Source organism: Mumia flava (assembly GCF_002797495.1).
GTDB lineage: Bacteria > Actinomycetota > Actinomycetes > Propionibacteriales > Nocardioidaceae > Mumia > Mumia flava.
In genome coordinates, this window is record NZ_PGEZ01000002.1 from 1 (window position 1) to 56233 (window position 56233).

58 protein-coding genes, 1 tRNA gene, 1 rRNA gene and 1 riboswitch (1 of these 61 cut by a window edge) are annotated in these 56233 nt (G+C 73.0%); of the genes, 46 read left to right on the forward strand and 14 right to left on the reverse strand.

The window, feature by feature from the left end:
• A 5S ribosomal RNA gene (gene rrf, locus CLV56_RS14095) occupies positions 1–94 on the forward strand; the annotation flags it as partial.
• Positions 95–208: 114 nt separating this feature from the next.
• Here the strand turns inward: rrf and CLV56_RS14100 are convergent.
• Positions 209–1318, reverse strand: a complete 1110-nt coding sequence (locus CLV56_RS14100; RefSeq protein WP_039361738.1) for a DUF1015 family protein — start codon at positions 1316–1318, stop codon at positions 209–211.
• A gap of 44 nt (positions 1319–1362) precedes the next feature.
• On the opposite strand from CLV56_RS14100, the gene CLV56_RS14105 reads away from it, so the two are divergent.
• The 20 genes from CLV56_RS14105 to der all read left to right on the forward strand — a co-directional run bounded on the left by CLV56_RS14105 (position 1363) and on the right by der (position 20412).
• Entirely contained in the window at positions 1363–2505 is a 1143-nt protein-coding gene (locus CLV56_RS14105) for an HAD-IIA family hydrolase (RefSeq protein WP_100415173.1), read from the forward strand.
• Between the two features lie 59 nt (positions 2506–2564).
• Positions 2565–2771 carry a hypothetical protein gene (locus CLV56_RS14110; RefSeq protein ID WP_100415475.1) on the forward strand — a complete coding sequence of 69 codons (207 nt, stop codon included), beginning with the start codon at positions 2565–2567 and terminating at the stop codon, positions 2769–2771.
• Positions 2768–3592, forward strand: a complete 825-nt coding sequence (locus CLV56_RS14115; RefSeq protein WP_039361743.1) for a TlyA family RNA methyltransferase — start codon at positions 2768–2770, stop codon at positions 3590–3592. The genes CLV56_RS14110 and CLV56_RS14115 overlap by 4 nt, the downstream gene beginning before the upstream one ends.
• Positions 3589–4542, forward strand: coding sequence for an NAD kinase (locus CLV56_RS14120; RefSeq protein WP_039361745.1), 954 nt, complete (start codon positions 3589–3591; stop codon positions 4540–4542). Before CLV56_RS14115 ends, CLV56_RS14120 begins: the two co-directional genes overlap by 4 nt.
• Positions 4539–6257 (forward strand): DNA repair protein RecN, encoded by a 1719-nt coding sequence (gene recN, locus CLV56_RS14125; RefSeq protein ID WP_039361747.1) that lies wholly within the window; start codon positions 4539–4541, stop codon positions 6255–6257. The genes CLV56_RS14120 and recN overlap by 4 nt, the downstream gene beginning before the upstream one ends.
• A gap of 41 nt (positions 6258–6298) precedes the next feature.
• Positions 6299–6817, forward strand: a complete 519-nt coding sequence (locus CLV56_RS14130) for a GNAT family N-acetyltransferase (RefSeq protein WP_211288151.1) — start codon at positions 6299–6301, stop codon at positions 6815–6817.
• A 101-nt stretch (positions 6818–6918) separates the two neighbouring features.
• Positions 6919–8088 (forward strand): putative cytokinetic ring protein SteA, encoded by a 1170-nt coding sequence (gene steA, locus CLV56_RS14135; protein WP_039362121.1) that lies wholly within the window; start codon positions 6919–6921, stop codon positions 8086–8088.
• Positions 8089–8093: 5 nt separating this feature from the next.
• Positions 8094–9023, forward strand: coding sequence for a copper transporter (locus CLV56_RS14140; protein ID WP_245857998.1), 930 nt, complete (start codon positions 8094–8096; stop codon positions 9021–9023).
• 146 nt (positions 9024–9169) lie between these two features.
• Positions 9170–10864 carry a CTP synthase gene (locus tag CLV56_RS14145; protein ID WP_039361756.1) on the forward strand — a complete coding sequence of 565 codons (1695 nt, stop codon included), beginning with the start codon at positions 9170–9172 and terminating at the stop codon, positions 10862–10864.
• Positions 10861–11511, forward strand: a complete 651-nt coding sequence (locus CLV56_RS14150) for an NUDIX domain-containing protein (protein WP_100415176.1) — start codon at positions 10861–10863, stop codon at positions 11509–11511. The genes CLV56_RS14145 and CLV56_RS14150 overlap by 4 nt, the downstream gene beginning before the upstream one ends.
• Positions 11512–11559: 48 nt before the next feature.
• Positions 11560–12672 carry an alanine dehydrogenase gene (gene ald, locus CLV56_RS14155; protein ID WP_039362126.1) on the forward strand — a complete coding sequence of 371 codons (1113 nt, stop codon included), beginning with the start codon at positions 11560–11562 and terminating at the stop codon, positions 12670–12672.
• Position 12673: 1 nt separating this feature from the next.
• Positions 12674–13603 (forward strand): site-specific tyrosine recombinase XerD, encoded by a 930-nt coding sequence (xerD, locus tag CLV56_RS14160; protein WP_245857944.1) that lies wholly within the window; start codon positions 12674–12676, stop codon positions 13601–13603.
• A gap of 110 nt (positions 13604–13713) precedes the next feature.
• The gene (locus CLV56_RS14165; RefSeq protein WP_100415177.1) at positions 13714–14601 is read left to right on the forward strand and encodes a ParA family protein; all 888 of its coding nucleotides are present in this window, start codon (positions 13714–13716) and stop codon (positions 14599–14601) included.
• Positions 14586–14927, forward strand: a complete 342-nt coding sequence (locus CLV56_RS21035; protein WP_039361759.1) for a hypothetical protein — start codon at positions 14586–14588, stop codon at positions 14925–14927. Before CLV56_RS14165 ends, CLV56_RS21035 begins: the two co-directional genes overlap by 16 nt.
• The gene (locus CLV56_RS14175; protein WP_100415178.1) at positions 14924–15877 is read left to right on the forward strand and encodes a segregation and condensation protein A; all 954 of its coding nucleotides are present in this window, start codon (positions 14924–14926) and stop codon (positions 15875–15877) included. Before CLV56_RS21035 ends, CLV56_RS14175 begins: the two co-directional genes overlap by 4 nt.
• Entirely contained in the window at positions 15870–16547 is a 678-nt protein-coding gene (gene scpB, locus CLV56_RS14180) for an SMC-Scp complex subunit ScpB (RefSeq protein WP_039361762.1), read from the forward strand. Before CLV56_RS14175 ends, scpB begins: the two co-directional genes overlap by 8 nt.
• Positions 16544–17281, forward strand: coding sequence for a pseudouridine synthase (locus CLV56_RS14185; RefSeq protein ID WP_039361765.1), 738 nt, complete (start codon positions 16544–16546; stop codon positions 17279–17281). Before scpB ends, CLV56_RS14185 begins: the two co-directional genes overlap by 4 nt.
• Positions 17278–18360, forward strand: coding sequence for a prephenate dehydrogenase (locus CLV56_RS14190; RefSeq protein ID WP_039361767.1), 1083 nt, complete (start codon positions 17278–17280; stop codon positions 18358–18360). The genes CLV56_RS14185 and CLV56_RS14190 overlap by 4 nt, the downstream gene beginning before the upstream one ends.
• Before the next feature lie 13 nt (positions 18361–18373).
• Entirely contained in the window at positions 18374–19066 is a 693-nt protein-coding gene (gene cmk, locus CLV56_RS14195) for a (d)CMP kinase (RefSeq protein WP_039361769.1), read from the forward strand.
• Complete coding sequence (der, locus tag CLV56_RS14200) at positions 19063–20412, forward strand: ribosome biogenesis GTPase Der (protein WP_039361772.1); 1350 nt, start codon at positions 19063–19065, stop codon at positions 20410–20412. The genes cmk and der overlap by 4 nt, the downstream gene beginning before the upstream one ends.
• A gap of 161 nt (positions 20413–20573) precedes the next feature.
• On the opposite strand, the gene CLV56_RS14205 is transcribed toward der, so the two are convergent.
• On the reverse strand, positions 20574–21806 hold the full coding sequence (locus CLV56_RS14205; RefSeq protein ID WP_039361775.1) for an APC family permease: 1233 nt from the start codon (positions 21804–21806) through the stop codon (positions 20574–20576).
• Positions 21803–22432: an alpha/beta fold hydrolase gene (locus CLV56_RS14210; protein WP_211288152.1), complete on the reverse strand. Its 630-nt coding sequence runs from the start codon at positions 22430–22432 to the stop codon at positions 21803–21805. Before CLV56_RS14210 ends, CLV56_RS14205 begins: the two co-directional genes overlap by 4 nt.
• A gap of 150 nt (positions 22433–22582) precedes the next feature.
• Here CLV56_RS14210 and CLV56_RS14215 point away from each other — a divergent pair.
• The 3 genes from CLV56_RS14215 (at position 22583) to CLV56_RS14225 (ending at position 24183) form a co-directional block, all read left to right on the forward strand.
• Positions 22583–22656: transfer RNA gene (locus CLV56_RS14215), tRNA-Pro, on the forward strand.
• Between the two features lie 282 nt (positions 22657–22938).
• On the forward strand, positions 22939–23766 hold the full coding sequence (locus CLV56_RS14220; protein WP_039361778.1) for a class I SAM-dependent methyltransferase: 828 nt from the start codon (positions 22939–22941) through the stop codon (positions 23764–23766).
• 117 nt (positions 23767–23883) lie between these two features.
• On the forward strand, positions 23884–24183 hold the full coding sequence (locus CLV56_RS14225; protein ID WP_157805174.1) for a hypothetical protein: 300 nt from the start codon (positions 23884–23886) through the stop codon (positions 24181–24183).
• A 33-nt stretch (positions 24184–24216) separates the two neighbouring features.
• Here the strand turns inward: CLV56_RS14225 and CLV56_RS14230 are convergent, their stop codons facing one another.
• Genes CLV56_RS14230 through CLV56_RS14240 form a run of 3 tightly spaced genes read right to left on the reverse strand, consistent with a single transcriptional unit; the run spans position 24217 to position 26995 of the window.
• Positions 24217–25173 (reverse strand): NAD(P)-dependent alcohol dehydrogenase, encoded by a 957-nt coding sequence (locus tag CLV56_RS14230; RefSeq protein WP_039361781.1) that lies wholly within the window; start codon positions 25171–25173, stop codon positions 24217–24219.
• A gap of 17 nt (positions 25174–25190) precedes the next feature.
• Positions 25191–26285, reverse strand: a complete 1095-nt coding sequence (locus tag CLV56_RS14235) for a DUF2235 domain-containing protein (RefSeq protein ID WP_100415181.1) — start codon at positions 26283–26285, stop codon at positions 25191–25193.
• Complete coding sequence (locus CLV56_RS14240) at positions 26282–26995, reverse strand: DUF5995 family protein (protein WP_039361783.1); 714 nt, start codon at positions 26993–26995, stop codon at positions 26282–26284. Before CLV56_RS14240 ends, CLV56_RS14235 begins: the two co-directional genes overlap by 4 nt.
• Before the next feature lie 176 nt (positions 26996–27171).
• Between CLV56_RS14240 and CLV56_RS14245 the strand changes: the two genes are divergently transcribed.
• Genes CLV56_RS14245 through CLV56_RS14260 form a run of 4 tightly spaced genes read left to right on the forward strand, consistent with a single transcriptional unit; the run spans position 27172 to position 30917 of the window.
• Positions 27172–27903, forward strand: coding sequence for a PaaX domain-containing protein, C- domain protein (locus CLV56_RS14245; protein ID WP_100415478.1), 732 nt, complete (start codon positions 27172–27174; stop codon positions 27901–27903).
• On the forward strand, positions 27900–29528 hold the full coding sequence (locus CLV56_RS14250) for an acyl-CoA dehydrogenase family protein (RefSeq protein WP_039361785.1): 1629 nt from the start codon (positions 27900–27902) through the stop codon (positions 29526–29528). Before CLV56_RS14245 ends, CLV56_RS14250 begins: the two co-directional genes overlap by 4 nt.
• 4 nt (positions 29529–29532) lie before the next feature.
• Positions 29533–29946, forward strand: a complete 414-nt coding sequence (locus CLV56_RS14255; protein ID WP_211288153.1) for an NYN domain-containing protein — start codon at positions 29533–29535, stop codon at positions 29944–29946.
• Positions 29943–30917 carry an asparaginase domain-containing protein gene (locus tag CLV56_RS14260; protein ID WP_157805175.1) on the forward strand — a complete coding sequence of 325 codons (975 nt, stop codon included), beginning with the start codon at positions 29943–29945 and terminating at the stop codon, positions 30915–30917. Before CLV56_RS14255 ends, CLV56_RS14260 begins: the two co-directional genes overlap by 4 nt.
• Positions 30918–30949: 32 nt before the next feature.
• Here the strand turns inward: CLV56_RS14260 and CLV56_RS14265 are convergent, their stop codons facing one another.
• Entirely contained in the window at positions 30950–31993 is a 1044-nt protein-coding gene (locus CLV56_RS14265) for an NAD(P)-dependent alcohol dehydrogenase (RefSeq protein ID WP_039361788.1), read from the reverse strand.
• A 162-nt stretch (positions 31994–32155) separates the two neighbouring features.
• On the opposite strand from CLV56_RS14265, the gene CLV56_RS14270 reads away from it, so the two are divergent.
• On the forward strand, positions 32156–33745 hold the full coding sequence (locus CLV56_RS14270) for a peroxidase family protein (RefSeq protein WP_100415183.1): 1590 nt from the start codon (positions 32156–32158) through the stop codon (positions 33743–33745).
• Positions 33746–33752: 7 nt separating this feature from the next.
• On the opposite strand, the gene CLV56_RS14275 is transcribed toward CLV56_RS14270, so the two are convergent.
• A complete protein-coding gene (locus CLV56_RS14275; RefSeq protein WP_100415184.1) occupies positions 33753–34559 on the reverse strand; it encodes an amidohydrolase family protein in 807 nt (268 codons plus the stop codon).
• Entirely contained in the window at positions 34556–35449 is an 894-nt protein-coding gene (kynA, locus tag CLV56_RS14280; RefSeq protein WP_100415185.1) for a tryptophan 2,3-dioxygenase, read from the reverse strand. Before kynA ends, CLV56_RS14275 begins: the two co-directional genes overlap by 4 nt.
• A 210-nt stretch (positions 35450–35659) precedes the next feature.
• On the opposite strand from kynA, the gene CLV56_RS14285 reads away from it, so the two are divergent.
• Complete coding sequence (locus CLV56_RS14285) at positions 35660–36472, forward strand: phosphatase PAP2 family protein (protein WP_100415186.1); 813 nt, start codon at positions 35660–35662, stop codon at positions 36470–36472.
• A 9-nt stretch (positions 36473–36481) separates the two neighbouring features.
• Positions 36482–37579, forward strand: a complete 1098-nt coding sequence (locus CLV56_RS14290) for a hypothetical protein (RefSeq protein WP_039361791.1) — start codon at positions 36482–36484, stop codon at positions 37577–37579.
• On the opposite strand, the gene CLV56_RS14295 is transcribed toward CLV56_RS14290, so the two are convergent.
• Together CLV56_RS14295 and rocD are read right to left on the reverse strand one after the other, a co-directional pair.
• Positions 37576–38385, reverse strand: coding sequence for a crotonase/enoyl-CoA hydratase family protein (locus tag CLV56_RS14295; protein ID WP_039362169.1), 810 nt, complete (start codon positions 38383–38385; stop codon positions 37576–37578). The genes CLV56_RS14290 and CLV56_RS14295 overlap by 4 nt on opposite strands.
• A 38-nt stretch (positions 38386–38423) precedes the next feature.
• Positions 38424–39623 (reverse strand): ornithine--oxo-acid transaminase, encoded by a 1200-nt coding sequence (gene rocD / locus CLV56_RS14300; protein ID WP_039362172.1) that lies wholly within the window; start codon positions 39621–39623, stop codon positions 38424–38426.
• A 73-nt stretch (positions 39624–39696) separates the two neighbouring features.
• On the opposite strand from rocD, the gene CLV56_RS14305 reads away from it, so the two are divergent.
• From CLV56_RS14305 to CLV56_RS14320, 4 genes are read left to right on the forward strand one after another with little or no spacing between them, the layout of a single operon-like run.
• Complete coding sequence (locus tag CLV56_RS14305) at positions 39697–40242, forward strand: hypothetical protein (RefSeq protein WP_157805176.1); 546 nt, start codon at positions 39697–39699, stop codon at positions 40240–40242.
• 43 nt (positions 40243–40285) lie between these two features.
• On the forward strand, positions 40286–40948 hold the full coding sequence (locus tag CLV56_RS14310) for a YcnI family copper-binding membrane protein (protein WP_100415188.1): 663 nt from the start codon (positions 40286–40288) through the stop codon (positions 40946–40948).
• Positions 40945–41493: a copper resistance CopC family protein gene (locus tag CLV56_RS14315; RefSeq protein ID WP_157805177.1), complete on the forward strand. Its 549-nt coding sequence runs from the start codon at positions 40945–40947 to the stop codon at positions 41491–41493. Before CLV56_RS14310 ends, CLV56_RS14315 begins: the two co-directional genes overlap by 4 nt.
• Positions 41490–43544: a bifunctional copper resistance protein CopD/cytochrome c oxidase assembly protein gene (locus tag CLV56_RS14320; protein ID WP_039361794.1), complete on the forward strand. Its 2055-nt coding sequence runs from the start codon at positions 41490–41492 to the stop codon at positions 43542–43544. Before CLV56_RS14315 ends, CLV56_RS14320 begins: the two co-directional genes overlap by 4 nt.
• A 44-nt stretch (positions 43545–43588) precedes the next feature.
• Here CLV56_RS14320 and CLV56_RS14325 read toward each other — a convergent pair whose 3' ends face one another.
• On the reverse strand, positions 43589–44212 hold the full coding sequence (locus tag CLV56_RS14325) for a superoxide dismutase (protein WP_039361796.1): 624 nt from the start codon (positions 44210–44212) through the stop codon (positions 43589–43591).
• Positions 44213–44397: 185 nt separating this feature from the next.
• Here CLV56_RS14325 and clsA point away from each other — a divergent pair, with 185 nt between their 5' ends.
• The 11 genes from clsA (at position 44398) to CLV56_RS14380 (ending at position 54431) form a co-directional block, all read left to right on the forward strand.
• The gene (clsA, locus tag CLV56_RS14330) at positions 44398–44994 is read left to right on the forward strand and encodes a cardiolipin synthase ClsA (protein ID WP_039361798.1); all 597 of its coding nucleotides are present in this window, start codon (positions 44398–44400) and stop codon (positions 44992–44994) included.
• Positions 44995–45017: 23 nt separating this feature from the next.
• Positions 45018–45845 carry a DUF881 domain-containing protein gene (locus tag CLV56_RS14335; RefSeq protein ID WP_157805178.1) on the forward strand — a complete coding sequence of 276 codons (828 nt, stop codon included), beginning with the start codon at positions 45018–45020 and terminating at the stop codon, positions 45843–45845.
• Entirely contained in the window at positions 45842–46174 is a 333-nt protein-coding gene (locus CLV56_RS14340) for a small basic family protein (RefSeq protein ID WP_039361800.1), read from the forward strand. The genes CLV56_RS14335 and CLV56_RS14340 overlap by 4 nt, the downstream gene beginning before the upstream one ends.
• Positions 46167–46979 carry a DUF881 domain-containing protein gene (locus tag CLV56_RS14345; protein ID WP_039361803.1) on the forward strand — a complete coding sequence of 271 codons (813 nt, stop codon included), beginning with the start codon at positions 46167–46169 and terminating at the stop codon, positions 46977–46979. The genes CLV56_RS14340 and CLV56_RS14345 overlap by 8 nt, the downstream gene beginning before the upstream one ends.
• Before the next feature lie 16 nt (positions 46980–46995).
• Positions 46996–47373 carry a glycine cleavage system protein GcvH gene (gene gcvH / locus CLV56_RS14350; protein WP_039361805.1) on the forward strand — a complete coding sequence of 126 codons (378 nt, stop codon included), beginning with the start codon at positions 46996–46998 and terminating at the stop codon, positions 47371–47373.
• Positions 47374–47491: 118 nt separating this feature from the next.
• Positions 47492–47959: an FHA domain-containing protein gene (locus CLV56_RS14355; RefSeq protein WP_039361808.1), complete on the forward strand. Its 468-nt coding sequence runs from the start codon at positions 47492–47494 to the stop codon at positions 47957–47959.
• A complete protein-coding gene (ftsR, locus tag CLV56_RS14360) occupies positions 47956–48684 on the forward strand; it encodes a transcriptional regulator FtsR (protein ID WP_039361810.1) in 729 nt (242 codons plus the stop codon). The genes CLV56_RS14355 and ftsR overlap by 4 nt, the downstream gene beginning before the upstream one ends.
• Positions 48685–48721: 37 nt before the next feature.
• Positions 48722–49195 (forward strand): bifunctional nuclease family protein, encoded by a 474-nt coding sequence (locus CLV56_RS14365; RefSeq protein WP_039361813.1) that lies wholly within the window; start codon positions 48722–48724, stop codon positions 49193–49195.
• 124 nt (positions 49196–49319) lie between these two features.
• Positions 49320–49922, forward strand: coding sequence for a MerR family transcriptional regulator (locus CLV56_RS14370; protein WP_039361815.1), 603 nt, complete (start codon positions 49320–49322; stop codon positions 49920–49922).
• 83 nt (positions 49923–50005) lie between these two features.
• A riboswitch (glycine riboswitch) is annotated at positions 50006–50099 on the forward strand.
• Positions 50100–50171: 72 nt separating this feature from the next.
• Positions 50172–53048 (forward strand): aminomethyl-transferring glycine dehydrogenase, encoded by a 2877-nt coding sequence (gene gcvP, locus CLV56_RS14375; RefSeq protein WP_039361817.1) that lies wholly within the window; start codon positions 50172–50174, stop codon positions 53046–53048.
• Positions 53049–53093: 45 nt separating this feature from the next.
• Entirely contained in the window at positions 53094–54431 is a 1338-nt protein-coding gene (locus CLV56_RS14380) for a serine hydrolase domain-containing protein (RefSeq protein ID WP_039361819.1), read from the forward strand.
• Here the strand turns inward: CLV56_RS14380 and CLV56_RS14385 are convergent.
• The gene (locus tag CLV56_RS14385; RefSeq protein WP_157805179.1) at positions 54380–55204 is read right to left on the reverse strand and encodes an alpha/beta fold hydrolase; all 825 of its coding nucleotides are present in this window, start codon (positions 55202–55204) and stop codon (positions 54380–54382) included. The genes CLV56_RS14380 and CLV56_RS14385 overlap by 52 nt on opposite strands.
• Before the next feature lie 124 nt (positions 55205–55328).
• On the reverse strand, positions 55329–56233 hold the 3' portion of the coding sequence (locus CLV56_RS14390) for a TrkH family potassium uptake protein (protein WP_100415193.1). It continues 466 nt past the right edge of the window; the window shows 905 of its 1371 coding nt (coding positions 467–1371); the start codon falls outside the window, past its right edge; the stop codon is at positions 55329–55331.

The window sequence follows — 56233 nt, forward strand, 5'->3', positions numbered from 1 at the left end:
AACACCCGGTAACATTCCGAACCCGGAAGTTAAGCCCTTCAGCGCCGATGGTACTGCACGGGAGACTGTGTGGGAGAGTAGGACGCCGCCGGACAGATTCTTGTGATGGAGGGGTTGGGACAGCCACCGGCTGACCCAACCCCTCCATCCATTTGTGCCCGCCCCGTCCTGCGGCCTGTGTCGAAACGCCGCGGCAGCCGTGAGGCGGTCAGTCCCACCGGTGCATCAGGAGCCCGACCCGTGGCTTCGGCGCGAAGGACGACGACTTGTGGGCGAGAACCTCGCCCGTGCTGGCCGCGCGGTCGATCGAGTCGAGGTCCGGGCGCCCGACGAGCGCCGCGGTGGACTTCGAACCGGCCGCGGCGAGCGCGCGTGCGAGGTCGGGCTCGAAGCCGACGGGCTCGATGCTGCGAGGATCGGCAAGGGTGCGTGCGGCGGCGTCGATCCGACGGGTCGCGCACGGCGGCAGCGCCGCCCCGAGGTGCCGCCGTCCGTCGCTGAGGACCACGTGGGTGGCGCCGCTCTCGAGGAAGGCCGCGACGTCCGGCTCCGTGCCTGCGATCGGCGCGAGCTGGTCCGGTGCGAGCTCGTCGACGAGGTCGTCGAGGCCGGTCCCGTTGACGACACGATGGATCGCCCCGACCTGGATGGCGTCGGGATCGAGCACGAGGGTGAGCGCGTGGCGGGCTGCTCCGGCAGGCAGCGCACGCCACGCCGCGTACCGGTGGTGTCCGTCGGCGATCGTCAGGGGCGCACGGCCGAGGGTGGCGCAGATCGTGTCGACGACCTCCGGCTCGGTGATGGCCCACAGCCGATCGGTGCGGGTCCCGCTGCGGACCACGAGGTCCGGCTCGACCCCCGCGATGCGGGGCGCGACGAGCGTGGCGACCCGCAGGCCGGGCCGGAACGCCGTGAGCGGTTCCCAGTGGCCGTGCGTGGTGGCGGCGAGGGCTGACTGGACCTCGACGTAGCGTTCGATCACCTCCTCGTGCGGGCGCAGGAGGCCGCTGTCGAGATCGATCAGGGCGGCGAGGCCGAGGGCGGTGCGCCCGGCCTCGTCGATCTGGTACGCCCACAGCGCCGGTCCGCGCAGCGGCACGAGCCGGCCCGAGGCGGACCACGCCCGCACGACCCGGGCCGAGGTGGCCGGGTCGTCGTCACGGAAGGCGGGCTCGAGCAGACGCAGGACGTGTCCGTCGGGCACGTCGTCGGGTGCGTGCGCCCAGGGCGACGCTGCGACGTAGGTGCGACGGGCCAGCTCCTCGGCGCTCCCGGACAGGCGCCATCCCTCGAACGGCATGATCGCGGCGTTGTCCACCGGTGCATCCTAGGCGCTCGGTCGAGCCCCTAGGCTGGGCAGCGATGAGCGAGACCGCCCCTGTCGCCGCGACCCCGGTCGCCGTGCCCTCCGCTGACGGTTCCGAGCCGCCCTCGGGCCGGGCCCGGCCCGTCGAGCGGCTGCTGTCGGTCGACGCGGCGCTGACCGGGGTGTACGACGTCGCGATGCTGGATCTCGACGGGGTGGTCTACCGCGGCGACCATGCGGTGGACCACGCTGCCGCGGTGCTGCACGGGGCCAGTGGGGAGGGGATGCGGCTCGGGTACGTCACGAACAACGCGTCCCGCACGCCCGCGGACGTGGTCGCGAAGCTCCGCGGGATCGGGATGCCGGTCGATGACGACGGTGTGGTCACCTCGGCGCAGGCCGCAGGTCGACTGGTGGCCGCCGCCGTGCCGAGGGGCGCGCGCGTCCTGGTGGTCGGCGGCCGCGGGCTGGAGGCCGCACTCACCGAGCACGGGCTCGTGCCCGTCCGGTCGCTGGCCGACGACCCCGCCGCGGTGGTGCAGGGGTTCGACCCGACGCTGTCGTGGCCGGACCTGGCCGAGGGCGCGTACGCGGTGGAGCGCGGGCTGCCGTGGGTCGCGAGCAACACCGACATGTCGATCCCGACGGCTCGGGGGATCGCCCCGGGGAACGGCACGATGGTCGCGGCGGTGGCCGCCGCGACCGGGGCGACACCGCAGGTCGCCGGCAAGCCGTACCCGCCGTTGTTCGACGAGACCGTGCTGCGGATCGGCGGGGAACGACCCCTGGTCGTCGGGGACCGGCTGGACACCGACATCGAGGGCGCCGTGGCGGTCGGCGCCGACAGCCTGCTCGTGCTGACCGGCGTGTCGCGGCTCGCTGACGTGGCGGCCGCCGAGCCGCTGCGACGCCCGACCTTCATCGCCGCCGACCTCCGGGGGCTGTCGGGCACCCAGCCGCCGGTCGGGCTCGAGGAGCGCCCGTCGGGAGTGCGTGCGACCTGCGCGACCGTCACCGTCGAGGTGGTCGACGGCGAGGTCCGGCCCGCGCCGGGCACGCCCGCTGCCGATGAGTACGAGACCGTCACCGCACTGTTGCGTGCGTGCGTCGCGGCAGCCTGGGCGACGACGGCACGGGGCGGTCCGGTCCCCGACGTGGCGGCCGTGGCGGACGCGCTCGACGGGTGGTCGGTGCGATGATCGAGGCACGGGGCGCGGGCGGCGCAGCCCGCCCCGCGACGACGCGAGAGGACCGAACGATGCCCGAGGTGCGCGATCAGGACCCGTCCGGGTCGACGGCCCACGATCCTCGCGTGGCCGCGGTGCTCGCTGATCTCGACCAGCTCGCCGACCTCCCCGTCGAGGAGCATCCTGGGGTGTACGAGGCGGTGCACGCGAAGCTGCGCGCCGTCCTCGACGGCGCGGACCCGACCGCGGACCCGGCCGAGGAGCCGGGCGGGCCGTGAGCCGACGGGTACGGCTGGACGCCGAGCTCGTTCGCCGGGGGATGGCGCGTTCGCGCGACCACGCCGGCGATCTCGTCGTGCGCGGCCTCGTGACCGTGGCCGGCAGCCCGGCGACCAAGGCCGCGACCCAGGTGGGCACGGACCAGGCGATCGTCGTCCGCGACACCGACGATCCCGGCTACGCCTCACGCGGCGCGTACAAGCTGCTGGGCGCGCTCGACGCATTCGAACCCGCGGGCCTGCAGGTCCGGGGTCGGCGGTGCCTCGACGCGGGTGCGTCGACGGGCGGGTTCACCGACGTGCTGCTGCGCCGGGACGTCGCCGAGGTGGTCGCCGTGGACGTGGGCTACGGACAGCTGGTGTGGGCCCTGCGCAACGATCCGCGCGTCGTCGTGCTGGACCGGACGAACGTGCGCGACCTGGACGTCGAGGCGGTCGGCGGACCGGTCGACCTGGTCGTGTCGGACCTGTCGTTCATCTCGCTGCGGCTCGTGGTGCCGGTGCTGGCCGGCCTGTGTGCGTCCGACGGCGATCTGGTGCTGATGGTCAAGCCGCAGTTCGAGGTCGGACGGGAGCGGGTCGGCAAGAAGGGCGTCGTACGCGACCCGGCTCTGCACGTGGAGGCGGTGCTCGGCGTCTGCGAGAGCGCTGCCACCGTCGGCTGGGGGACGGCCGGCGTGGCTGCGAGCCCGCTGCCCGGTCCGAGCGGCAACGTCGAGTACTTCGTCTGGTTGCGGTCCCAGGCCGGGACCGTGGACCCCGAGGCGGTCAGGCTGGCGGTCGAGACCGGCCCGCTCGTACGAGGACGGGAGAACGCATGACCGAGGACCAGAGGCGGGTGCTGATCATCGCCCACACGGGCCGCGACGCCGCGAACAAGGTTGCGGTCGCGTTCGCCACGGCGATGGCGGCCGAGCGGATCGCGGTCCGGGTCGTCGACGAGGACGCGGACCGCCTCCGGCGGTGGGGCCTGACCGACGCCGAGGTGGTGCCGTCCGCGCCGGCTGCGGGCCAGGGCTGCGAGCTGGCGGTCGTCTTCGGTGGCGACGGGACGCTGCTGCGCGCTGCTGAGCTGGTCCGCGACTGCGGGACCCCGCTCGTGGGTGTGAACCTCGGCCACGTCGGCTTCCTCGCCGAGGCCGACGTCGACGACCTGGACTTCACGGTCCGCCGGCTGGTCGAGCGGGCGTACGTGGTCGAGGAGCGGATGACGGTCGACACGCGCGTCCTGGTCGGCGACGTCGAGGTGGCGTCCGGGTGGGCGCTGAACGAGGCGTCGGTCGAGAAGGCGGCGCGGGAGCGGATGCTCGAGCTCGTCGTGGCGGTCGACGACCGTCCGCTGTCGCGGTGGGGGTGCGACGGCGTGGTGTGCGCGACCCCGACGGGTTCGACGGCCTACAACTTCAGCGCGGGCGGTCCGGTGGTCTGGCCCGAGGTGGAGGCGCTCCTGATGGTGCCGATCAGCGCCCACGCGCTGTTCGCGCGACCGCTGGTCGTCTCGCCACGGTCGAAGCTGTCGATCCAGGTCATCCCCGACGCGTCCGCAGCAGCGGTGCTGTGGTGCGACGGTCGACGGACCTACGACCTGCCGCCGGGCGCGAAGGTCGAGATCACCCAGGGTGAGCGTCCGGTCCGTCTGGCGCGGCTCCACCGGGCGCCGTTCACCGACCGTCTGGTCGCGAAGTTCGACCTTCCGGTCAGCGGGTGGCGGGGGAGCGCTGCACGGCGGATGGCCGTCGAGGATTCCGAGACGTTCGAGGACGAGGGGTGAGGGCACGCGTGTGGCAGGAGATCCGGTTGAGCTCGCTCGGGGTGATCGCCGAGGCCGAGCTCGTGCTCGGGCCCGGGCTCACCGTGATCACCGGTGAGACCGGTGCGGGCAAGACGATGGTCGTGACGGCGCTCGGGCTGCTGCGCGGGACCCGCGCGGACGCCGGTCTGGTGCGGCACGGCGACGAGCGGGCCAGGGTGGAGGCGCGCGTCGCCGTCGACGCGCACGACGAGGTCGAGCGGATCCTGGCGGACACGCCGGCGGAGCTCGACGAGGGTGAGCTCGTGATCGCCCGGACCGTCGGCAAGGACGGTCGCTCGCGTGCGTACCTCGGCGGTGCGTCGGTCCCGGCCGGGCTGCTGGCGCGGGTCAGCGAGCACCTCGTGGCGGTGCACGGGCAGTCCGACCAGCACCGTCTGCTCCAGCTCGGGACGCAGCGGGCGGCCCTCGACCGCTTCGGGGAGCTGGACGACCTGCTCGACGCGTACCGCCCCGGCTACGCCCGGCTGCTCGAGGCACGGCGCGAGCTCGACGAGCTGACGGCGGCCGAGCAGGAGCGGGCCCGCGAGCTCGACCTGCTGCTGTTCGGCCTGGACGAGATCGCGGCCGTGGACCCGCAGCCCGGCGAGGACGACGACCTGCGGGCGGAGGAGGACCGGCTGGCCCATGCGGAGTCGCTGGTCGCGGCCGCCGTCGAGGCGCACCACCTGCTCTCGGACACCGACGACAGCCTCGACGTCATGGACCTCCTGGGCAGGACCGGCGCCCTGCTCGACCAGGTCCGGGCGTACGACCCCGACCTGGACGCGATCGCCGGCCGCCTGGAGGAGGTTCGGTTCACGATCTCCGACGTGGCCGGTGAGCTGGCGTCGTACCCGGAGCGGGTCGAGGCCGACCCGGCGCGTCTCGCGGCGGTCTCCGAGCGGCGTGCGGCGCTCGCGGGTCTGACCCGCAAGTACGGAGCCCAGGTCGCCGATGTCCTCGAGTGGGCCGAGGACGCGCAGCAGCGGGTCGAGGGACTGCGGGGTGACGACGAGCGGATCGCGGCCCTGACCGACGAGGTCACCGGCCTCGAGCAGTCGCTGACGACCCAGGCCGCCCGCATCACCGAGGCCCGCGCGGCCGCCGCCGTACGCCTGGCCGAGCAGGTGGAGCGCGAGCTGGAGGCTCTCGCGATGCCGCACGCGCGTCTGGTGGTCGACGTCCGCACCCCGGACGCGCCGACTCCGGCCGACCTCGGACCGGACGGGCTGGATGCGGTCGAGATGCTGCTCGCCGCGAACGCCGGAGCGTCGCCGCGTCCGCTCGCGAAGGGGGCGAGCGGGGGTGAGCTCTCGCGGGTGATGCTCGCGCTCGAGGTCGTGCTGGCGGAGGGGACGAGCGTGCCGACGTTCGTCTTCGACGAGGTCGACGCCGGCATCGGGGGTCGCGCCGCGATCGAGGTCGGGCGTCGGCTCGCCCGGCTGGCCACCCGTGCTCAGGTCGTGGTGGTCACGCACCTGCCGCAGGTCGCCGCGTTCGCCGACCGGCACTACCACGTGCACAAGACCGACGACGGCACCGTGACCACCAGCGACGTCGCCCATCTGGGCGACCCGGAGCGGGTCGCCGAGCTCTCGCGGATGCTGGCGGGGCTGGAGGGGTCCGCGACCGCCGAGGCGCACGCGCGCGAGCTGGTGGCGCTGGCGGCCGACGACCGGGCGGTCGGCGGCTGAGCGGCCGGGCGCGCCGGCACGGCGCGGTGGAGCCGCGAGCGGTGGTCGCGCAGCCCTTCGCGACGCATCGGCTCCGGCTGCGGCCCTTGCAGGTCGACGACGCCGCGACGATGGCCGACGTGCTGGGCGATCCCGCGCTGCACGTCTTCACCGGCGGAGCGCCGCTGTCGGCCGACGATCTCCGGGTGCGCTACGAGCGGCTCGTGGCCGGGTCGCCGGACCCGGACGTCGGCTGGCTCAACTGGGTCGTGCGGCTCGGCTCCGCCCGTGAGCCCGTCGGCACGGTGCAGGCGACGGTTGGTCGTGCGGCCGGACCGGCGGGCGGGCTGACGGCCGAGATCGCCTGGGTCGTGGGCACGCCGTGGCAGGGCCGGGGGATCGCGACCGAGGCGGCGCAGGCGCTGGTCGGGTGGCTGCGCGAGCGCGGCATCGGCCGGGTCGTCGCCCACGTGCATCCCGACCACACCGCGTCGGCGTCGGTCGCGGCGGCTGCGGGACTGGAGCGCACCGACGTGCTGAACGACGGCGAGGTGCGGTGGCAGCGCGACCTCGGGCCCTGACCGCACCACCTGCCGACCCGCGGGCAGCCCGTCCGACTTGTCCGGAAACACGCCCGGCGACGTCCCCTGAACGGGGAGGGCCGCGTGGCAGCATGACGGCGATGAGCCCCATGAGCCTGCGTCGCACCCGACGCGCCACCAGGTCCGACCTCGTGTCCGGCCCGGTCCGTACGGTCCGCGGCCCCCGCGACGTCCGCCGGCTCCGTGCCGGCGAGGTCGCGGTGGTCGAGTGGCCCGACCTCGACCGGGCGACCGGTGAGGCCTTCGCGGCGGCCGGCGTGACGGCTGTCGTCAACACCGCCGACTCCAGCTCCGGCCGCTATCCCAACCTCGGGCCCCAGGTCCTGCACGAGGCGGGGGTGCTGCTGATCGACGCCCCCGGCTCGGACCTGCTGCGGGTCGTCCGAGACGGCGACCGGCTGGCGTTCGACGGCGGGCACGTGCTGCGCGGCGAGGAGACGCTGGTCGAGGGGCGGGTCCTCGACGGCGAGGCCGTCGACGAGCTGCTGGCGCGCGCCCGCAACCAGATGGCGATCCAGCTGGAGACCCTCACCGCCACGAGCGCCGAGTACCTGCGACGCGAGCACGACCTGCTGCTCGAGGGCGTCGGGATCCCGGAGCTGGCCACCGAGATGGCCGGGCGCGAGGTCGTCGTGGTGCTGCCCGGTGCCGGCGCGGCGGCGGAGCTGAAGAAGCTGCGACGCTACCTGCGCGAGTTCAAGCCGGTGCTGATCGGCGTCAACGAAGGGGCCGACGCACTGATGCAGGCCGGCTACGAGCCGGCCGTGCTCGTCGGCGACCCCGGCAGGGTCGCCGACCGATCGGTGCGGGCGGCCACCGAGATCGTGCTCGCCGGCACCCGGAGCGGGCGCGAGACCGAGGACCGCCTCGAACGGCTCCAGCGGACGGCCTCGTCGTTCCCGGCCGCCCTGGGCAGCGAGGAGGCGGCGCTCCTGCTGGCCGACGCCGGTGGTGCACGGGTGGTGGTGACGGTGGGCGGCTTCGGATCGCTCGAGGAGTTCCTCGACTCGGCACGCTCCGGCGGCGCGACGCGCTACCTGACGCGGCTGCGCCTGGGTCCGAAGCTGGTCGACTCGCGCGCGATCGTGGGGCTCCACCGTGCGCGGATCAGCTACCCGCAGCTGATCCTGCTCATGCTGCTGGCCATGGTCCTGCTCGGGGCCGCGATCCTCACCACGCCCGTCGGGCAGGACTGGTGGGACGCCGCGAGCGGCTGGGTGTCGGGGACGTGGGAGGAGCTGCGCACGTGACCACCATGCGCTGGGTCGTGCTGACGGCGGTCGCGGCGGTGCTGGCGCTGGCCGGCGGCATCGCCCTCGGGACCGGCGTGCTCGACACCGCCGACCCCGAACCGGCCTCGGCCGCCGACGTCCCGGAACAGCCTCGGACCACCGATCTGGACGCCGCGGCCCGCAGTCTCGAGGAGGCCGCAGCCGACGGTCCGGGTGCAGCAGCGGTCACGGACCGCCTGGCGGGCCGCAACGTCCTGCTGGTGACGCTGCCGGAGGCCTCCGAGGAGACCGTGGCGGACGTCGCCGCGTCGCTCGCCGACGCCGGGGCGATCACGCTCGGTCAGGTCGCACTGACCGAGCGACTGCTGGATCCGGCGGAGCGCCAGTACACCGCCGGCGTCGCCCGCGAGGCGCTGGCCGACGTCGACGACGTCGCCACGGACGGGCTCGCCGACTACGACCTCGTCGGTGCTGCGCTGGCACGCGGACTGGTCGCTCCGGGCAGCGTAGAGGTGGATGCCCCGGCGGGCACGGTCGTGGACGCCTTCGACCGAGCCGGGCTGATCGCCGTCGAGGAGCGTCCGACCCGCCGGGCGGGTGTCCTGGTGGTGGTCACCGGCAACGGTCGCGGGTACGACTCGGGGCGCGGCGAGCTCCTGTCCACCGTGCTGGGCGGCCTCGACGCGGCCGACGTCGGCACGCTCGTCGCGGGTCCCGTGGGATCGGGTCGCGCCGAGGGCGCGGTCGGCGCCGTACGGTCCGGTCCGGCGGCCGCGGAGGTCTCCACCGTGGACGCCGCGGACCTGGCCCTGGGGCGTGTGTCGGCCATCGTCGCCCTGTCCGACGAGGTCGGCGGGACGAGCGGCCACTACGGGACCGCGCCGGGTGCCGATGCGGTTCTTCCCGCCCTCGCGGGGAGCTCCGCGGCACCGACGGCTGCGCCGAGCCCGTGACGTGTTCCTCGGCACGCCCCGCGCGCCGGGCCTGCGTCCGTGGAGTCGGTTGGTAGGATGAAATCCCGTGAACGCGCGCCGCCTCGTGCGGTCGTTCCAGCCGACGTGCCTCCACCACGGCGGACGCCACGATCACGGGAGTTCCCTTGGCAAAATCGCTGCCCACCAAGCACGTCTTCGTCACCGGCGGCGTCGCCTCCTCGCTCGGCAAGGGCCTGACCGCGTCCAGCCTCGGCCGGCTGCTGAAGTCGCGGGGCCTGCGGGTCACGATGCAGAAGCTCGACCCGTACCTCAACGTCGACCCCGGCACCATGAACCCGTTCCAGCACGGCGAGGTGTTCGTCACCGACGACGGCGCCGAGACCGATCTCGACATCGGCCACTACGAGCGGTTCCTCGACGAGGACCTCGTCGGCCGCGCGAACGTCACCACCGGGCAGGTCTACTCCGACGTGATCGCGCGGGAACGGCGCGGTGACTACCTCGGCGACACGGTCCAGGTGATCCCGCACATCACGAACGAGATCAAGGACCGGATGCTGTCGATGGGCGGCCCGGACGTCGACGTGGTGCTGCACGAGATCGGCGGCACCGTGGGTGACATCGAGTCGCAGCCGTTCCTCGAGTCGGCCCGCCAGGTCCGGCACGAGATCGGCCGGGAGAACTGCTTCTTCCTGCACGTCTCGCTCGTGCCCTACATCGGGCCCTCGGGTGAGCTCAAGACCAAGCCGACCCAGCACTCGGTCGCCGCGCTGCGCTCGATCGGCATCCAGCCGGACGCGATCGTGTGCCGCTCCGACCGGGAGATCCCGACGAGCGTGAAGCGCAAGATCTCGCTGATGTGCGACGTCGACTCCGACGCCGTGGTCACGGCGGCCGATGCTGCCTCGATCTACGACATCCCGAAGGTCCTGCACGCCGAGGGCCTCGACGCGTACGTCGTGCGCCGTCTCGACCTTCCGTTCCGTGACGTCGACTGGACCCAGTGGGACGACCTGCTGCGACGCGTCCACGATCCCGAGGAGGAGGTGACCGTCGGCCTCGTCGGCAAGTACGTCGACCTGCCCGACGCGTACCTCTCGGTCGTGGAGGCCCTGCGGGCGGGCGGTTTCGCGCACGACGCGAGGGTGCGGGTGGCCTGGGTGCCGTCGGACGAGTGCGCGACTCCCGCCGGCGCCCAGCAGTGGCTCAACGAGGTCGACGCGATCTGCGTGCCCGGTGGCTTCGGGATCCGCGGGATCGAGGGCAAGCTCGGCGCGCTGACGTGGGCGCGCCGCAACCAGGTGCCGACCCTCGGCCTGTGCCTCGGGCTCCAGTGCATGGTGATCGAGTACGCCCGGTCCGAGGCGGGGATCGCCGATGCGAGCTCGACCGAGTTCGACCCGGCGACCGAGCACGGTGTGATCGCCACGATGGCCGAGCAGGAGGCGTTCGTCGACGGGGCCGGCGACCTCGGCGGGACGATGCGGCTCGGGATGTACCCGGCGCGGCTGGCTCCGGGCTCGCTCGCGGCCGAGGCGTACGGCCAGGGCGAGGTGTCCGAGCGGCACCGGCACCGCTACGAGGTCAACAACTCCTACCGCGCGAAGCTCGAGGATGCCGGGCTGGTCTTCTCGGGGACGTCGCCGGACGGGACGCTCGTGGAGTACGTCGAGCTTCCCCGCGACGTCCACCCGTACTACGTCGGGACCCAGGCGCACCCGGAGCTGCGCTCGCGTCCGACCCGCCCGCACCCGTTGTTCGCGGGGCTGGTCGGGGCGGCGATCGCCCGCCAGCGGGAGATGCGGCTGCCGGTCGACGAGTCGGGGCTGCGCCGCCACCCGGCCGACGTGAACGCATGAGCCGCGCACCGCACCCGGCGCTGCCGGGTGAGATCGCCGATCCGACCGAGCGGCTCGCCGACCGGTCGGAGTCCTGGGAGGTGGCGTCGACCGAGCGGCCCTACCGGTCGGGGTTCGTCGACGTGGAGGTCGACCAGGTCGCGACGCCGCAGGGCGGGACCATCAGCCGGACCACGGTGCGTCACCACGGGGCCGTCGGTGTGGTCGTGCTGGACGACGAGGGTCGGGTGCTGATGCTGGAGCAGTACCGTCACCCGGTCCGAGCCCGGCTGCTGGAGCTGCCGGCCGGCCTGACCGACGTCGACGGCGAGCAGCCGGTCGAGACCGCCGCGCGCGAGCTGGCCGAGGAGGCCGACCTGGTCGCGGACTCCTGGGAGCCGCTGGTCGTGCTCCGCTCGTCGCCCGGGTTCACCGACGAGCAGGTCCAGGTCTTCCTGGCCCGCGGGCTGTCGCCCGTCCCGCCCGAGGAGCGCACGGCCCGGCACGACGAGGAGGCCGACATGTCGGCCGTCTGGGTCCCGCTGGAGGTCGCGGTCACGGCGGTCCTGGAGCGCCGCGTGACCAACTCCCTGGCCGTCGCCGGCCTGCTCGCCGCTGCCGTACGGCTCGGGAGCAACCTCCCGGCGGACGGGTCGTCTCCCGCCTAGGATCGGAGGCGTCGGCTCGCCCGCGACGCGGGAGGGGGTGCGGTGACGATGCTGATCGGGGTCCCGCGCGAGGTGAAGGTCCACGAGTACCGCGTGGCCCTGACCCCGGCGGGAGCGCGGGAGCTGGTCGACGCCGGCCACCGCGTGCTGGTCGAGGCGGGGGCCGGGGTCGGCTCGTCGATCACGGACGCGGAGTACCGCGCGGCGGGTGCGGAGGTCGTCGACGACGTCGAGACCGTCTGGGCCGACGCCGAGCTGCTGCTCAAGGTCAAGGAGCCGATCGCGGAGGAGTACCCCCGGCTGCGCGCGGGCCAGGTGCTGTTCACCTACCTCCATCTGGCCGCCTCGCGCCCGTGCACCGATGCGCTGCTGGCCTCGGGCACGACGGCGATCGCCTACGAGACCGTCCAGGACGCTGCCGGCCGGCTCCCGCTGCTCGCCCCGATGAGCGAGGTGGCCGGGAGGCTGGCCGCCCAGGCCGGCGCGTACCACCTGCTCGCGCCGGAGGGCCGCGGCGTGCTGATGGGCGGGGTGCCGGGCGTCCACGGTGCGGACGTCGTCGTGATCGGCGGCGGCGTCTCGGGCAGCAACGCGGCCCGGATCGCGCTCGGGATGGGGGCGTCGGTCACCCTCCTCGACCTGGACGTGGACCGGCTCCGTCGGGTCGACGTCGACTTCGGCGGCCGGATCCGGACCGTGGCCTCCAACCGCTACCAGATCGAGGGCGCCGTCCAGCGGGCCGACCTCGTGATCGGCGCCGTCCTCGTACCGGGCGCTCGTGCACCGCACCTGGTCACCCACGCGATGGTGGCCGGGATGCGCCCGGGCAGCGTGCTCGTCGACATCGCGATCGACCAGGGCGGGTGCTTCGAGGACTCGCGGCCGACCACGCACCTCGAGCCGACGTTCGCCGTGGAGGGATCGGTGTTCTACTGCGTGGCGAACATGCCGGGCGCGGTCCCGCACACCGCGACGTACGCCCTCACCAACGTCACCCTGCCGTACGTGATGGCGCTCGCCGACCTCGGCTGGCGCCAGGCCTTGCGCTCGGACCCGGCCTTGCGGCACGGTCTCAACGTGCACGAGGCAAGGGTGACGAGCGACGGGGTGGCGGACGCGCACGGGCTGGAGTCCGCCGACGTCGAGGAGATCGTGGGCTGACGTGGCGAACCGGCCGATCGCGGGAGCGATCGATGAGTACCTGAGTCATCTCGCGGTCGAGCGCGGTCTGGCCGCGAACACCCTGGCGTCCTACCGCCGCGACCTGCGCCGCTACTCCGCCTACCTCGAGGAGCGCAAGGTCGACGCGGTCACCGACATCACCGAGGGCGACGTCGCGGACTTCCTGGCGCACCTGCGCGAGGGCGACGAGGAGCACGTGGCGCTGTCGGCACCGAGCGCCGCCCGGACGCTCGTCGCGGCGCGCGGGTTCCACCGATTCGCCCTCCGGGAGGGGATCGTCGAGACCGACGTCGCCGCGGCGGTGCGGCCCCCGAGCCAGCCGCGTCGGCTGCCGAAGGCGCTGCCGGTCGAGAGCGTCGAGGCGCTGCTCGAGTCCGCCGGGGCGCCCGGCACGGCGCTGGCCGTTCGCGACCGTGCCCTGCTGGAGATGCTGTACGGCACCGGTGCCCGGATCTCGGAGGCCGTCGGCCTCGACATCGACGACCTCGACCTGGATGCGAGCCAGGTGCTGCTGCGCGGCAAGGGAGGTCGGGAGCGCGTGGTCCCGGTGGGCAGCTTCGCCGCCGACGCGCTGGTGCGCTACCTCACCTCCGTGCGGCCGACGCTCGTGAGCACGCGGACGGCGACCGGAGCGGTCTTCCTGAACTCGCGGGGCGGACGGCTGTCGCGGCAGAGTGCGTGGGCCGTGCTGACGAAGGCTGCCCGCGGTGCCGGGATCGACCGGGCCGTCTCGCCGCACACGCTGCGACACTCCTACGCGACCCACCTGCTCGACGGCGGGGCGGACGTCCGGGTGGTCCAGGAGCTCCTGGGCCACGCGTCGGTCACGACGACCCAGGTCTACACGCTGGTCACGATCGACCGGCTTCGTGAGGTGTACGCGACGGCGCACCCGCGTGCCCGGGCCTGACCCTCCTACGTGAGCCGGTCGAGAAGTCGACTTGTCGCGCGCGTCGCCGATCCGGTGCGCGGACCCCTTGGTAGAGTCGCAGCAGTCTTCACCGACGGGAGTCGAGGCGCATGAACGAGACGCGTGATCTGCTCGGAGAGCTCCCCACGGCACCCGGGCCGAAGGTCGGACCGACGGGCCGTCCGGTCCCGCAGTTCCCGCCGCCGGGGCCGCCGAGCCCGGGCCCGGCGTACGTGATCGCGATGTGCAACCAGAAGGGCGGGGTCGGCAAGACGACGACCACGATCAACCTCGGTGCCGCCCTGGCCGAGGCCGGTCGACGGGTTCTGCTGGTGGACTTCGACCCGCAGGCGTCGATGACGGTCGGGCTCGGGTTCCCGGCGCACGACCTCGACGCGACCGTCTACCACCTGCTGATGCACGACGACGTCGGCGTCGGCGACGTCCTGCTCAAGACCACGACCTCGGGCATGCATCTGCTGCCGTCGTCGATCGACCTGTCCGGTGCCGAGATGCACCTCGTCCACGAGGTGGGGCGTGAGCAGACGCTCGCCCGTGTGCTGCGCCCCGTCGCGAACGACTACGACGTGATCCTGATCGACTGCCAGCCGTCGCTCGGCCTGCTGGCGGTGAACGCCCTGACGGCGGCCGACGGGGTGCTGATCCCGCTCGAGTGCGAGTACTTCGCGCTGCGCGGCGTCGCGCTGCTGAAGGAGACCATCGAGAAGGTCCGGCAGCGGACCAACTTCGATCTCGAGATCATCGGGCTGCTCGGCACGATGTACGACTCGCGTACGCTCCACAGCCGTGAGGTGCTGCAGACGCTCGTGGACGGCTGGGGCGACAAGGTGTTCCACACCGTGATCCGACGGACGGTGAAGTTCTCCGACGCGACCGTCGCCGGCGAGCCGATCACCGCGTTCGCGCCCGACTCGCCCGGCGCCGAGGCCTATCGCACGCTCGCCCGGGAGGTGCTCGTCCGTTGCCCCGCCGTGTGAGGTTGCCGGGCGCCGACGAGCTGTTCCGGTCCACCTCGCAGGTCGAGGCCGACGCCGAGACCGAGGGCGACGCCGCTCCGTCCGCCGACCGGACCGAGGGCGCGCACACCAGCAGCCGGCGCGTCAAGCACGACGCGAAGGTGACCGTCTACATGACGGCCGACGAGCTGCTCGGTCTGGAGCACGCCCGGCTCTCGCTGCGCCGCGAGCTCGGGAGGTCGCTCGACCGGGGCCGGCTCGTCCGGGAGGCGATCGCGATCGTGCTCGCCGACTACGACGAGCACGGCGAGGACAGCGAGATCGTCCGACGGCTCGGAGCCTCGTGAGCGTCACGGGAGATCCGGCGCCCGACCCGACCGGTGACGTCCTCCTGGGCGGTTCGGCGACGGAGGAGTCCTCCGGGTTCGCGGTGCACCTGGATGTGTACTCGGGGCCGTTCGACCTGCTGCTCCAGCTGATCTCGAAGCACAAGCTCGACATCACCGAGGTCGCGCTGTCGAAGGTCACCAACGAGTTCATCGCGCACATCCGGGCGATGGGTCCGGACGGCGACCTGGAGCAGACGACCGAGTTCCTGCTCGTCGCCTCGACCCTGCTGGACCTCAAGGCGGCGCGGCTCCTCCCGCAGGGCGACGTCGACGACGAGGAGGACCTCGCGCTGCTCGAGGCGCGGGACCTGCTGTTCGCGCGGCTGCTCCAGTACCGCGCGTTCAAGCAGGTCGCGGAGCGGATGCGCGAGCGCCTGGCGGTCGAGGCCCGGCGCCATCCCCGCGCGGTCGCGCTGGAGCCGCGGTTCGCCACGCTGCTGCCCGAAGTGCTGATCAGCGTCGGACCCGACGAGCTGGCCGCGCTGGCGGCCCGTGCGATGCAGCCGAAGCAGGCTCCCGTGCTCTCCCTCGCGCACCTGCACGCACCCCAGGTCAGCGTGCGCGACCAGGCGGTCGTCGTGGTGGACCGGCTGCGCCGCAGCGGAGCGCTGACCTTCCGGTCGCTGGTCGCCGACGCCCCGGACACGATCACGAAGGTCGCGCGCTTCCTGTCGCTGCTCGAGCTCTTCCGCGAGGGCATGGTCGGGTTCGACCAGGTCACGCCCCTGGGAGAGCTGACCGTCCGCTGGACCGGGACCGAGTCCGGCGAGGTGGAGGTCGGGGCGGAGTTCGACGACGAGGACGGAGCGGGGACGGGCGACGCGGGCGACGGAGAAGGGGATCCGGCCGACGAGGCAGCCGGGAGGACCGGCGGCGGACCGGCCGACGAGGGGGAGCAGGATGACTGACACGCACGACGAGCCGTCGGTTCCCGACGAGCTGCCGACCGAGGAGCTGGAGCTGCGCCCGGCGCTGGAGGCCGTGCTCATGGTCGCGGACCAGCCGCTGGACCACCTGAGCCTGGCGACCGCGGTGGGCCACCCGCCGGCCGACGTCGAGGCGGAGCTGGCCGCGCTCGCGCACGCGTACGACGACGAGGGTCGTGGCTTCGAGCTGCGCCAGGTCGCGGGCGGATGGCGGTTCTACACCCGGGCCGAGTTCGCTCCGGCGGTCGAGCGGTTCGTCCTCGAGGGCCAGCAGGCCCGGCTGACCCAGGCAGCGCTGGAGACGATGGCCGTGGTCGCCTACCGACAGCCGATCTCCCGCGCCCGGGTCTCGGCGATCCGCGGGGTCAACGTCGACGGCGTGATGCGGACGCTCGTCACCCGAGGGCTGGTGGCCGAGGCGGGCACGGACGGCGAGACCGGAGCGGTGCTGTACGCGACCACGCCGTACTTCCTCGAGCGCATGGGACTGGGGAGCCTCGACGAGCTGCCGGACCTGGCGCCGTTCCTGCCGGAGATGGCCGAGGTCGCCGAGGAGGACCTCGCCGCCGCGGCCCCACCGCCGCGGGAGTCGGCCGCCTCCGACGATCGCCTTCCCGACGCCGGCGACCAGGACCCGGAGGACCCGCGGTGAGCGAGCATCCCGAAGGGATCCGCCTCCAAAAGGTCCTGGCGCAGGCGGGTCTGGGCTCGCGGCGCGCCTGCGAGGAGCTGATGGGCGCCGGGAGGGTCACCGTCAACGGCGAGGTCGTCGACCGGATGGGCGTGCGGGTCGACCCGGCGACCGACGTGATCCACGTCGACGGCCGCCGGATCCCGCCGCCGAGCGAGCACGCGTACCTCGTCCTGAACAAGCCACGCGGGGTGGTGTCGACGATGCACGACGAGCAGGGTCGGCGTGACCTGCGGGAGTACGTCGCGGACCGTCCCGAGCGGCTCTTCCACGTCGGACGGCTCGACACCGACACGAGCGGGCTCCTGCTGCTCACGAACGACGGCGACTTCGCGAACCGGATGGCCCACCCGTCGTACGAGATCACCAAGACGTACGTCGCGCAGGTCCGTGGGCGGGTCCCGCGCGGCCTCGGGCGCCGTCTCCGTGAGGGGATCGAGCTCGACGACGGCCCGGTGAGCGTGGATCGCTTCGTGGTGAAGCAGGAGGCCGAGGCGCGGTCGATCGTCGAGCTCGACCTGCACGTCGGCCGCAACCGGATCGTGCGTCGGATGCTCGAGGAGGTCGGGCACCCGGTGGAGGAGCTGACCCGGACGGCGTTCGGGGGCATCCACCTCGGTGGCCTGAGGCCGGGCGGGCTTCGCGACCTGACCGCGGACGAGCTCGGTCGGCTGTTGGATAGCGTGGGTCTGTGACCGATCCCGCACCCCCGTCCCCGCTTCCCGGCCCGGTCCTCGTGGTCGGCTGCGGTCTGATCGGCACGTCGGTCGCGCTCGCCCTGACCCGGGCCGGCGCCCAGGTGCACCTGGCCGACGCGCTGCGACAGCACGCGGAGGTCGCCGAGGGGCTGGGGGCCGGCACGACCCGCGACCCCGAGCGTGTGGGGCTGGTCGTCGTCGCGGTGCCGCCGGACCACGTCGCGGAGTCGGTGGCAGAGGCGCTGTCGGCATGGCCCGATGCGGTCGTCACCGACGTCGCGAGCGTGAAGCTGCCGCCGCTGGAGGCGTTGGTCGACGCCGACGTCGACGGTCTCGACCGGTACGTCGGGAGTCACCCGATGGCCGGCAGCGAGCGGTCGGGCCCGATGGCGGCGTCGGCGAACCTGTTCGAGGGACGCGCGTGGGCCGTGACGCCCCACCAGCGGGCGCGTACGGCCGCCGTCGAGGCCGTGCGGTCCCTGGCGGTGAGCAGCGGCGCGACGCTGGTCGAGATGCCCGCGGCCGAGCACGACGCCGCGGTCGCACGGGTCTCGCACCTGCCGCACCTGATGTCGGTGCTGGCGGCGTCCCAGCTCGACGGCAGTCCCGCCGACCACCTGGCGCTGGCGGGGCAGGGCCTGCGCGACGTCACCCGGATCGCCGGGAGCGACCCGGGGCTCTGGCGGCAGATCCTGTACGCCAACCGCGCCCCGCTGACCGACCTGCTGCGCGGCGTGCGCGACGATCTCGACCGGCTCCTGGGGGCGCTCGACTCCCGTCCGGCCCTCGAGCAGGTGCTCGACCGGGGGGTCGCGGGGACCGCCCTGATCCCCGGCAAGCACGGCGAGGAGCGCAGTGCCGCCCTCGTGCCCGTCTACGTCCAGGTCCCCGACCGACCGGGGGAGCTGGGCCGGTTGTTGCGCGATACGGGAGAATCGGACGTGAACATCGAGGACCTGCGGATCGACCACGACCTCGGGCGGCCTGTCGGGCTCGCCGAGATCAGCGTGCGGACCGAACGCGCGGACCACCTCGTCGAAGCACTGACCGAGCGCGGATGGACCGCGCACCTCTGAGGAAGGACCTCCTGTGTCCCCTGTCGTGATCGCACTGGACGGACCGTCGGGCTCGGGCAAGTCGAGCACCGCGCGTGGTGTCGCGTCGCGGCTCGGACTGGCCTACCTCGACACCGGCGCGATGTACCGCGCGACGACCTGGGCGCTGCTCCAGCACGGCGTCGACGTCGAGGACGCCGACGCCGTGGCAGCCGCCTGCGAGCGGGTGGTGATCGAGTCGGGCACGGACCCCGCAGCTCCCACGATCCACGCGGACGGGCACGACGTCTCCGTCGCGATCCGCGGCCAGGAGGTGACCGACGCGGTCAGCCAGGTCAGCCGGGTCCCGCGGGTCCGCGAGCGCATGGTCGCGCTCCAGCGCGCCGAGATCGCCGAGTCCCACGGCATCGTCGTGGAGGGCCGCGACATCGGGACGACCGTGGCGCCGCGGGCCGAGGTGAAGGTCTACCTGGTCGCCGACCCGGCGGCCCGTGCGGCACGTCGTGCGGCGGAGACCGGTGAGCAGAGCGCGGAGCAGGTCTCGGCGACAGCGGAGTCGCTGGCGCGGCGCGACGTGATCGACTCCTCCCGGACGGCTTCGCCGCTGGCGAAGGCGGACGACGCCGTCCTGATCGACAGCACGACGCTCAGCCTGGACGAGGTGGTGGACGCGGTCGTACGGCTGGCCGAGCCGGTCCTCGCGGACGCATCGGAGCGTGCCCGATGAGCGAGCTGGAGGGCCAGGAGACGGGCGGTCGCGTGCCCGTCCTCGCGGTCGTGGGCCGGCCGAACGTCGGCAAGTCGACGCTGGTGAACCGCATCCTGGGTCGCCGCGAGGCGGTCGTGCAGGACGTTCCTGGCGTCACCCGCGACCGGGTGGCGTACGACGCGCTGTGGAACGGCCGCCAGTTCACGGTGGTCGACACCGGCGGATGGGATCCGGACGCGCGCGGGATGGCGGAGCGGATCGCGGCGCAGGCGGAGGTCGCGGTGTCCGCAGCGGACGCCGTCCTGTTCGTCGTCGACGCGAACGTCGGCATCACCGACGCCGACTCCGAGGTCGTGAAGGTGCTGCGCCGCTCGGGAAAGCCGGTCGTGCTGGCGGCGAACAAGGTCGACGACGAGCGCGGTGAGCTCGAGGCGGCCGCGCTGTGGAACCTCGGTCTCGGCGAGCCGTTCCCCGTCTCCGCGCTGCACGGCCGGGGGAGCGGGGATCTGCTCGACATCATCCTCGACGTCCTGCCCGAGGCGCCCGAGGAGGACATCGACGCAGACGAGGGCCCGCACCGCGTCGCGCTCGTCGGCAAGCCGAACGCCGGCAAGTCGAGCCTGCTCAACAAGCTCGCCGGGTCCGAGCGCGCCGTCGTCGACAGCGTCGCCGGGACGACGGTCGATCCCGTCGACGAGCTCGTCGAGCTCGGCGACGAGATCTGGCGGTTCATCGACACCGCCGGGATCCGCCGGCGGGTCAAGGAGGCGTCCGGCCACGAGTACTACGCGAGCCTGCGGACCGCCTCGGCGATCGAGCGCGCCGAGGTTGCGGTGGTCGTGCTCGACTCGAGCGCGCCGATCTCCGAGCAGGATCTGCGGATCATCCGCCAGGTCGAGGAGGCCGGGCGGGCCCTGGTGATCGCGTTCAACAAGTGGGACCTCGTCGACGAGGAGCGGCGCTACTACCTCGAGCGGGAGATCACCCGCGAGCTGGTCCAGGTCGCGTGGGCGCCGCGGATCAACATCACCGCGCTGACCGGCTGGCACGTCGACCGGGTCGTCCGGGCCCTGAACGTCGCGCTCGACGGCTGGTACACCCGCGTCCCGACCGGCCTGCTGAACTCCTTCCTCGGCCGGCTGGTCGCGGAGCACCCGCACCCGGTCAGGGGCGGCAAGCAGCCCAAGATCCTGTTCGGGACGCAGGCGCAGGTGGCACCGCCGACCTTCGTGCTGTTCACCAGCGGCAAGCTGGAGGACCAGTACCTCCGGTTCGTCGAGCGCCGGCTGCGCGAGGACTTCGGTTTCGAAGGCTCGCCGATCCACATCCAGCAGCGGGTGCGGGAGAAGCGCAAGCGCCGCTGACGCACCCCCGCTGGTCGAGGCGCGAGCGGAGCGAGCCTCCCCCCGCTGGTCGAGGCGCGAGCGGAGCGAGACTCCCTCCGCTGGTCGAGGCGCGAGCGGAGCGAGCGATCGAGACCCCGCCGTACCCCCGATCACGTCGGGGCGCCGGACCTCCACGGCACCTAGCGCCGGACGGCGTAGACCGCCGTTCCGAGGACGACCATCACGAGCCCGCCGATGACGCTGACCAGCGGCAGCGCGAACGCGAGCGCGAGGCAGCCGACGAGCCCGAGCACCGCGAGCGGCGTGCCGAGGCGCCGCTGGGGGCCGCCCAGACGCAGAGCGGAGGCGTTCGCGATCGCGTAGTAGAGCAGCACGCCGAAGGATGAGAACCCGATCGCGCCTCGCAGGTCCGCGGCCGCGGTGAGGGCGGCCACCACGATCCCGACGGCGACGACGGCGTGCCTCGGGACCTGCGCACCCGGGTGGACGGCCGCGAGGACGTACGGGAGGTACCGGTCGCGGGCCATCGCGAGCACCGTGCGGGAGACGCCGAGCACCAGCGCCAGCAGCGCGCCGAGCGCGGCCACCCCGGCGCCGACCCGGACGAACGGTGCGAGCCCCGGCGCTCCGGCGACCCGGACGGCTTCGGCGAGCGGGTCGGTCGCGGCGGCGAGGCGGTCGGGGCCGAGCACGGCGAGCACTGCCCACGCCACCGCTGCGTACACCAGGACCGTGATGCCGAGCGCGAGCGGCACCGCGCGCGGGATCGTCCGCTCGGGTTCGCGGACCTCCTCGCCGAGGGTGGTGATCCGGGCGTAGCCGGCGAAGGCGAAGAACAGCAGTCCCGCGGCCTGGAGCAGCCCGCGCGGTGTGGTCGCGTCGAACGAAGCGCCTGCCGGCGTCGCCGCGTCGGACAGCAGGCAGACCGCGACGACGGCAGCGAGCAGAGCCAGCACGACGGCGACGACGACCCGTCCGATCCGCGCCGAGCGTTGGATGCCGAGCACGTTCAGCCCGGTCACGGCGACGACGGCGAGCACCGCCACCGGCGTCGCGTACGCGGGCCACAGGTAGGCGCCGGCGGTCAGGGCCATCGCCGCACACGACGCGGTCTTGCCGACCACGAAGACCCACCCGGCGAGGAATCCCCAGAACGGGCCGAGGCGCTCTCGCCCGTACACGTAGGTCCCGCCGGAGGCGGGGTAGACGGCGGCGAGCCTGGCCGACGAGGTGGCGTTGCACCAGGCGACGACCGCCGCGAGCCCGAGGGCGACGAGCAGTGCGTCTCCGGCGGCTGCCGCGGCCGGGGCGAGCGCGGCGAAGACCCCGGCGCCGATCATCGCGACCAGGCCGACCACCACGGTGTCGCCGACACCGAGGGTGCGCGCCAGGGGCGCCGACGGATGGGTCATCGGCCGGCCCCGAGGAACGGGCGGACGAGTGCGAGGAAGCCGTCGGGGTCGGTCGCGTGCACCAGGTGGCCGGTCGCGAGCGTGCGCAGCGTCGCGTCGGGAACACGCTCGGCCAGATCGCGCACCCAGTCCTGCGGCACGTGGCTGTCCTGGCCGCCGCCGATCACGAGCGTCGGCGCCGTGATCCGCCCGAGCGCGTCGAGCCAGTGCGGGGGAGGAGCGTCGATCTGCTCCCGGACGGCGAGCACCATCTCCCAGGAGAACGCGAGGTCGCCGGGCGGGCGCTCGGGCGTGCTCGGCGTGCGGGCGTACGGCGCGCCGACGTCCTCGAGCACGAGACGCCGCACCAGGTCGGGCCGCTCGGCCGCGAGCAGGTACGCCACGACACCACCCATCGAGTGCCCGATCACGTCCACCGGACCGGCCCTTCGCTCGTCGAGCAGGGCCGCGACGTCGTCACGCATCCGGTCGAGCGTGTACGGCGGTTCCCAGGGCGCGGCTCCGTGGCCGCGGAGGTCCGGCGCGAGAACGGGACGGTCCGGGCCGATCGCGGCCGACACCGTCGCCCAGTCGTCGCCGGTCTCGCCGAGCGCGTGCAGGAGGAGGACGGGCGCGGTGGCGGTCACGCCACGGAGACTACGGCGGAACGGCCGTGCGGTGGAGGGGGCCGCGAGGGATTCTGCTCGTGGCGGACCGGGCACCGACCGTGTGTTCGGGGGCGCGCGACCGACTGCTAGTGTTGCTTCTCGGGCCTGGGAGGTTCGTCCGAGGTCCATCGGGCTGTGGCGCAGCTTGGTAGCGCACTTGACTGGGGGTCAAGGGGTCGCAGGTTCAAATCCTGTCAGCCCGACCGAAGTGATGTCTGAGGACATCTGCAAGGTCCGAACCCACGGATATGGGTTCGGACCTTTGTCATGTCGTGGTTGGTCGTCCTTGGTGCTGTCGATGGCGAGCCCGCGCAGGAGCTCGCCGAGTGGGTGAGGTCGGATTGCCTGGTCTCGTTCGGCATCGCGGCCTGGGACCGGAGGTAGGATCGGTGTGCAGTTGAGCGAGGCCAAGGGTGGCTGTCGGGCATCCCTGATCCGGCTCGTCAACTCGCCGCGACAACCTTCCGTCCGGGAGGAGCACCACGATGGGCATCACGGTCGCCGACCACTGGGCACAGGGCGATGTCTACCAACGGATCCTTGAGGCACTCGAGGCGGCCGGAAAGGACCTGACCGCGCTGACAGTCGAGGACCTCGCCCCCGTTGACCACGTCCACGCCCGCGGATTCGCGGCCACCGTGGAACTGGGCGATGCCCTGCCACCCGTGGCACCGGACAGCCACCTGCTCGATGTCGGCTGTGGCCTCGGTGGCCCGGCACGCTACTTCGGACAGCACTTCGGGTGCCGGGTCAGCGGCATCGACCTGACCGGGCCGTTCGTCGAGGCGGGGCAGCGGCTGACTGGTCTGCTGGGCCTGGACGACCGGGTGGATCTCCGAGTCGGCGACGCACAGGAGCTGCCGTACGAGGACGAGACCTTCGACGGCGCCTACGCCCAGCACGTCACGATGAACGTGCCCGACCGGCCTGCGTTCTTCGCGTCGGCCTTCCGGGTGCTTCGGCCGGGGGGTTTTCTTGCGCTGACCGAGCACGGTCGCGGGTCCAGCCGAGAGCTGCACCATCCGGTCCCCTGGTCTGAGGACGGGTCCGGGGAGTACCTCGTCACCCCGGAGCAGACGCGGGAGCTCCTCCAGGAAGCGGGTTTCGTCGACATCGCCGTGACGGACACGGGCCAGGACTACCTGGCGGCGTACCGCGCGATGCTGTCGCTGGCTGACAGAGGCGCGTTGCCGCCGTTGGGGTTGCATGTGTTGATCGGCCCGTCAACAACCGCCAAGGCCCGGAACTCGGTGCGCAACATCGAGGAAGGCGCCACTCGGCCCAATCGGGTGGTCTGCCACAAGCAGGGTTGACGCGTTCGCACAGTCCTCGGGGCCTGTCGTCGGCCCGGACTGTCTGACCGAGGCCCTCGTGTGCCGGTCATGACACCGGTTCTGTTCGGCGGTCGTCGCCTACCCCACGGGGGCGGCGTGCCCGTGGCCACGCTCGATCGCCTGGTCGCCGACTTCGTGCCCGAGGCGCGTCGGCTCTACACCGACCGGGTTGGCACTGACCTGTCCTGGCCGGGCGACACCGCTGATCTCCTGACGACCGAGGACGAGCTTCCGGCCTCGCTCCAGGCGCGCTGTGCCAGCGAGCTGTTGGCCGCTCCGGTCGAGCTGGCCACGGGGCACCTGCCGATGCTCACCCACCCGCGTGAGGTGGCCGCTCTGGTCGCGCGCGACCACGACCCGACGCGCGGGGTCGGCACGCGGGGTGCGGACCACTGATCCGCAGACGTCCACGACGCCGCGCAGGCGCGCTCAGCCTGGTACGACGACCACCTTGCCCCGCGCGAGCCCGGCGCCGACCCGGGCCAGCGCGTCCGGCACCTCCTCGAGGCCGACGACCCGGTCGATGTGGATCGCGACCTCGCCGGAGGAGCAGAGACGCGCCATCGGCTCGAAGTGCTCGGGCCCCTCACGCACCATCAGCACGCCGAGGTGGCGGCCGCTCAGCAGCCCGGCCGCTGCCCCGACGGTGGCGACCCGCAGCAGCGCCCGCGCCGGACCGCCGGTGCACAGGTAGCGACCGCCCGGGGCGAGCGCACGGCGGTAGGCGAAGACGGACCGCCCGGTCACCATGTCGAGGACCAGGTCGTACGGCTCCCGCCCCCGGCTGAAGTCCGCGCGCCGGTAGTCGATCACCTCGTCGCAGCCGAGCGCCGTCATGAAGTCGAGCTTGCTGGCGTTGTCCACGCCGGTGACGTGCGCCCCCGCCCGCCTTGCGAGCTGCACCGCGAAGACGCCGCTTCCTCCGCCTGCGCCGTTGATCAGGACACGCCGACCGGCCGCGGCCCGGGCGGTGCCCTGCAGCGCGATCGCACCCGACTGCGGGATCGTCGCCGCCTCGGCCGGAGAGAGCTCGTCAGGGCGCCGAGCCAGCACCGCGGCCGGCGCGACGGCGTACTCGCCGAAGCCGCCCTTGAGGAAGAGGTTGTCGCCGTACACCTCGTCCCCGACCGCGAAGCCGGCGACGCCCTCGCCGACCTCGGCCACCTGTCCGGCGAGATCCGAGCCGAGCACCCGGCGGCGCGGGCGACGCAGGCCGCCGATGCGTGCGTACGCGGGCGACCCGGTCAGGTTCTCCCAGTCGCTGAGGTTGATCGACGTCGCGGCCACGCGTACCAGGACCTGACCGGGCCCCGGTTCGGGCGTGGGCAGGTCGACGAGGCGCAGCGTCCCCGGCGGGCCGTATCGGTCGTAGGCGACGGCTCTCACGCTGCCCCCGCGGGCCCTCAGCCCGGCTCGCCGCCCGCCACCCTGCGGGGCAGCGGGGCCTGGCGGACGTCTCGGCGCAGTGCGTCGACGAGATTGGCAGGACGATACGCACCGTCCTGCTCACTGCGAAGCACGGCGCTGGCCGCGAGCGCCTCGTGGCCCCGCTCCGCCTTCCCGATGTCGTCGCGGGACCCTCGCGGCACCAGCCGGGCCAGTCCCTTCGCCTCGCCGTGCATGGCGGAGAGTGCGTTCGGCGAGATCCGCATCGTGCTCGCTCCACCGCCGGCAGGTCGGCCAGGGGTCAACGCGTCGAGCGAGAACACCAGCCCCGCGTCCTCAGCGCGCTCTGCCAGCCACAGGAGGGCCAGGTCCGACAGGCCGCTCCGGGCGAACCCGCCGCCCACGTCGCTGTGGACGCCCGAGAACCAGACCTGCTCCACCTTCTGCTCCGCCGGAGCGTCCTCGGGAGCGTGCCACAAGGTCGGGGAGAACGGCTTGCGACGCTCGTCGATCGCCAAGGCGTGGTAGGCGTGCTCGACGGACCGGCTGAGGTCCGTGTCGTGGAAGCCCCACCTGCGGTTGATCCTGCGCGTCAGCCAGTTGTCGCCCACCGGGATCCCCAGCGCGCCCACGGTGTCCCAGACCCCGATGAACCGGATCGGCGGCGGAGGGTGCGCGTGCGCGGTACGGAAGGCAGCCGCACGTGGGCCGTCCGGGGGCTCGCTGGACCGGTAGATCGCGTACGCCGTCCGCAGATGCTCGTCGGTCGGCTTCTTCGGGACACCGCAGTTCCGGAGGAGACCGGCGGTGCTCCGCGCCGTGTAGGCGCCCCGGCTGAACCCGAACAGGAAGAGCTCGTCGCCGGGCGCGTAGTTCTCGGCAATCCACTGGTAGGTCTGGGTCACGGCGCCGGACAGACCCCATCCGAAAGCACCGCCGCGCAGCCGTTCTCCGCGGGTCGTGCCGACGCCCGAGAGGTAGGTGGCACGCTGCTCCCTGCCTCCCGCCTCGCCGAGGACGAGCGCCGCGTGGAGCTTGGTCACGTTCGTCGGGTGGCCCTGGTCCTGACGGTTCCAGGTCCCGTCACAGCAGGCCACCAACCGCTTGCTCACGATGGCTCCCGTCGTCGGCCGTCCTCGATCCCCGGTGCGAGCAGCACCCGGGTGGTCATGCCGACCGTGTGGGCCAGCGCGTCGGCGAACCGTCCGCGCAGGATCCGTGTGCCGCGCAGGGCCCACAGCGTCTGGGTCGTGACCCACGACAGGTCCCGTGCCTTGTCGATGTTCCAGGCGGACAGGACGTGGACGACCGGGCCGATCCGATCGTCCACGGCACGACCGACGTCGCTCAGGAAGGAACGGCGGACCTCGGACTCGACGCTGGCGAGGACGACGTTGACGGCCTCGTAGTCCGCGTGGAGGTCGTCGGGCTCGCAGCCGCGCGCGGTGCAGGTCTCGGTCACCGCGAGCGGGAGGTCATGCTCGATGTGGCTGTTCATCCCGGCGATCGCGTACTGGACCGGCAACCGGCCGGCGGCGCGCTCCTCGAACAAGGGTCGCCAGGCGCTGGCCGGTCGCGACCCGGCGGCGTCGGCGTCGTGCGCGTCGAGCCACAGCCGGGCGAAGCGGACGTCGAGCTCGGCCATCGCGGCGGCGTCGCGGAAGGGCGTACGGCGGGTGCCCGCGCCGACGAGGTCGCCGATCCGTTCGGTGACGGTCAGGTACATGCGGTTGAAGACGGCGACTCCGTCGTCCGGGGGCAGGGAGGCGTCGATCGCCCGGAGCCGCCCCAGGACCTCGTCGACGGTCTCGATCGTCTGCACCCTGCCAGCATGGCGCAGAGGGAGGCTCGGGGGCCCTCCATGTGCACGGATCGTCCTCGGGCGCGATCCGGTGGTTCGCGGGCGGGACGGACCGCAAGATGTTACGCTAGGGCTTCAGACGAACTGAACGTGTAATACTGCCGGTCCGGGAGGTAGCCGTGCGCAGCCTGGAGGAGATGGCTCCGCCGATGACCGCGCGCTCGGTCGCACTGAGCCTCCTGCTCGGCTCGCGTCCCCCGCGGCTCGCCGCACGCGACCTGGTCCGGATGGGGGAGAGCTTCGGGGTCGCCGCGCCGTCGATGCGCGTGGCGCTGTCGCGGATGACCGCGGCCGGAGAGCTGACCAGCGTGGACTCCTGCTATGCGCTCGCCGACCGGCACCTCGAGCGCCACCGCACGACCGAGGAACGGATCAGCCCTCGGCTGCGCCCGTACGACGGCCGGTGGACGATGGCCGTCGTCGTCGGCCGCGGTCGGGCGGCCGACGCTCGTTCCGCGCTGCGGCTGGACCTCGCAGAACGACGTTTCGGCGAGCTGCGCGAGGGCGTGTGGCTGCGACCGGACAACCTCGAGGCCCCGCCGCCGGACGACGAGGACCTCGAGATCCTCTCCGCCCGGCCGCAGCGGCCGGTCGCCCTCGCCCGCGCGGTCTGGGACCTGCCGACCTGGGCCGGCGAGGCGCAGATCCTGCTCGACGCCCTCGACGGCGACGCCGACCCGGCCGTCCGGTTCAAGGCCGCGGCGGCGACCGTCCGTCACCTGCGGACCGACCCTGCGCTGCCACCCGAGCTCGCGCCGGGCGGCTGGCCCGCCGAGCGGCTGCGTGCTGCGTACGAGACCTATCGTGCCGACCTGTCGGGGATCGGTCGCGACGATCCGGACCACGACCGCGAGAAGGAGCCCGCATGATCACCCACGAGGTCACCAACCAGGTGCCGCTGCTCGTCGGCCACGACGTCGCCGACTCGCCCGTCATCGACGCCGCGCTGCGGCGCGCCGGCGCAGACGCGGCCCTCGAGGAGGTCGGCGAGGTCGGTCGTGCCGCCGGCAGCGCGCGCGCTCTCGAGCTGGGGGACCTGGCCGAGGCGCACCCGCCGGTGCTGCGCACGCACGACCGCTACGGCAACCGCGTCGACCGGGTCGACTACGACCCGGCCTACCACGAGCTGATGCGGACGGCGGTCGGCTTCGGGATGCACGGGTCCGCGTGGGCGGACGACCGGCCGTACGCCCACCTGGTGCGGGCGGCGAAGTTCAGCATCTGGCAGACGGTCGACGCCGGCCACGGCTGCCCGATCTCGATGACGTACGCGTCGGTGCCCGCGCTGCGTGTCGACCCGCAGGTCGCCGCGCTGTACGAGCCGCTGCTCGCCACCCGGACCTACGATCCGGAGCTGCGGGTCCCGGCCGACAAGCCCGGTCTGATCGCGGGCATGTCCATGACCGAGAAGCAGGGAGGATCGGACGTCCGGGCGAACACCACGACCGCGACGCCGCAACCGGACGGGACGTACCGCATCGTCGGGCACAAGTGGTTCACCTCGGCGCCGATGTCCGACATCCTGCTGACGCTCGCCCAGGCCCCCGGCGGCCTGACCTGCTTCGTGCTTCCGCGCGTGCTGCCGGACGGCACGCTCAACCCGATCCGGCTCCAGCGTCTCAAGGACAAGCTCGGCAACAGGTCGAACGCCAGCAGCGAGATCGAGTACGAGAACGCGACCGGCTGGCGGCTCGGCGACGAGGGGCGCGGTGTCCGGACGATCATCGAGATGGTCAACATGACGCGGCTCGACTGCACGATCGGCAGCGCTGCCCTGATGCGGCAGGGCACGATGCAGGCCGCCCACCACGCTGCGCACCGCGCGGCGTTCGGCAGGACGCTGATCGACCAGCCGCTGATGCGCAACGTCGTCGCGGACCTCGCCGTCGAGGCGGAGGCGTCGCTGGGGGTGGCGCTCTGGCTCGCCTCGCTGACCGACGCCGCGCTGGCCGGCGACGAGCGCGCCGCGACGCTTCGTCGGATCTCGCTCGCGGTCTCGAAGTACTACGTCTGCAAGCGCGGTCCGGTCCACGCCGCCGAGGCGATCGAGTGCCTCGGCGGCAACGGGTACGTCGAGGAGTCGCGGATGCCGCGGATCTACCGTGAGGCGCCGTTGCTGTCGATCTGGGAGGGCAGCGGCAACGTCGCCGCGCTGGACACGCTGCGGGCGATCGCCAAGGAGCCCGAGACGTTGGCGGTGCTGTTCGACGAGCTGGGGTCCGTGTCCGGGACGGACCCGCGCTTCGACGCGTTCGTCGGTGAGCTGAAGCAGCAGTTCGCCGACCAGGCCACGCTCGAGCTGCGCGCGAGGACCGTGGTGGGCCGGCTCGCGCTCGGCCTGCAGGGTGCACTGCTCCTGCGTGACGGCCACCCGGCGGTCGCCGACGCGTTCGTCGCGAGCCGGCTGGCGGGGCAGTGGGGGACCGTTCTCGGGACGCTCCCGAGCGGGCTCGATCTCGCGCCGATCATCGAGCGGGCGACGCCGAAGGTCTGAGGCGGTGTCCGGCGACGTCGACGGTGCCGCGGTCCGCCACCTGGTGGTCGACGCGGCCAACGTGGTGGGGTCGCGACCCGACGGCTGGTGGCGTGACCGCGCGGGTGCTACCGAGCGCCTCGCGGCTCGCCTCGATGTGCTCGCGCGCGGCGCCGGCTTCCCGATCACGCTCGTGGTCGAGGGTCGTGCCCGCACGATGGACCCCTCGGTCGCGCCGTCGATCGCGGTGAGCGCGGCGGCGGGCATCGGCGACGACGCGATCGTCTCGCTCGTCGCGGCCGCCGCCGATCCGGGCGGCGTCCTCGTCACCACCTCCGACCGCGGCCTCGCCGACCGGGTGCGTGCCCACGGCGCCTCGGTGCGCGGCGCGCGGTGGCTGCTGGACCGGCTGGACGAGGCCGAAGGCGTGGCACGGTGAGCGTGGACGGGCCGCGTGGTGGCCTGCTCGTCCTGGTCTCCGGCGGCACGGCGACCATGAGCGGAGTCGGCGGCCTCGCGGTGAGCGCCGACGGCGTGGGGGTGCTGCAGGCGGTGGCGGAGCGGTTCGCCGACGAGCACGGCACCAGGGTGGGGGTCGAGCTGGACCCGCCGATGCGCGACAGCGCCGAGATGACGCCGGACGACTGGGACCGGTGGCGACGCCGGATCGGGGTCGCGCTGGCCGACGGCGTCGGGGTGGTCCTGGTGCACGGCACGGACACCATGGCCTACACCGCCGCGGCGCTGGCGTACGCGCACGCCGACGCGAACGGACCGGTCGTGCTGACCGGTTCGCAGCGCGCGGCGACCGCGGCCGGCAGCGACGCGGCCGGGAACCTCCGTCACGCCCTGGAGATCGCGGCCACGGGGACGCCGGGGGTGGTCGTCGCGTTCGCGGGGCGCGTCCTGGCGGCGGCGACCGTGTGGAAGCGATCGACGACGGACGTCGACGCCTTCGACGGACTGGCCGGGCGCAGCACGCGGTCCCGTGCCGTCGTCCCATCGTTCCAGGGGTACGACGCGTCGCGGGTCGTCGAGATCGCGACCGTCACCCTGGGACGGTGGCACGACCAGCTCGACTGGGCCCACCGGCCCGACGGCGTCGTGCTGCGGGTGCTGGGCAGCGGGACGGCGCCGGCGGACCCCCGGGCGCACGCCCGGCTCGAGGCGCTGCGGCGCGACGGCGTCCCGGTCCTCGCGGTCAGCCAGATCCCGGGGGCGCTCGTGGATCTCAGCCGGTACGAGGCCGGTCGCGGTCTGGTCGAGGCGGGGGTCGTCTCGTGCGGCGCGATCACCGCGGAGGCCGCGTACGCGAAGCTGCACTACCTGCTCGGCTCGCCGGGCGCGCGCGAGCGGCTGCGCAGCCTCGTCACGACCGACCTGGTGGGGGAGGCCCGCAGCGCTCGGTGACGCGGTGTCGCAGCCGGCGCGGTGGGACGAGGTCAGGTCAGCGTCGCCGTGTCGATCACGAAGCGGTAGCGCACGTCCGAGGCCACGACGCGGTCGTAGGCGGCGTCCACGTCGTCGGCGCCGATCGTCTCGATCTCGGCGCCGATCCCGTGCTCGGCGCAGAAGTCGAGCATCTCCTGGGTCTCGCGGATGCCGCCGATGTTCGAGCCGGTCAGGATCCGTCGCCCACCGACCAGGGAGAACACCCGGAGCTCCTGCTTGTTCTCCGGCAGGCCGACGTAGACCATCGCGCCGTCGAGCTTGAGGGTCCGCAGGTACGCGTCGAGGGGGAGGTCGGCGCCCACGGTGTTGAGCACGAGGTCGAACGAGCCGGCGAGGCGCTTCAGCGTCTCGCGGTCACCGGTCTCGTAGGCCTGCGCGCCGAAGCGCAGGCCGTCGTCCTTCTTCGACAGGGTGTGCCCGAGCACGGTCACCTCGGCACCGAGCGCGCTGGCGATCTTCACGGCGAGGTGGCCGAGCCCGCCCATCCCCACGACGGCGACCCTCCGACCCGGGCCGGCGCCCCAGCGCACGAGCGGGGAGTACGTGGTGATCCCGGCGCAGAGCAGGGGCGCGGCGACGTCGAGCGGGAGCGCGTCGGGGATCCGGAGCACGTAGGCGGCGTCGACCACGATCCGGGTCGAGTACCCGCCGTACGTGGGGGTGCCGTCGGCCTCGCGCCCGTTGTACGTCACGACCGCGCCGCGCTCGCAGAACTGCTCCTCGCCGGCCACGCACGGGCCGCAGACGCGGCAGGAGTCGACGAAGCATCCGACGCCGACCCGGTCACCGACGGCGTGCGCGGTCACCGCGTCCCCGACGGCGCTGACCGTGCCGGCGATCTCGTGCCCGGGGACCATCGGGAACGTGGATCGGCCCCACTCCTCGCGGGCCTGGTGGATGTCGGAGTGACAGATCCCGGCGTACGCGATGTCGATCAGGACGTCGTTCTCGCCGAGGTCGCGGCGCTCGATCGTGGTGCGCTCGAACGGTGCGCCGGCGGATGCGGTGGCGAGAGCGGGGACGGTGACGGGCATCGGGTCTCCTTCGGATCGGGTCCGTGGGCGAGTCTGACAGAGCCATCTGACGGGACCGGGACGGGGCATGTTCGAAATGTCCGAATGAAACCTTGATGTCCTTGACCCTGTCGACGACGCACGCTGAGCGGAGGCCAGATCCCTCACGAGAGGAACTCCGCGATGACTGCACCGACCCGCTCCGGCGCGTACAGCGCCACCGAGACACCTCAGACGCCCGCCCCTCCGCCCACGACGCCCACGACGCCGGTCCAGCACGGGCAGCCGCAGCGCGGCGTCGCCGTGATCCCGTCCTCGTCGTTCAAGTCCGGTCGCTTCGGCCGGATGTTCCGGCACCTGCCGGTCTTCGAGCACACCGCCGCCGACATGGCCGCGCTGGCCCAGCGGATGGTGGAGCCCGCCGGCCCGCCGGCCGCCGAGAACCCCGACATCCCGTCGGGCTACACCTACTTCGGCCAGTTCGTCGACCACGACATCACCTTCGACCCGGTCTCGAGCCTCGCCCGCCAGAACGATCCCGACGCGCTGCACAACTTCCGTACACCGCGCTTCGACCTCGACTCGGTGTACGGGCGGGGCCCGGGCGACCAGCCCTACCTGTACGACCAGTCCGGGGCGGTCACGAAGATGCTCCTCGGGGAGGACGTCGGGGTGGTGCCGGGCGTCACCAGCGGCGCCGGCCCCGACCTGCCGCGCAACGCGCCACGCCAGCGCCACGGCGAGGAGGTGTTCTTCGGCCGCGCGCTGATCGGAGACCCGCGCAACGACGAGAACACGCTCGTGTCCCAGCTGCACCTGACCATGCTGCAGTTCCACAACCGGGTCGCCGACGTGGTGGCCGCGACGACGCCGCTGACGGGTGACGACGCGTTCAAGGAGACGCAGCGTCTCGTGCGCTGGCACTACCAGTGGGTCGTCGTGCACGACTGGCTGCGCCGGATCGTCGGGCAGGCGGTCATCGACGACATCCTCCAGGAGCAGAGCTGGGTCGCCGACGCGGCCGGAAGCACGATCTCGCTCGTGAAGCCGACGTTCCGGTTCTACGACCCCAGCCACGACGCGTACATCCCGGTGGAGTTCTCCGTGGCGGCGTACCGGTTCGGCCACTCGATGATCCGGGGGCGCTACCACATCAACGACTTCGTCCGGGACCAGCGGGGAGCGGCGAACCCGATCCCGATCTTCGGTCCCGAGGTGCCGCCCGACGAGCTCGAGAACCTCAACGGGTTCCGGCGGCTCCCACCCCAGTGGGCCGTCGAGTGGAAGTTCCTGGTCGACATGCCCGGGGCCGACACCAGCCCGGCGGCGTCCCTGCCGATCGACACCCAGCTCGCGCGACCGCTGGCCGACCTGCCGGCGTCGGTCGCGGCCCACCCGCCGCACGCGCTCGCCGAGCGCAACCTCCAGCGCGGCGTCGCCCTCGGGCTGCCGGCCGGCAGCACCGTCGCCCGCGCGATGGGCGTCGAGCCGCTCGACGCGTCCGCGCTCGGGATCACCGACCTCAGCGACGACGTGCAGATGCATCCGCCGTTGTGGTTCTACATCCTGAAGGAGGCCGAGGTCCTGGCCGAGGGGAAGCGGCTCGGGCCGGTCGGCGGGCGGATCGTCGCGGAGGTGCTGCTCGGGATGCTCGCCCACGACCCGCTGTCGTACCTGGGCGTCGAGCCCAACTGGCGGCCGATGGCTCCGATGGCGCGCGACGACGGGTCGTTCGACCTGCCGCAGCTGATCCGGTTCGCGAAGGAGACCTGAGTCGGCTTCACCGGTCCGTGGCCGGCCGTCGAGCCGGCCACGGGTCGGTGAGCGCCGCAGCGACGGCGGCGTCGTCCAGACCCGCCTCGTGCAGAGCGGCGACCTCACGGTCGTTGCGCCCGACCGGGAGGTCGCCGTTGCCGAGGTCGGTCCCGTAGAGCACGCGGCCGCCGACGGCGTGGAAGCGCCGCAGGTTGTCGAGGGCACGCGCTCGGGCGACGGGGATGCCGCGATGGATGTCGAGCGTGGAGATCCACCGCTGCCCGGACGATGCCAGCCGAGCGACGAGCAGGTCGTCGACCCGTTCGGTCCACGGCGTGTGGGCCAGGACGTCGACGCCGGCGTCCGCGGCCGACCGTACGGTCGTCGGGCCCTCCACGTGCGCCACGACGTCGACGTCGTGCGCGTGCGCGGCCTCCACCACCGCATGGACGACCACCGGCTCGGGCACCGGCCCGGCGTCCGCGTTGAGGGCGAGCTTGACGCAGGAGGAGCCGAGCCCGACCTGCTCGGCGACGGCCTCGGCGGCGTCGGCGGCCGAGCGCACGATACGGGCCGCACCGGGTGGGCACCACGTCCGGGTGCTGGGATATCCGCCTGGCACCGTGAGGAACGCGCCGGCGTAGTGCACGCGGGGGAGCCGGTCGTCGTCACGAGCGCGTGCGGCGAGGTCGCGCAACGACTCGGGACGACCGCCGAGGTCGACCACCGCCACCACGCCCCCCTCCGGCATCCCGGCCAGGTCGACCAGCTGGGCGTGCACGTGATGGTCGACGACGCCGAGGAGCCGGGCTCCGCCGAGCCCGGCCGTCACCCGGACGACCCGATCCGGGTCCGGACCTCGAACAGCTCGGGGAAGAACGTGAGGTCGAGCGCCCGCCGCAGGAAGGGGACGCCGCTGGACCCGCCGGTGCCACGCTTGGAGCCGATGATGCGCGACACGGTCCGCAGGTGCCGGAACCGCCACAGCTGCACGTTGTCCTCGAGGTCGACGAGCTCCTCGCAGGTCTCGTACGCCGACCAGTTCGCGTCGGCGTCGGCGTAGATCGCGGTGAGCACGTCGGCGAGGTCGTCGCGGTACGTCCAGGCCTTCGTGACGTCGCGCCCGAGGACGTCGGCCGGGATCGGGTAGCCCGACCGGGCGAGGAAGCGGAGGAACTCGTCGTACAGGCTCGGCGCCACCAGCAGCCGCTCGAGCTGCGCGCGGTGGACCGGCTCCGCGTCGAAGACCCGGAGCATCGCGGCGTTCTTGTTGCCGAGCACGAACTCGACGGCGCGGTACTGGAACGACTGGAACCCGCTGGCGTTGCCGAGCACGTCGCGGAACTGCGCGTACTCGGTGGGGGTGAGCGTCGCCAGCACGGACCACTGCTCGGCCAGTGTGCGCTGGACGTGCTTGACCCGCGCGATCCGCTTCAGCGCCGGCCCGAGGTCGTCGGTGCGCAGCAGTGCGCAGGCGCTCTCGAGCTCGTGCAGCACCAGCTTGAGCCACAGCTCGGTGGTCTGGTGCTGGACGATGAACAGCAGCTCGTCGTGGTGCTCGGGGCTGCTGAGCGGTCGCTGCGCGGACAGCACCGTGTCGAGGTCGAGGTAGCCCGCATACGTCATCCGGTCGCTGAAGTCGGTGACGACCTCGGCCTCGAGCGCGCGGGTGTTGTCGCGGACCCCGGTGAGATCCTGCTCCCGATCCTGGTCGGCCGGCATCGTGCTCCCTCCGCTCGCCTCGTCTCCGACCCTACTCGTGCTTCGCCCACCGCTCGCCGGTCCGCGACGACCCTGGGTCGGTGCGGACCGCGTCCTGGTCCGCACCGGGTCCGCACCGGGTCCGCACCGGGTCCGCACCGGGTCGGCTCAGGGGCGGCGGGGGTTCGTCCCTGATGCGCGCGGGGGTGCCGGTCGAGGATCGTCGCGGTCATGCTGCTCGTCGGCCGGGGCCAGCTCGTCGACCCACGGACCCGGGGTGCGTCTCCCGCGAGGGGTGCGCGCCGCCGGATCGCCGTCGGTCGCGAGCTCGTCCTGCTCGCCCTCCTGTACGCGGGGTACAGCCTGACCCGCCTGCTCGCGGACGACGACCTCGGGTCCGCCCGCGCCCGCGCCGACGCGATCCTCGGGATGGAGTCGTGGGCCGGGGTCGATGTCGAGGTCTGGACGGTCGACCTGGTGATCGCCCATCCCGCGGCCGCGGTCGCCGCCTCGTTCTGGTACGCCACGACGCACTACGTCGTGACGGCGGCGGTGGTGGGCTGGCTGCTGCTGTGCCGACCCGACGCGTACGTCCGGTTGCGCCGGACCCTCGTGCTCGCCACCGTGGCCGCCCTCGGGTGCTACCTGCTGCTGCCGACCGCGCCGCCCCGGCTCACCGGCGGCTACCACGACGTGCTCGCGACGACCTCCGGCGTCGGCTGGTGGGGCACGGACGCGTCCGCGCCGGAAGCCTTCGCGGGGTCGACCAACGAGCTCGCGGCCTTCCCGTCGATGCACGCGGGCTGGGCGCTGTGGGTCGCCCTCGTGGCGCTGGAGGTGACCACGTCGCGCGCCGTGAGGGTGGCGGCCCTCCTCTACGCGCTGATCACGGCGGTCGTCGTGGTCGCCACCGCGAACCACTGGGTCCTCGACGTCGTCGTCGGTCTGGTGCTGGTCCTCCTGGCACGCTCCGTCGTGGTGCACCTCGACCACCGCACCGCGGGCTCGTCGGCTCGGGGGCGTCGGGAGGCGCGCGCACGCTAGGCTCCGCGGGTGGACGAGGTCGTGTTCTGGGGCGTGGTCGCAGCGCGTCTGCTGCTGCCGCTGGCGATCTTCAGGTACCCGCTCCCGGCGATCATCGCCTGTCTGCTGCTCGACGGCGTCGACCAGACGGTGTTCCAGACGTTCACCGACCTCGACCTCTCGAACTACCAGAGCTACGACAAGGCGCTCGACGTCTACTACCTCGCGCTCGCGTACGTCGCGACGATGCGGAACTGGACGAACCCGGCCGCCGTCGCGGTCGCCCGGTTCCTGTTCTTCTACCGCCTCGTCGGCACGACGATCTTCGAGCTGGCCGGCGGAGACGACCGGTGGCTGCTGCTCGTCTTCCCCAACACCTTCGAGTACTTCTTCATCTTCTACGAGGTCGTCCGGCTGCGATGGGATCCGGCGCGGTTCTCGATGCGGTGGTGGGTCGTCGCCGCCGCCGCGATCTGGGTCGTGGTCAAGCTGCCGCAGGAGGCCTGGATCCACGTCTTCCAGCTCGACCTCACCGACACGATGCGTGACGTGCCGTGGTTCACGCCTGCGCTCGTCGCCGCGGTCCTGGCCGGGCTCGCCGTGTTCTGGTTCGCCGTCCGCCCGCGGCTGGACCCGCCGGACCATCCGTGGCAGGTCGCGGCGCCGCCGCTCCCGGCCGAGGTCGACGAAGCACGCGAACGCGCGGCGCTGCGGGTCGCCCGCGGCAAGGTGTTCGACACGTGGCTCTACGAGAAGATCGCGCTGATCACCCTGGTGAGCGTGATCATGGCGAACATCATGCCGAGCGTGACCGCGACGCCGTGGCAGATCGCCGTCAGCTGCGCGGTCGTGATCGCGCTGAACTCCGTCGCCGGTCTCGTCAACGCACGGCGCGGCGGTGGCTTCGACGGTGCGTTCGCGACGTTCGTGGCCCTGTCCGCCGCGAACATCGCGCTCGTCGTCGTCGCGGGCGAGCTGATGCCCGGCGACGAGCGCTTCTTCCGCAGCACCGGCTTCTTCTTCGTCTTCCTGCTCGCCCTGATGGTGACCGTGTACGACCGGTACCGCCCGGTGCTCGAGGTGCGCAGCAGCGCGTACGAGGCGGGCGCGAGCGCGCGGCGGGACTAGCCGCGGCCGAACTGCCGAGGACCGAACGCCGGGGTCTCGCCCTTGGCGCCGGCCTTCTGGGCCGCTGCGGTGTTCTTCGCGCGGAACATCGCCAGCTGCAGCCGCCGCTCGATCGCGAACGCCGTGCGCACCCGCGCATGACGCGTGCGGTTCAGCAGCGACTTCGTCGCGGCGACCGAGTCGGGCGAGCGGGTCAGGATCGCGTCGACGAGGTCGCGCGCCGGGACGGCCGGGTCGTCGGCGACTCCGGTGGCCAGCCCGTACCCGTGAGCCGTCGTGCCGTCGATCACCTCGCCGGTCATCGCGAGCCGGCGGGCGACGTCGCCCCCGACGAGCTCGCGCAGGCTCGCGGTGCCGCTCATGTCAGGCACCAGACCCCACTTGGCCTCGAGGACGGACCACTTCGCGTCCGGCGTGGTGAAGCGGAAGTCGGCGGCGAGGGCGAGCTGGAGCCCGGCGCCGTAGCAGTGGCCGCGCACGACCGCCACGACCGGCACGGGGAGCTCGCGCCACGTCCAGCAGGCGTGCTGGAAGAGGTTCTGGCCGCTCAACGGGTTCGGGACGAAGCCGCGCCACATCCGGGTCCGGTCCGACATCACCGAGCCGAAGTCCAGGCCCGCGCTGAACGACCGGCCCTCGCCGGAGAGCAGCACGGCCCGCACGGAGCGGTCGGCGCGGATGGTCCGGGAGACGGCGATCAGCTCGTGGAGCAGCGCCAGGTCGACGCCGTTGAGCTTGTCGGGTCGGTTGAGGCGGACCGAGGCGATCGGGCCGTCGATGTCGAGCAGGACGCGAGGGTCGGACATGCGCACCAGGTTACCGGTGGGTAGTCGGACGTGGGCGGTCAGGCGCCGACGACCTCCGCGATCGCGTCGACGGCGGTGTCGAGCTCCTCCTCGGTGATGACGAGCGTCGGCGCCACGCGCAGCGTCGAGCCGTGCGTCTCCTTGCACAGCACGCCGCGCTGCATGAGGGCCACCGCGGCCTCACGTCCGCTCAGACCGCCCGGCGCGATGTCGACACCCGCCCACAGACCCCGGCCCCGGACCTCGGTCACCCCGTGCCCGACCAGTGCCGAGAGCCGCGCGTGCAGGTGCTTGCCCAACGTGGTGGACCGCTCCTGGGGCTCGCCGGTCTCGAGCAGCGCCACTACCGCCCGACCCACCGCGCAGGCCAGGGGGTTCCCGCCGAACGTCGAGCCGTGCTGACCCGGCTGCAGCACGCCGAGCACGTCGGCGCGACCCACGACCGCCGAGATCGGCACGATCCCGCCGCCGAGGGCCTTGCCGAGGGTGTAGAGGTCGGCGCGGACCTGCTCGTGGTCCAGCGCCAGGACGGTCCCGGTCCGGGCGAGGCCGGACTGGATCTCGTCGGCGATCAGCAGGCACCCGGCGTCGTCGGCGATCCGCCGCGCTGCGCTCATGTAGCCCTCGGGCGGCACGATCACACCGGCCTCGCCCTGGATCGGCTCGAGCAGGATCGCGGCCGTGCGCTCGTCGACCGCGTCGGCCAGGGCCTCCGCGTCACCGTAGGCGACCCGCACGAACCCCGGCGTGTAGGGGCCGTACCCGCCGTAGGCGTCGGGGTCGTCGGAGAACGAGACGATCGTCGTCGTTCGGCCGTGGAAGTTGCCGCCGGCGACGACGATCGTCGCCGAGGAGTCCGCGACGCCCTTGACGTCGTACGCCCACTTGCGCGCGACCTTCACGGCGGACTCCACCGCTTCCGCGCCCGTGTTCATCGGCAGCACCATCTCGGTCCCGGTGAGCGCGGCGAGCTCCGCGCAGAACGCTCCGAGCTGGTCGTGGTGGAACGCGCGCGACGTGAGCGTCACGCGGCCGAGCTGCTCGACCGCCGCAGCCAGCAGCGCAGGGTGGCGATGGCCGAAGTTGAGCGCGGAGTAGCCGGCGAGCAGATCGAGGTAGTGACGGTCCTCGACGTCGGTCACCCAGGCGCCTGCCGCCTCCCGGATCACGACGGGGAGCGGGTGGTAGTTGTGGGTGCTCCACCGCTCGTCGAGGGCGATCAGGTCCGCTGATGTCATGCGCGTCATACGACAGGCTAAGCACGGGCACGCAGCTGGTCGCACCCGGAGGTCCGTGACCTACGCTGACCTGGTGAGACCTGCGCCGAGACGACGGGCGGAGACGGCGCTGCGGCGGCCGCTCCGCGGGGGCGTCGTCGCCGGGATCGCCGTGCCGGTCGCCGTGCTCGGCCACGTCGCCGGCGGCGGGCGTCCGCCGGGGTGGGGCCACGCCCTGGCGATGGCGGCCGCCGCGTGGGTGCTCGCGACGGCGGCGAGCCGGGGTCGCCTGCGTCTGCGGCCGGTCCTCGCGGTCCTGATCGGCGTGCAGGGCCTCGCCCACGTCTGGTGCTCGCTGCTCGGCGGGCCGGCGCACGTCCAGGTCCTGCCGATGGTGCTCGGCCACGTGGCCGCCACCGCGGCGGCGGCGGCCCTGCTGCTGCGCGGCGACCGGGCGCTGCGGCGGCTCCACGCGGTCGTCCTCGCCGGTGCCGTGCGGCGGATCCGGTACGCCGCGCGGCCCGTGGTCGCGATCCGACCCGGCCCCACGCACGCCGTCGTGCCGCCGACGGCCGGGATCTCGCCGATCGCGGCGCTGCGGGGGTGCGTCTCGCGTCGTGGCCCACCGGTGGCGTGCTGATCCCGCACCCACCCGTACCACCGACCGAGGAAGTCCCCGTTCGATGAACCGCCCTGTCCTGCGTGCCGCCGCCCTGGCCGCCGTCCTGCCGATCGCCGTGCTCGCCGGCGGACCGGCCTCCGCCCACGTCACCGTCGACTCGCCCGATGCCGCCCAGGGTGGCTGGGCGACGATCGCCTTCACCGTCCCGACCGAGTCCGAGGACGCGAGCACGACCGAGATCGAGGTCCGCCTGCCCGAGGGTGCTGACCTGGAGCACCTCTCGACCCGCACCAAGCCCGGCTGGGACGTCACGGTCGAGCCCGGCCGCACGATCACCTGGACCGCCACCGACGGCGGGATCGCTCCGGGTGAGTTCGACGTGTTCGAGGTCCGCGGCGGGCCGTTGCCGAGCGACGTCGACTCGCTCGAGTTCGTCGCCACCCAGCACTACTCCGACGGCACCGTCGTCGCCTGGGACGAGAGTGCGACCGAGGGCGGCGAGGAGCCCCAGCGTCCGGCCCCGACGCTGCCGCTGGCCCCGGCCGACGAGACCGCCGACCACCACGCGACCGACGCGACCGACTCCGACGCGACCGGAGGATCGCAGCAGGCGGCCTCCGAGGACACCGGCGGCGTCGACGGGGTCCTGCTCGGCGCGACCGCGCTCGCGCTGGCCGGGATCGCGCTCGTCGCGGCGGTCCGCCGGCGCAGGACCTCACGTTGAGGCGGATCCCCGCCGGGGCGCCGACCCGCGCCGTGGTCGCTGCACTCGTCGCGCTGGGTGCGGTCCTCGCGACCGCGCCCGGCGCCGCGGCCCACGCCGTGCTCGCGTCGAGCGACCCGACCGACGGTCAGACGATGGTGTCGTTGCCGGCGACGGTCACGCTCACCTTCAACGAGGACGTGTCCGAGCCGGCCTACGTCGTGGTGGATGCACCGGACGGCACGGAGGTGGCCTCGGGCGAGGCCGAGGTCGCGGACCGTGACGTGGTCCAGACGCTGCACGACGAGCAGATCGCGGGGGAGTACCGGATCTCCTACCGGGTGGTCTCGAGCGACGGGCACCCCGTGACCGGCACCGTGCGGTTCACCGTGACCGAGGGGCGTACCGTCGAGGACACCCGGGCGGACGAGCCGGAGGACGCCTCGGGCGTCTCCGGGTTCGTGCACCAGCACCGGGCCCACCTGCTGTGGGGTGGGGCCGGGCTGGTCGCGGCGGCGGCGCTGCTGCTCTGGCCCCGACGACGCGACGAGGACGACGAGACATGACGGTGAGCGTGCGCTGGGCTGCCGGTGCCTTCCTGGCCACGGCCGGGACCCTCTACCTCGCGCTGACGCTCGGGCACGCCGACCCCGGGTCGGTTCCGGAGGGGATCCCCGACCCCGGGGTCTTCACCGGCTGGCTGCTCCCTGCGGTGAAGGTGCTCGACGACGTCGCCGGGCTCGCGACCGCGGGCTTCCTGCTCGCGGCCGCCTTCCTGCTCCCGTCGAGCTCGCCGGAGGTCCGCGGGTTGGCGGCCGACTCCGTACGGATGGCGCGTCGCGCCGCACTGGTGTGGGCCGTCGGCACCGTCGCGTACTTCTTCCTCCAGGCCTCGTCGTTGTTCGGGACGCCGATCCCGGCCCTGTCGGGCGCGGTCCTCTACCAGCTCGCCTTCTCCTCCCAGATCGGGTGGGCGATCATCGCGCAGGGCGTGATCGCGCTCGCCGTCGCGGTGCTCGCCCGGCGCACGTTCTCGATCCGCCTGCTCGCGCTGCTGCTCGGGCTCGCGCTCGCAGGCTTCGTGCCGCAGGCTCTGAGCGGTCACTCCGCCGGATCGGGATCCCACGACCTCGCGGTCGTGAGCATGATGTTCCACCTGGCGGCGGCGGCCCTGTGGGTCGGTGGTCTGGGTGCGCTCGCCTGGATCGCGGTGCGGGGGAGCCGCCGTCTCGGCGCGGCCGTGCGGCGGTTCTCCGTCCTCGCGGCGTGGTGCGTGGCGCTGCTGGCGGTCTCCGGCGTCCTGAACGCCGCGACCCGGCTCGACGGGTGGTCGTCCCTGCTGAGCCGCTACGGCCTGCTCGTCGGGGCGAAGGTCGCCGCCCTCGTGGCCCTCGGCGTGCTGGGGTGGCTGCACCGTCGCCGGACGCTGCCGGCGTTCGACGCGGCGGACGGCGCCGGCAGGGCGGCCGACGACCCGTCGGGCGAGACGTCCGTCCTGCGCAGGCGCGCGAACCGCGCCTTCCTTCGCCTCGCCGCCGCCGAGCTCGTGGTGATGGGGATGACGGTCGCGGTCGCGGTGGCGCTCTCGCAGACCGAGACCCCCCGACCGGCGGATCTCTACACCGGGACCGCCGAGGAGCTGCTGGACGGCCCGATGCCCGCGGCGCCGACGCTCGCCCGGCTGGTCCTCGGCGTCGAGCTGAGCGGGACGGGCCTCGCGATCGTCGGGATGGGCTGCGCGCTGTACGTCACGGGGCTGCTCGTGATGCGCCGCCGCGGCGACCGTTGGCCGCTGGGGCGGACGCTGGCGTGGTTCAGCGGGATGGCGCTGGTGGCGTGGGCGACCTTCGGCGGGCTGGGCGTCTACTCGCACGCGATGTTCAGCGCCCACATGGTCTCGCACATGATCCTCAGCATGGTCGCCCCGATCCTGCTGATGCTGGGCGCGCCGATCACGCTCGCGCTGCGGACCCTGCCCGGTCCTCGCCAGCCGGGCGACGTCGCTCCGCGGGCGATGCTCGTGTCATTCCTGCACTCGCGCTTCGTCCGCGTCGTGACGCACCCGCTGGTCGCGGCCTTCCTCTTCGTCGGCAGCCTGTACGCGCTCTACTTCACGTCGTTGTTCGAGACGGCGATGTACAGCCACATCGGGCACGGACTGATGGAGGTCCACTTCCTGCTGGTCGGGTCGCTGTTCTACTACGTGATCATCGGCGTCGACCCGTCGCCGCGGCGGATCGAGCCCATCTGGCGGTTCCTGATCCTGCTGGTGACGCTGCCGTTCCACGCGTTCTTCTCCGTGGCGCTGATGGCGCAGCAGGAGGTGGTCGCCGAACAGTTCTACGTCGACCTGAACCGCCCGTTCGCGACCGACCTGCTCGCCGACCAGTACCTCGGCGGAGGGATCGCGTGGGCGATGGGGGAGGTGCCGCTGGTGATCGTGATGGCGGCGCTGTTCGTCCAGTGGATCCGTCAGGACCGCCGCGAGGCCGTCCGCCACGACCGGCGCGCCGCCCAGAACGACGACGCCGAGCTGGAGGCGTACAACGCCTACCTGGCGAGGCTGGCCGAGCAGAGCGGCCCGGGGAGCAGCGAGCCCGGTCCGGGATCCTCGTAGGATCCCGGACCGGGCTCGGCCGGTCGTACGGGTGTGTCAGCCGGTCACGGCGTCCACAGGGCCGGCGTGCTGCTGCGCGCGGCCTCGAACCGTGCCTGGACGTCGGCCCAGTTCACGATGTTCCACCACGCCTTGACGTAATCGGCCTTGACGTTCTGGTACTGCAGGTAGAACGCGTGCTCCCACATGTCGAGCATCAGCAGCGGGACGATCCCGGCGGGCAGGTTGCCCTGGTGGTCGTAGAGCTGGCAGATGATCGGGCGCTGCGCGAGCGTCTCCCAGGCGAGGATCGACCAGCCCGAGCCCTGGATGCCGAGGGCAGACGCCTCGAAGTGGGCACGGAACTTGTCGAACGAGCCGAAGAAGTTGTCGATCGCCGCACCGAGCTCGCCGTCCGGCTTGTCGCCGCCCTCGGGCGACATGTTCGGCCAGAACACGGAGTGGTTCACGTGGCCGGCGAGGTTGAACGCGAGGTTCTTCTCGAGCATGTTGACCGTGCCGAGACTCTCGGCGTCGCGGGCCTCGGCCAGCTGCTCCAGCGCCGTGTTCACACCGTTGACGTAGGTCTGGTGGTGCTTGCTGTGGTGGAGCTCCATGATCTTGCCGGAGATGTACGGCTCGAGGGCTCCGTAGTCGTACGGCAGGTCGGGCAGGGTGTACTCAGCCACTGGTCCTCCATCGATGTTCTCGAGTTGTCTTCACAGTCTCTCAGCCGGAGCGCCCGTGCAACCGTGGGGTCCCATCTGGCGAGCGCCCGTGGCCTGCCGTCGCGTGCCTGCGCTTGGTGCGTGCCGGATAGTCTGGTGCCGACCGAGCCCCGGAGGGGAGACCGGAAGCGGAGACGAGGGACACAGTGAGTGCACGGACCGACGGCCGTTCGGACCGCGTCTTCACCATCCCGAACCTCCTGAGCATGGCGCGGCTGCTCGGTGTCCCGGTCTTCCTGTGGCTGGTGCTCGTGCCCGAGGCCGACGTGCTCGCGCTCACGGTGCTGGTCGTGTCCGGGTTCACCGACTACCTCGACGGCTACCTGGCGCGGCGCCTCGGCCAGACCTCGAAGCTCGGGGCGATCCTCGACCCGGTCGCCGACCGGCTCTACATCCTCGCCGTGGTCGTCGGGCTGGCGCTGCGCGAGATCATCCCGTGGTGGCTCGCGATCCTGCTGCCGCTGCGCGACGTGCTGCTGTTCGGCCTGGTGCCGTTCCTGCGCACACGCGGATACTCCTCGCTCCCGGTCCACTTCCTCGGCAAGGCGGCCACCGCCGGTCTGCTCTACGCCTTCCCGCTGCTGCTGCTCGGCGACGACACCGGGACGGTCGCCGATCTTGCGAAGGTCTTCGGATGGGCATTCGCCATCTGGGGTGTCGCGTTGTACTGGTGGGCCGGTCTGCTGTACGTGTGGCAGGTGCGCAGACTGATGCGGTCGATGCCGCCGGTGCGGCGCGACTGAGGACACGAGGGGCGGACGACACGATGAGCGAGCCGGTGGGGCCGGGCCGCGAACCCGGAGACGCGACGGGCAACGCCACGTCGTTGCTCGAGACGGTCATGGCGCACCCGCTCGACGAGGACTACTACACCCGCGACCCCGGGTCGTCGGCGCGGCGCGGGGGCTGGGCGGCTGCCGCGGCGATCATCACGTTCGCCGCGCTGCTGACGATCGCGGCCGTGCAGACCTGGGACAACCGGCCCGCCGAGGAGAGCGAGCGGGCCCAGCTGATCGAGCAGATCGAGAACCGCAAGGCCGACATCCAGACGGTGCAGGACGACGTCGCCCAGGTGCGGGCGGACGTCGAGCGGCTGCGGCGGGAGGCGTCGGGGTCCGAGGCGCGCACGCGTGCGGAGGAGCAGCGGCGGGTGGTCGGGACGGCGGCCGTCGTCGGACCAGGTCTGCGGGCCGTGGTCGACAGCGCACCGAACGCCGAGGCGCACCCGGCGGCCGAGGTCCGCGACAAGGACCTCCAGCTGCTGGTCAACGGTCTGTGGCAGGCCGGGGCCGAGGCGGTCGCGATCAACGGCAACCGGCTGACGACGATGTCGTCGATCCGTGGCGCCGGCGATGCGATCACCGTGAACTACCGGTCGTTGAGCAGCCCGTACACGGTCTCGGCGATCGGGAGCCCCCGTACGCTTCCCGGTAACTTCGCGGAGACGGTCGCGGCACAGACGTGGCGTAGTCTGCAGCAGAACCTGGGGATGCGCTTCCAGGTGAGCGAGCCGGACTCGTTGCGGCTGCCTGCGGCACCGCGCCGCGCATCGACGATCAGGCACGCTGAGGTGCCCGAGGTGGAGGACGAGTGATCGCGCTTCTCGGACTGGTCGTGGGCGTCGCGCTCGGCCTGGTGCTCGAGCCCACCGTCCCGCCGGGCCTGCAGCCCTACCTCCCGATCGCGGTGGTCGCGGCGCTGGACGCGGTCTTCGGTGCGGTGCGCGCGTACCTCGACGGTCGCTTCGACGACAAGGTCTTCGTGATCTCGTTCGTCTCGAACGTGCTGATCGCGGCGCTGATCGTGTTCGTCGGCGACCAGCTGGGGGTCGGGTCGCAGCTGTCGACCGGCGTGATCGTCGTGCTCGGCATCCGGATCTTCTCCAACGCCGCCGCGATCCGGAGGCACCTGTTCCATGCCTGACGCGACCCCGCCCCCCGAGCAGTCCCCGCCTCCCGAGCAGCAGCCGGAGCAGCAACCGGAGCAGCAGCCGCAGGCGCCGGACAGCGCGGCCGCCTGGAGCCGGCTGCGCCATGCCCTGACTGCGCGTCCGTCGCGCGGCCAGTGGGTGGTGGCGCTGCTGTTCGTGGTGCTGGGGTTCACCGCGGTCACCCAGGTGCGGTCGACCAACGAGGAGGATGCCTACCTCGGGGCCCGTCGCTCGGAGCTGGTGCAGCTGCTCGACAGCCTGGACGCCGCGTACGACCGCCTGAGCCAGCAGCGCTCGGAGCTCGCGGCGACGCAGCGCAACCTCCAGCAGGACTCGGAGTCGAACGAGGCGGCGATCGAGGAGATCCGCAAGTCGGCCGACGCGCTCGCGATCCTTGCCGGGACCGCGCCGGCCGTCGGCCCGGGGATCACGGTCACGATCGAGGATCCGGACCAGACGGTGACGTCGTCGACCCTGCTGAACGCGATCGAGGAGCTGCGCGACGCGGGGGCCGAGGCGATCCAGGTCAACGGCGTCGTCCGCGTGGTCGCGCAGACGTACCTCACGGACTCCACGGAGGGCGGTGTGCGGATCGACGGGCGCGAGGTGAAGCGCCCGTTCGTGATCGAGGCGATCGGCGACGCGCACACCCTGGAGCAGGCGATGCTGTTCCGCGGCGGGCTCGCCGACCAGGTCGAGGCGCTGGGTGGCGAGGTCGCCGTCGAGCAGTCCGACCTGATCGAGGTCACGGCCCTGGCCGAGGAACGGGAACCGGAGTACGCTCAGCCCGCACCCTGAGCCCGAGGAGCCCGGCTTGATCCCTGACGACCTGCACTACAGCGCCGACCACGAGTGGGTTCGCCTCGACGGCGACGTGGCCACGATCGGCATCACCGACTACGCGCAGGAGCAGCTCGGCGACATCGTGTACGTGTCGCTGCCCGCGGCCGGGGAGGTGCACGAGGCCGGTGCCGCGGTCGGTGAGCTGGAGTCGACGAAGTCGGTGAGCGACCTGTTCGCCCCCGTGGCCGGCGAGGTCGTCGCCGTGAACGAGGCGCTCGAGTCGAGCCCCGAGCTGGTGAACTCCGCACCGTACGCCGAGGGCTGGCTCTTCACCGTCCGGGTGGCCTCCACCGACCTGGGCGCGACGCTGATGGACGCGGCCGCTTACGGCGCGTCGCTGGAGTCCTGACACACTGTCCGCAGGCCTGGGGTGTCGTGTTGACCACCCTGGGGCAGGCACGTAGGTTTCACAGCAACGATCCGCAACCTCGAGTCGGGGTTGAGAGTGAGCGAAGGGGTCCCCGCCGATGTCTCCCACCAACGAGGACGACCGACCGGACGTCCCCGAGAGCGCGACCGAGACGACGTCGACGATCTCGCTGCCTCCGACGGCCGAGGGCGATGCCGGCAGCGGTGGTGGGCTGACCGCGGAGGACGCCTCGGCGCTGGACGCGCTGCCGCCCGGGTCGGCCCTGCTCGTGGTGCAGCGGGGTCCGAGCGCCGGTGCCCGCTTCCTGCTGGACGCCGACGAGGTGTCTGCGGGGCGGCACCCCGACAGCGACATCTTCCTCGACGACGTGACGGTCTCGCGTCGGCACGCGATCTTCCGTCGCGGCCCTCAGGGCTACTCGGTCTCCGACGTGGGCAGCCTGAACGGCACGTACGTCAACCGTGACCGGATCGACGACGTCGCGCTGTCGAGCCGCGACGAGGTGCAGATCGGCAAGTACCGCCTGGTGTACTACCCCAGCGCAGCCAGGGGCGCCTCTTCGTGAGCCAGCCGGCACCGCACGCGGCGAGCCTGAGCATCGGCGAGGTGCTCGACGAGCTGCGGGCGGAGTTCCCGGACGTCTCGATCTCGAAGATCCGCTACCTGGAGACCGAGGGGCTCGTGGAGCCGGCGCGGACGCCGGCGGGCTACCGCAAGTTCTCCCGCGCGGACGTGGAGCGTCTCCACTTCGTGCTGCGCCTCCAGCGTGACCGCTTCTGGCCGCTCAAGGTGATCCGGCAGAAGCTTGACGACCTCGATCGCGGCCTGGCCCCCACCGACGAGGACGGGGGTGCTCTCCAGGTCCCGCGGCTGGTGCTCGGCGACGACGGGCGGCCGACGGCGCAGAGCCTCGATGTCGGCTCGGCGGGGCAGCACTACCAGCGTCCCGAGCTGCTGCGGGCGTGCGGGATCGACGAGGACCTGCTCGACCAGGCGGAGGAGCACGGCCTCGTACGGCCGGTCCGCGGGCGCTACGCCGATGCCGACCTGATGATCGCCCGCACGCTCGTGGAGCTCGCGTCGTACGGCCTCGAGCCGCGTCATCTGCGGTCGTTCCGGACGGCGGCCGACCGCGAGGTCGGGCTGGTCGACCAGGTCGTGGAGCCGATCCGCCGACGCACCGACGCCGGGGCCGCCGCACGCGCGGAGCAGACGTCGCGGGAGCTCGCCGCGCTCGGCCTCCGGCTGCACACGATGCTCGTCGCGAGCGCGCTGCAGGGCCGGAGGTAGCCCGGCTGCGATCGGACGTGCGCGGTAGGCTGAGCACGTGCGGGAGCTCGATGTGGTCGGAGTCCGGGTGGAGATGCCCAGCAACAATCCTCTCGTGCTCCTGCGCGAGACCGCGGGGCCGAGATACCTGCCGATCTGGATCGGCGCGGTGGAGGCGACGGCGATCGCCTTCGCCCAGCAGGGCGTGGTTCCGCCGCGCCCGCTGACCCACGACCTGCTCAAGGACGTCGTCGAGGCGCTCGGCGACGAGCTGAGCGAGGTGCGGATCACCGACGTCAAGGACCACGTGTTCTACGCGGTGCTGGTCTTCGAGTCGGGCACCGAGGTCGAGGCGCGGCCGTCGGACTCGATCGCGCTGGCGCTGCGGACCGGGGCTCCCATCTACTGCGACGACGAGGTGCTGACCGAGTCGTCGGTGGGGGTGCCGGACGAGGAGGAGGCGGAGGTCGAGAAGTTCCGCGAGTTCCTCGACGAGATCACTCCGGAGGACTTCGAGGAGGGCAGTTCGTGACCTGGGTCAACCTCCAGTGGAGGTTGAGGGTTGAGCGCTCGGCGCGTCGCGCCGGATGTCGTTGACCATCACCGGGACCAGACCTAGTTTGAACGGGCAAGCACGGGGCGACACGGAGGCTGCGGTGGGCGGCAGGCACGACGAGACGGACGACCGAGGCGTCGACGAGGCACGCGAGGCTGCCGGCGACCAGGGGCTGCTGTTCGACGACGACGTGTCGACGGTTCCCGAGGACACCGGGTTCCGCGGCCCGACGGCGTGCAGCGCCGCCGGGATCACCTACCGCCAGCTCGACTACTGGGCGCGCACCGGGCTGATCGAGCCGTCCATCCGCGCGGCCGGCGGATCGGGCACGCAGCGGCTCTACTCGTTCCGCGACGTGCTGCTGCTCAAGATCATCAAGAGTCTGCTCGACGCCGGTGTCTCGCTGCAGCAGATCCGGACGGCCGTCCAGCACCTGCGCGACCGCGGCACGGACGACCTGACCGCCGTCACGCTGATGAGCGACGGCGCGTCGGTCTACGAGTGCCGCTCCGCCGACGAGGTGATCGACCTCCTGCAGGGCGGACAGGGCGTCTTCGGGATCGCGATCGGCGGGGTCTGGCGCGAGATCGAGGGCACGCTCGCCGAGCTGCCCAGCGAGCGTGCCGCGGACCCCGACCACGCCGGCGGCGACCTTCCGGGCGACGAGCTCGCAGCGCGTCGCCGGGCGCGCCAGGCGGGCTGATCCACCCCGCGCGCGACCCTCGGACCACGCCGCGCGCTCACCGGCGCGCGGGGTCGCGACTGCTAGGCTGACCGCACAGCCGTCGATCTCATGTGGGAGAGCTCGCACCGTGCGTGCGGCGCCGAAGGGGCAATTCCTCCCCGGAACCTCTCAGGCACCCAGGACCACGTGGAGCAGGCGACTCTGGAGCGCGACGCCGCGTGACAGAGGGGGAGGGTGACTCGTCCCCTCCACCCGTGGGAGTCCGCGATGACCGAGCAGCCCACCCTCCGTGACCTCACCGGCGCCCGTCCGTTCGCGCAGCGGCACATCGGCCCGGACGCCGTCGAGCAGCAGACGATGCTGCGCGCCCTCGGCTACCCCGACCTGGATGCCCTGATGAGCGCGGCGGTGCCGAAGGGGATCCGCCTCGGTGAGACGCTCGGCCTGCGACGCGCCATGTCCGAGGCCGAGGCGAGCGCGGTGCTGCGCGACCTGGCCGCGCGCAACGACCCCGGTGTCGCGATGATCGGGCTCGGCTACAGCCCGACGATCACGCCCGCGGTGATCCGGCGCAACGTGCTGGAGGATCCGCGCTGGTACACCGCGTACACGCCGTACCAGCCCGAGATCTCCCAGGGCCGGCTCGAGGCCCTGCTGAACTTCCAGACGATGATCGGCGACCTCGCCGGACTGCCGACGGCGAACGCGTCGCTGCTCGACGAGGCGACCGCGGCGGCCGAGGCGATGACGCTCGCGCGACGCGCCGTCCGCGGCAACGCGGCGAAGCCGTTCGTGGTCGACGGCGGATGCCTGCCGCAGACGCTCGCCGTGGTCCGGACCCGCGCGGAGGCGATGGGGATCGAGATCGTGGAGGCGGACCTGTCGGCCGGGCTGCCCGAGGGTGATCTCTGCGGCGCGCTGATCGCGTACCCGCGCGCCGACGGAGGGGTCGGCGACCCGTCCGACCTGATCGCGGCCGTGCACGACCGCGGCGCGATCGCGGTCGTCGTCGCCGACCCGCTGGCGCTGTGCCTGCTCGAGGCGCCGGGCGCGATGGGCGCGGACGTGGTGGTCGGCTCGAGCCAGCGGTTCGGCGTGCCGATGTTCTACGGCGGTCCGCACGCCGGCTTCATGGCGGTCCGCTCGGGGCTCGAGCGGCACCTGCCGGGCCGGCTCGTCGGCGTGTCCGTCGACGCCGAGGGCCGGCCGGCGTACCGGCTCGCCCTGCAGACCCGCGAGCAGCACATCCGCCGTGACCGCGCGACCTCGAACATCTGCACCGCGCAGGTGCTGCTCGCCGTCGCCGCGGCGATGTACGCGGTCTACCACGGTCCCGAGGGCCTCCGCGCGATCGCGACGCAGGTGCACCGCAGCGCGGCCGTGCTCGCGGCGGGCCTCCGTACGGGCGGGGTCGAGGTGCTCGCCGACACGTTCTTCGACACGGTGGTCGCCCACGTGCCGGGAGGCGCGGACGCCGTCGTCGCCGCCGCGCGCCGCGAGGGCATCCACCTGCGCCGCGTCGACGCCGACCACGTGGGCGTCTCGACGTCGGAGGTGACGACGCCGGCGCACCTGGAGACGGTGTGGCGTGCGTTCGGCCTCGACGACCTGGACCTGGACGCGGTCGACGCGTCGACCCCGGACGCGCTTCCGCACGGGCTGCTGCGGACCGAGCCGATGCTGCAGCACCCGGTCTTCGGGACGCACCACAGCGAGACCGAGATGCTGCGCTACCTCAAGCGCCTCGGCGACCGGGACTTCGCGCTGGACCGCGGGATGATCCCGCTCGGCTCGTGCACGATGAAGCTGAACGCGACCACCGAGATGGAGCCGATCAGCTGGCCGGGGTTCGCGGAGCTCCACCCGTTCGTCCCCGCCGAGGACGCGATCGGGATGCTCACCCTGATCGAGCAGCTCGAGGGGTGGCTCGCCGAGGTCACGGGGTACGCCGCGACCTCGGTGCAGCCGAACGCCGGCTCGCAGGGGGAGCTGGCGGGACTGCTGGCCATCCGCGGGTACCACCGCAGCCGCGGGGAGGCATCGCGCGACGTGTGCCTGATCCCGTCCTCCGCGCACGGCACCAACGCCGCGTCGGCGGTGATGGCCGGGATGCGGGTCGTCGTCGTGGCGGCGTCCGACGACGGCGAGGTCGACCTCGACGACCTGCGGACGAAGTGCGCGGAGCACGCCGAGGACCTGGCCGCGATCATGGTCACCTACCCGTCGACCCACGGCGTCTACGAGCACGGCATCACCGAGCTGTGCGACGTGGTCCACGAGGCGGGCGGCCAGGTCTACGTCGACGGTGCGAACCTCAACGCCCTGCTCGGGCACGCGAAGCCCGGCGAGTTCGGCGGCGACGTCTCCCACCTGAACCTGCACAAGACGTTCTGCATCCCGCACGGGGGTGGAGGTCCGGGCGTCGGTCCGGTCGGGGTGGCCGAGCATCTCGTGCCGTTCCTGCCGAGCCACCCGCTCGCACCGCTGTCGCGGCACCGCGAGGGCGTCGGGACGATCAGCGCGGCGCCGTACGGGTCGGCCGGGATCCTGCCGATCTCGTGGGCGTACGTCGCGATGATGGGGGCCGAGGGGCTCACCGAGGCGACGTCCGTCGCGGTGCTGTCGGCGAACTACGTCGCGCGGCGGCTCGCCGATGCGTACCCGATCCTCTACGCCGGGGACCACGACCTCGTCGCGCACGAGTGCATCCTCGACCTGCGCGACCTCACCAAGCGCACCGGCATCACCGTCGAGGACGTCGCGAAGCGGCTGATCGACTACGGCTTCCACGCCCCGACGATGAGCTTCCCGGTCGCGGGCACGCTCATGGTCGAGCCGACCGAGTCGGAGCCGCTGGTCGAGCTCGACCGGTTCTGCGACGCCATGCTGGCGATCCGCGCGGAGATCGACGCGGTCGCCGCCGGCGACGTCAGCGCCGAGGACAGCCCGCTGCGCGGGGCGCCGCACACGATGGCCGCCCTGGCGGGCCCGTGGGACCGGGCCTACGACCGCGACCGCGGTGCGTTCCCGTCGGGCAGCCACGTGGACAAGTACTGGCCCGCGGTCGCCCGGATCGACCAGGCTTACGGTGACCGCAACCTGGTCTGCGCCTGCCCGCCGCCGGATGCCTTCGCCGACGCCTGAGGCCGACGAGGACCGCACCCGACGTCCGATCCCCGAGGAGCCCGTGTGAGCCCCGCTCTGCCGTCCACCGCCGTCCATCTCGATGCTGCGCTCGCCGCGGAGCAGGTGCGCTCCCGGATGCCTTCGCTGGTCGCGGCGGTGGTGCGCAGGGGCGAGGTGGTGTGGTCGGGCGCGCGCGGCCGTACGGTCCGTGCCGGCGAGGACGAACGCCCGTCCGCGGACACCCAGTACCGGATCGGCTCGATCACGAAGTCGCTGGTCGCGGCGCTCGTCCTGCTCGCCCGCGAGGACGGGCTCGTGGACCTGGCCGAGCCGGTCGGGCGGTACGTCCCCGACGTCCCGTTCGGCGACGCGACCGTCCGGTCGCTGCTCGCCCATGCCGGTGGGCTCCCGGCGGAGCCTGCGGGGTCGTGGTGGGAGCGCAGCCCCGGCGTGTCCTACGAGGCCCTGGCGGCCGCGCACGCCGACGCGCAGCGGGTCCTGCCCACGGGGGAGCGGTTCCACTACTCGAACCTCGCGTACGGGATCCTGGGTCGCCTGGTCGAGACCGTGCGGGGACGGGGCTGGTACGCCGATCTGACCGAGCGGATCCTGGAGCCGCTCGGCATGACGCGGACGAGCTACGACGCCGAGGGCGACGCCGCGCAGGGCTACGCGGTGGAGGCGCTCACGGGCGCCGTGGTGCCCGAGCCGCACCAGGACACCGGCGCCATGGCGCCCGCGGGTCAGCTGTGGAGCACGACGGGCGACCTGGCCCGGTGGCTCACCGAGATCGCCGACCCGCGCGTGCTGAGCCCGGCGAGCGTCACCGCGATGGTCACGCCGCAGTCCGCGGGGCCGGACGACGCCCTCGCCGCGACGTACGGGCTGGGTCTGCAGCAGGTCGCGGACGGCGACCGGGTGCTGGTCGGGCACGGGGGGTCGATGCCCGGCTTCCTCGCGGGCGCCTGGGTCGACCGTGCGTCCGGCGTCGGGGTGGCGCTGCTGGCCAACGGGGCCTACGGCCTCGACGGCCGCGGGCTCGTGAGCACGCTGGTCGGGACGCTGCTGGCGCACGAGCCGACGGTCGCGGACGAGTGGCTGCCCACCGCCGAGGTTCCCGCGGCCGTCCGGGAGATCCTCGGCACCTGGCACTGGGGACACCAGCCGTTCGTGCTGTCCTACGCCGACGGCGCGATCCGCCTCTCGGCCGACGGCGGACGGTCGTTCACCTTCGTCCCCGACGCGCCCGATGCGTGGGTCGGCACCAGCGGCTACCACGACGGCGAGACCCTGCGGGTCGAGCGGCGGCGCGACGGCAGCGTCAGCCACCTCGACGTCGGGACGTTCTGCTACACCCGGGTGCCGTACGACCCGTCGGCACCGATCCCGGGGGAGGACTGAGGCTCGGCCGCGCCGGCCCGCTCCCACCAGTCACGGACCTGCGCGAGCGCGGGACCGGGAGCCTTCGCCCAGGCGATGTGGTCGATCGTGACGTCGTCGGGGGCGGCGGACCGCTCGTAGGTCCAGTCGGTGACCGCCTGCGGCTCGAACACCCGAGCCAGCGCCCGGCACGCGCGCGGCACGGAGAGGGTGTCGCCCTCCACCTGGAGGACGAACGCCGGGACGTCGAGCGCGTGGCGCGGGAGGGCTCCCTCCGGGTGCGGGAAGCGCCGGCGTCGCACCAGGCGGGCCCACTGCCGCATCAGCGTGCGGGGCTGCGGACCGGCGAAGCCCTTGCTCGGCCAGTGTCCGCGGACGGCCGTGACCAGCGGCACCGACGCGGCGAGCGCCCAGATGCCCCAGGCGCGTGCGCCGTAGTACGGGTAGTACGGGACGGAGGCGCCGGCCAGCACGACGCCGTCGAGGTCGCCGCCGGACAGCAGGTACGAGATCGCGACCTGTCCGCCGAGGCTGTGGCCGAGCACGAGCACGGGCACACCAGGGTGTGCGTCACGGAACCGGTGGACGTGCTTGTCCAGCGACGCGACCAGCTCCTGGTACCCCCAGTCGTTGTCCCGGCTCGGGGGCTCGGTGTCACGATCGATCCCGCGCGCGGCCAGGGTGCACGCCGACCAGCCGAGCGAGGCGATCTCCTTCTCCAGGGCACGGTAGAAGCGCGACGGGACCCCCATGGCGGGGGCGATCACGACGTGCGGTGCGCCTGCGTTGGTCATCAGCTCTCGTCTCATCGACAACGGTGGGGAGCCGGTACGTCCGGCTCAGGGCCGCAGGCGAGTCTAGGACGGGTGCCCGGATGCGCAGAAGGGCCCCCGGTGTGGCCCTCGTCACCCGGTCGCCTCATCCGATGATGGGGCGCTCCTGCGGGTACTGGTAGCGCTGCGGCCGCTCGCGCAGGGCCAGGGCCGAGGCGAGGGTGATCGGGCCGAGGCGGCCCACGAACATGAGCCCGATCAGGACGAGGTCGCCGCCGGGCGGGAGGTCCGTGGTCAGACCGGTGGACAGCCCGACGGTCCCGAACGCGGAGACCACCTCGAACATGACCGCCTCGAACGCCTCGTCGGCCATCACGAGCAGCGCGGTCGTCGCGGAGACCACCAGTCCGACGCCGAGCAGCGCCACGGTCAGCGCCTGTCGGATCACGGCTGCCGACAGCGTGCGCTGGAAGATCACCGCGGCTCGTTCGCCGCGGACCTCGGCCCAGATCGCGGCGGCGAGCACGGCGAACGTCGTGACCTTGATCCCGCCGGCCGTGCCGGCCGAGCCGCCCCCGATGAACATGAGCACGCACGTCACGAGCAAGGTGGCCTGCCCGAGCGCACCGATGTCGACCGCGTTGAAGCCCGCCGTCCGGCTCATCGTGGACTGCACGAAGGCGTTCATGAGCTTCTCGTCGGTCGGCATCGCGCCGAGCGTGGCCGGGTTGCGCCACTCGAGCACGGCGACGGCGAGGGTGCCGACCACGAGCAGCACGACGGTCGCGAGCAGCGTCAGGCGCAGGTGCAGCGACCAGCCCCGACGACCGGTCGTGCGTTGCACCGCACGGTGGCGCAGGGCCTCGACGATCACCGGGAAGCCGAGTCCACCGAGGATCACCGCGGCGCAGATCGGGAGCAGGATCCACGGGTCGCCCGCGTAGCCGACCAGGCTGTCGGAGTTCAGGCTGAAGCCGGCGTTGTTGAAGGCCGAGACCGCATGGAAGACGCCGTGGTAGGTCGCGGTCGCGAGGCTGTCGCCGTAGGCGG

What these genes read in the sequence shown, in the direction of transcription:
- rocD (WP_039362172.1), bottom strand. Translation starts at nt 39,623, where the DNA reads ATGACATCAGCGGACCTGATCGCCCTCGACGAGCGGTGGAGCACCCAC.
- steA (WP_039362121.1), top strand. Translation starts at nt 6,919, where the DNA reads ATGAGCCCCATGAGCCTGCGTCGCACCCGACGCGCCACCAGGTCCGAC.
- CLV56_RS14150 (WP_100415176.1), top strand. Translation starts at nt 10,861, where the DNA reads ATGAGCCGCGCACCGCACCCGGCGCTGCCGGGTGAGATCGCCGATCCG.
- der (WP_039361772.1), top strand. Translation starts at nt 19,063, where the DNA reads ATGAGCGAGCTGGAGGGCCAGGAGACGGGCGGTCGCGTGCCCGTCCTC.
- CLV56_RS14165 (WP_100415177.1), top strand. Translation starts at nt 13,714, where the DNA reads ATGAACGAGACGCGTGATCTGCTCGGAGAGCTCCCCACGGCACCCGGG.
- CLV56_RS14295 (WP_039362169.1), bottom strand. Translation starts at nt 38,385, where the DNA reads ATGTCCGACCCTCGCGTCCTGCTCGACATCGACGGCCCGATCGCCTCG.
- CLV56_RS14140 (WP_245857998.1), top strand. Translation starts at nt 8,094, where the DNA reads ATGCGCTGGGTCGTGCTGACGGCGGTCGCGGCGGTGCTGGCGCTGGCC.
- ald (WP_039362126.1), top strand. Translation starts at nt 11,560, where the DNA reads ATGCTGATCGGGGTCCCGCGCGAGGTGAAGGTCCACGAGTACCGCGTG.
- CLV56_RS14205 (WP_039361775.1), bottom strand. Translation starts at nt 21,806, where the DNA reads ATGACCCATCCGTCGGCGCCCCTGGCGCGCACCCTCGGTGTCGGCGAC.
- CLV56_RS14310 (WP_100415188.1), top strand. Translation starts at nt 40,286, where the DNA reads ATGAACCGCCCTGTCCTGCGTGCCGCCGCCCTGGCCGCCGTCCTGCCG.
- gcvP (WP_039361817.1), top strand. Translation starts at nt 50,172, where the DNA reads ATGACCGAGCAGCCCACCCTCCGTGACCTCACCGGCGCCCGTCCGTTC.
- CLV56_RS14320 (WP_039361794.1), top strand. Translation starts at nt 41,490, where the DNA reads ATGACGGTGAGCGTGCGCTGGGCTGCCGGTGCCTTCCTGGCCACGGCC.
- CLV56_RS14265 (WP_039361788.1), bottom strand. Translation starts at nt 31,993, where the DNA reads ATGCCCGTCACCGTCCCCGCTCTCGCCACCGCATCCGCCGGCGCACCG.
- CLV56_RS14270 (WP_100415183.1), top strand. Translation starts at nt 32,156, where the DNA reads ATGACTGCACCGACCCGCTCCGGCGCGTACAGCGCCACCGAGACACCT.
- CLV56_RS14335 (WP_157805178.1), top strand. Translation starts at nt 45,018, where the DNA reads ATGAGCGAGCCGGTGGGGCCGGGCCGCGAACCCGGAGACGCGACGGGC.
- CLV56_RS14110 (WP_100415475.1), top strand. Translation starts at nt 2,565, where the DNA reads ATGCCCGAGGTGCGCGATCAGGACCCGTCCGGGTCGACGGCCCACGAT.
- CLV56_RS14355 (WP_039361808.1), top strand. Translation starts at nt 47,492, where the DNA reads ATGTCTCCCACCAACGAGGACGACCGACCGGACGTCCCCGAGAGCGCG.
- CLV56_RS14385 (WP_157805179.1), bottom strand. Translation starts at nt 55,204, where the DNA reads ATGACCAACGCAGGCGCACCGCACGTCGTGATCGCCCCCGCCATGGGG.
- scpB (WP_039361762.1), top strand. Translation starts at nt 15,870, where the DNA reads ATGACTGACACGCACGACGAGCCGTCGGTTCCCGACGAGCTGCCGACC.
- CLV56_RS14120 (WP_039361745.1), top strand. Translation starts at nt 3,589, where the DNA reads ATGACCGAGGACCAGAGGCGGGTGCTGATCATCGCCCACACGGGCCGC.
- CLV56_RS14345 (WP_039361803.1), top strand. Translation starts at nt 46,167, where the DNA reads ATGCCTGACGCGACCCCGCCCCCCGAGCAGTCCCCGCCTCCCGAGCAG.
- kynA (WP_100415185.1), bottom strand. Translation starts at nt 35,449, where the DNA reads ATGCCGGCCGACCAGGATCGGGAGCAGGATCTCACCGGGGTCCGCGAC.
- CLV56_RS14250 (WP_039361785.1), top strand. Translation starts at nt 27,900, where the DNA reads ATGATCACCCACGAGGTCACCAACCAGGTGCCGCTGCTCGTCGGCCAC.
- CLV56_RS14105 (WP_100415173.1), top strand. Translation starts at nt 1,363, where the DNA reads ATGAGCGAGACCGCCCCTGTCGCCGCGACCCCGGTCGCCGTGCCCTCC.
- CLV56_RS14220 (WP_039361778.1), top strand. Translation starts at nt 22,939, where the DNA reads ATGGGCATCACGGTCGCCGACCACTGGGCACAGGGCGATGTCTACCAA.
- CLV56_RS14245 (WP_100415478.1), top strand. Translation starts at nt 27,172, where the DNA reads ATGGCTCCGCCGATGACCGCGCGCTCGGTCGCACTGAGCCTCCTGCTC.
- CLV56_RS14285 (WP_100415186.1), top strand. Translation starts at nt 35,660, where the DNA reads ATGCTGCTCGTCGGCCGGGGCCAGCTCGTCGACCCACGGACCCGGGGT.